The organism is Seonamhaeicola sp. S2-3 (assembly GCF_001971785.1).
Taxonomy (GTDB): Bacteria; Bacteroidota; Bacteroidia; order Flavobacteriales; family Flavobacteriaceae; genus Seonamhaeicola.
In genome coordinates this window covers 3,652,963-3,710,633 of the sequence record NZ_CP019389.1, presented here as the reverse complement: position 1 = coordinate 3,710,633, position 57,671 = coordinate 3,652,963, and the positions used below count along the sequence as shown (strand labels likewise).

Here is a 57,671-nt window from a genome sequence, read left to right as displayed (position 1 = left end):
ACCGTTGAAAAACAAGGCGATGACATTCATATACCAGCGCATACCAATGGCTATGAAATACAAAGTTTTATAGATGGATCTATTTTAACTGTTTCTGATGCACCGTGGCCTGGGTTTACACCAGATTTATTAAGTATAATTTTGGTAGTAGCAACCCAAGCAAGAGGTAGCGTTTTAATCCATCAAAAAATGTTTGAAAGCCGCTTATTCTTTGTAGATAAACTAATAGATATGGGGGCTAAAATTATTTTGTGCGATCCGCATAGAGCTACTGTAATAGGGCATGATTTTAAATCTACTTTGAAAGCAACTACTATGACCTCGCCTGATATTCGTGCTGGTGTATCCTTACTTATTGCAGCCTTATCTGCTAAAGGAACATCAACTATAATGAATATAGAACAAATAGATAGAGGTTACGAAAATATAGATGAACGTTTACGTGCTATTGGTGCTAAAATTGAACGTTTAGAATAACTATTCTTAAAGTACTTAAAAACAAAACGCCTCAATTTTATTGAGGCGTTTTGTTTTGGTTAAAGTGTATATTGATTTATACATTTCTACCTTTTAAACGCTTTTCAATTTTTTGTTTTATTACTGTTAAACGTTTCATTAAGTCCATAAGTTCAGGATCTTTATTTTCTTTATAAACATTGTTTATTTCTAAAATAAGAGCCTTTACTTCACGAGACGATTCAATACGCTCGCTAGTAGTTTTAAAAGTGTGTTTGCGTTGCTCAAACTCCAAAGCTTTATCTATCAATTCCATAATCATTTTCAATTATTAATACTAATTACAATAAATTTTATTGTATTTTCACAATATAACAAAATTTCCCAAACTTATGTTTTTTTATAGTATTTATTGTACGAAATTAAATATTTAACCTTTTTTTATAATTATTCACTTAAATAGATTACTTAATTATGTTGTAGCAGATTTTTAGTTTTGGTATTCTCCAAACAATGCTATTAATTTTTTCTGGCGATAATTAAAGATTTCTTCTAATTTAGGTTTTACTAAAATAGGGTGGAACAGTTGGCCAATAAATCCTAAAGGCAGTTTATAATCAATGATATCTTCCATTTCAACACCGCCATCAATAGGTTTTAAAAAGTGCTTATGATGCCACAGGGCATAAGGGCCAAAACGTTGTTCATCAACAAAATAAACCTGGTCTTTACAATGAGTAATTTCTGTAATCCATTTGGTTTTAATTCCTAATACAGGTGTTACTATATATTGAATTATTTGACCAGCATACATGGTTTTATCTGCTCCAGATAGAATGTGAAACCCCATGTAATTGGGTGTTATTGTTTTTAAGTTTTTTGGATTACTTAGAAAATCCCAAGCTTCAGTAACTGAAATTGGGAACTTTTGAGTTTTATGTAGGGTGTAAATTTTCATGTTAATTTTTAAAGAAAATATAGCCATTAAGAGATGAAGCTATTAATAGCCAAATAAAATAAGGTATAATGAGTAGGGTGGTGGTGCCTAAAGTTTTCTGGTATAATACCATAAATATACTTACAACAGCGGTAAGCATGAGGATTACAATAAATCCAATCCCTATTAAATGCCTATTAAAAAACACGTAATTCCAACTTACATTTAATAAAAACTGAACAATAAACAGTATAATAACTTCGGGTTTGGGGTGTAACTTGTATAGATAGGCCATGAAAATTGAAAAGCACACCATAATAGTAAACCAAGCAGCTCCAAATACCCACCCAGGTGGCGTCCACGGTGCTTTGTTTAATGATAAATACCAGTCTTTTTGAGGGCCACCTGCCATGAGCCAATTACCTAAGGCAAGGGCTAAAAAATTTATAATTAAAAAAACAATGATGTATTTAGTCAAGTTGTTCATGTTTAAGAGATTTTATTTGAGCTGCAACTAATTGGGCTTTTGCATACGTTTCATCACTAGCAGCTCTATTAACAGATGATAGTTGATGCCATTCTTGCATAAGCTTTTTGAATTTAATTTCTAATTTTTCTTTTTTAGATTTTCTTTTAAAAAATGAGAACATATCAATATATTTTTTGGTTTTTATAAATGTTTAATAATGTTTTTACTTAATGGTTTGGTATAAGGCAAATAGAAATCAATTAAGTTACCATTTGGGTCTACTAAGTATTTTTGAAAGTTCCACTTAACGCTAGAGTTTGTTTTACCGTTGTTAATTTTTTGGGTTAACCAAGTGTATAAAGCGTGTTGTTTTTTTCCTTTAACATCTATTTTTTCAGTAATTAGAAAACTAACACCATAATTAATTTCGCAAAACGATTTTATTTCTTCTGTATTACCAGGTTCTTGTCCTCCAAATTGATTACAAGGCACACCAATAACTTGTAAATTATCGCTGTAAGTTTCATGTAGTTTTTGCAAATCTTGGTATTGTGGTGTAAAACCGCATTTAGAGGCAACATTAACAAACAGTATATACTTTCCTTTAAATTTAGATAAATTTATAGGGCTACCATTAAGAGCATTGATGCTAATATCATAAATAGAATTAACAGGTAGTTTATGAGGCTTTTTTTTGTTGCCAAGGGTGGCTATAAAAGTTTTGAGTACATCCATTATATTTAAATTTTAAAACTTACTATACCACAATCCATTTCAAATATTTGCCCAGAAATAGATGTATTTTTATCAGATATTAAAAATAGCGCCATATCAGCTACTTCAGTAGGGGATAAGAATTTTTTAAGAGGGTGCCGTTTCTTAATATTTTCAATCATCTTGTCATTCCTAAGTAGTTTTGATGCCAATTGTGTATTGGTAATTGTTGGGGCTATGGCATTAATTTGAAATTTGGGAGCTAATTCTGCACCTAAAGATTTCACTAAACCTTCTACAGCAGATTTTGCCACAGCTATACTGGCATGAAAAGGCATGCCTAGTTTAGTTGCAACAGTACTAAACATGAGAATTGAGGGAGCATAGGCGTTTTTAAGAATGGGTAAGTATTTTTGAATGGCTTTAACAGCACCAAGGACGTTTATTTCAAAATCATTTTTAAAATCATCAATAGATAACCTAGAAATAGGTTTTAAGTTTATACTTCCGGGACAATAAATTAATGTATCTGCATTCTTAATATTAGGGAGTTCATCCTGAGTAACATCGCAGCTAAAATGAGTTAAATTTTTATGTGCTAGTTCAGGAGATGTTCTACTTATGTTTATCACTTTGCAGAAAGTAAGAAGTTTGGTAATTATAGCGTTACCTATGCCTTTGCTTCCGCCAATTACAATAATTGTTCTCATTGTATCCCGGTCTTTTAATTTGTTGACTTAAATAGATATATGACCTTTTAATCGTTTTTCTACCTTTCTTTTAATAGTGGTTAAGCGCTTCATGATATCCATAATTTTCTCATCTTTTTTTTCTTTATATATTTGATTTAAACCTAAAATGAGCGCTTTGGCTTCTCTTGAAATTTTAACACGATCACTTGTTGAAAGCGATCTTAATTTTCTTTGTTCAAATTCTAAAGCTTTGTTTATTATATCCATGTGTTTAATTATTTTTTAATTTAGTTATAATATTATTAATTGGTAATAAATTAACTGTATGCAAAAGAGGTGGCTCTACTTTAATTTTCTACGTATGCCAGTTTATTAATCATACCAGAGAAAATTAAGCCATGAAATGGCCATACAGAGTACCAATACAACCTGCCCCAAAGTCCGCGCGGTCTAAAGGTTGCTGTTTGTTTAAGTTTATTTTCTTCTATTTTAAATTCTAACCAAGCTTCTCCGGGTAAACGCATTTCGGCATATAGCAACAGCTTTTGTTGCTTTTTATTAGCAAAAATAACACGCCAAAAGTCTAAAGCATCTCCAGCGTCTAGTTGGTTGGGGTTAGTACGTCCGCGCCTTAAGCCTATACCACCAAAAAGTTTGTCAATATAGCCTCTAGTACGCCATAAAAAATTACCGTAGTACCAGCCGTTTTTTCCACCAATGCTCCAAATTTTATTAATGGTTTTTTCTGCATTCATGATGGGGCGCTCTTTATAATCTGTAAAGCATCCAAATTTGGGAACATTCACGTATTGGTGTAAACGGTTTCTTAATTTGCCACTACTAACCATAGAATCTTTCCAACTAGACACAATACTATTTTGCTCAATTTTTTCAAAAGCTAGTTTTACGGCCGCTTTGTATGTAATTGGATTAACATCTAAAATGGTATTAATGTTGCTTGGTTTACCTATAATTTGTACGCCCATACTAGCTACCAAAGTAGTGGCTAGCTTGTAAGACGTTGAGGTTACAAAATAAAGCCAGTAAGAAGATAATTTAGGCGTCATTACTGGTACGGTTAAAATATATCGTTTTAAACCTCGTACTTCGGCAAATTGCAGTAACATTTCTTTATATGTAATTATTTCTGGGCCAACAACATCATACGTTTGGTTAAATACGTTTTCATTTCCTGCGGCTCTAAATAAAAAGGTTAAAACATCTCTAACAGCTAAGGGCTGTGTTTTGGTATCTAACCATTTTGGAGCTACCATAATGGGGAGTTTTTCAACTAAATCCCTAATAATTTCAAAAGAAGAACTCCCTGAACCCACTATGATGCCTGCTTTAAAAATGGTTAAAGCATAGTTTTTAGATTTTAATATATCTTCTACATTTTTTCTAGATTGTAAATGCTTAGAAAGATAATCTTCATTGGTTATACCACTTAGGTATATAACTTGTTTTGTTTGTGTGGTTTCTATGTAATTTTTAAAGTTAACAGCACATTGTGCTTCTAAAGCCCCAAAATCTTTGGAAGAGTTTGACATAGAATGAATTAAATAATAAGCAACATCTATATTCTGGGGAATGTTTTTTAGTGTTTTAAGGTTTAAAAAATCAGCTTCAATAACTAAAACATTTTGGTCTTCTATGTAACTTTTATCGGCACGTAATTTATCGCGAACCACACAAACCACCTTATGCCCTTGGTTTAATAACAAAGGTATTAAGCGTTTGCCTATGTAGCCGGTAGCTCCTGTTACTAGAATAGTCATTTATTTTGTATTAATGCCTTGGGGTTTTTGCATCCGTAGCGTTATTTTTAATTTTTGTTAAGTATTATAATTTTAAGTAGTTGTTTATTTTGATGTTTTGCGCTTTTAAATCGAACATTAAATTATACAAACCAAAAAATGTTCTATTTATATAAATGAAATGTTTAGAACCACGGTTACCATTCATCTTTTTTAAATCGGTATTTTTAGAATAGCGTTCTCCTAATTGTGCGATTTTCCCAAAGAAATCTGCATTAGAAAAGTCGAAATTTTCTTGATGAAAAGGTTGGGTAAACAAACTTAGCATCTCGTGAAACATATTAGTAAAAAATTCTTTTTCTTCTTTAGAATCACTAGCTTTTAAAATTTCTAGCTCATGAAGTTTAGCTATAAAAAAATCGGGATTAGCAATGTTTTTTTGTTTTGCTAATTCAAAATAAGGGATGTAAAATTCAACCGGAATAGATTTCATGCACCCAAAATCTAAAGCTATTAATTCACCTTTTTTAGAAATTAGAAAATTCCCAGGATGTGGATCTGCATGTACCTTTTTTAAATTATGAATTTGGTACATGTAAAAATCCCAAAGGGCTTGTCCTAATTTATTTGCAGTATCTTGATTGGTATTGTGCAATGTAAATTCTGAAAGGTGTTCGCCATCCATATAATCCATGGTAATAATACGTTCAGAAGATAATGCTTGGTAATATTCAGGAAATCTTAAATTGTTAATGTGGGTACAAGCGGAGGCAATTTCTTTGCTTTGTTGCAGCTCTAAAATATAGTTGGTTTCCTCAATAAGTTTATGCTCTACTTCTTTGAAGTATTTATCAGAATCTTTTCCTTTAATATTAAACATACTCATGGCAACAGGTTTAACCATGGCTAAATCTGATGCAATACTTTTTGCAACTCCTGGATATTGGATTTTCACAGCAAGTTTTTTCCCATTCTTAGTTGCTATGTGCACCTGACCGATGCTTGCAGCATTCACAGAAGTTGCATTGAAAGTATCAAATAATTCATTGGGGTGTTTACCAAAATATTTTTTAAATGTTTTTATAACTAGAGGAGGCGATAAGGGTGGTACAGAAAACTGGGCTAGAGAGAATTTCTCAACATAAGCCTGAGGTAAAATACTTTTTTCCATGCTAAGCATTTGAGCCACTTTAAGAGCACTGCCTTTTAATTGTTTTAACCCGTTGTAAATGTCTGACGCATTTTTTTTATTTAAACGCTTTTTTGCTTCTTCTTCGGTATTTACAATTTTATCGCCATAATATTTTAAATAGTTTACACCAACTTTTGCACCGGTAGAAACCAATTTGGTTGCTCGTTGAATTTTAGATGTGGGTATATTATCAATGGTTTTCATAGTAGTTTAATTCATTTGAAATTGCTCCTTAAAAAGAAATTTACCCAAGTCTATAACACTTTTTAATGGAGCTACATCTAAAACATCAAATGTGGTGTTTACAGATTTCTCTATAAATACATCGGTTTTTTCAAATGAAACAGAAGTATCTTCTAACCAAAATTTTATGGTTATTAAAAGTTGTATCCACGCCGATTCTTTTAAGGCGCTATCTTGGAGTTTTTCTAACTGTTCTTGTTTAACATCTAGTGTTTGTATGTCTAATTCACCCACATAGTTTGTGTAATGTTGTTTTAGACCACTTAGTGTTTTTAAGCCCTTAAAAGAGTTTTTATGTTTATTTAAAATAAGTTTAATATAACTTCTGTTAGCGGTTAGATTTTCAAAAAAAGTGTAATAAAAGCTTAATAGTTTGTTTCTTGCATCAAAAGCATTATAATCTTCACTACTATTTAAAACCTTAATTGTATTTGTAGAGAACGTTTCAAAAATATCTTTCTCAATGGCTTCAAAAGAAGCAAAATACTTGTAGAATTCGGCTTCATTAAAGCCATTTAGTTTAGCAAAAGTATACACAGAATTAGGATTAGCATTATGCTCTAGAACATAGTTCATAAACTGCTTAATAATATCTTGCTTTGAAATTCTTTTTTTATCAGACATGAAAAAATATTTACTCAAATATACTGTTTGTTTAATTAATAACCAAAAAAGTTAAACAAAATAATTTATATGACTATAAGTAAATTCTATCATAAATGGTCTTAAAAGGCACTTAAATACTATCAATACTGTATTGTTTGAATTTAAGCTAGTTAAGGATGTATCAATTATAAAGCGTTTTAAAACAACTACTTTTAAGCTTTTATTAACATTAACCAATGCTATAATCCTTAATTTTAGACAAGCAAAACCTAATTATTAAAAAACTAAAACAATGAAAAAATTACTATTACTTTTAATCACATGTGTTACCGTGTATTCGGTTCAGGCTCAAGTAAAAGCACCACAACCTAGTCCTACGGCTAAATTAGAGCAAAAGGTAGGTTTAACAGATATTACTATTGAATATTCTAGACCAGGAGTAAAAGGAAGAAAAGTATTTGGCGGTTTAGTACCTTACGGAGAACTGTGGCGTACAGGTGCAAATAAAAATACAATAATTACCTTTAGTACTAATGCTACCATAGATGGGCAAACATTAAAAGCGGGTAGTTACGCTATATTTACCAAACCAGGAGAAGAGTCTTGGGAGGTTTATTTTTATAAAGACACCAACAACTGGGGGGTACCAAAAGAATGGGATGAAACTAAAGTAGCCTTAAAAACCACTGCAAAATCGTATCCAGTTCCTTTTAATGTAGAAACCTTTGCTATGGATATTAATAATATTACCAATAACGGCGGGCACCTTGAATTCATTTGGGAAAAAACCTATGTAGCAGTACCATTTACCGTTCCTACAGATGAGGGCGTTTTGGCAAGTATAAATGAGGTAATGGGCGGACCAAGTGTTAACGATTATTATGCAGCAGCAACTTATTATCTAGAATCTAACAAAAACATTGAAAAAGCAATGGAATGGATTGATAAAGCTGTAGAAATGACTAAAGACCAACCTCGTTTTTGGATTTTAAGAAAACAAGCCTTAATTCATGCCAAGGCAGGAGATAAAAAAGGAGCCATTGCCGCAGCAAAAGCATCTTTAAAGTTAGCAGAAAAAGAAGGTAATAAAGGTTATATAAAAATGAATCAAGACTCTCTAAAAGAATGGGGAGCGCTGTAGTTTTTGTAGCTTTAAAATAAACATAGCGCAACTTTTAACGTTGCGCTTTTTTTTGTAATAATTTGGGCGTTACCCTATCGGGTCGGGCTTTACGTTACAAGTCCTCGTTCGTACCTCACTGTGGGCTTTTCACTGCAATCCCTAACGCGGGCATGTTTGCTAACGGTATTTTAAAATATTAGTAAGTATCATCTAAAAAGAAAATCTCTTCAACAGACTTTCTAAAAAAGCTTCGCTATTTTTAATAATACTACCGTAGATGGTACATATTTATTCTTTTCCATGGCGTTTTATGTTTAATCAACACACCAAAGAATTTAAAATTACTTAAGTAAATTAATAGTTAATAATGAAGATTAATAATGTTTCTAACATCATCAAGTAGTTTAATAAGGTTTCTGCTAAAATCAAATGTCATCACATCACTTTCGGTCTTTCCTTGCCTTAGTAACTCATTAAAATGAATAGTTTCGTAGTTATAGCCAATGGTATTATAACCAAAGTCTTTAGTAACATCTTTTCCATTTAAAGTTATAGTTACAGTAGAAGGCGCATGAAACATAGAATTAATTTTAATAGTTCCTTTTTCGCAATAAAATGTAGCTTCGGTTGGGGTATCTTCAACTAAGGTACTTTTTAGCAATGCAGTGGCACCATTTTCGTAATTAAAAGTCATACGGCATGACGAGTCGGCACCATTTTCAAAATAAGTAGCATCAGCTTTAATATTTTTAGGCATACCTAAAGTTGATAATGCTGAAAAAATAGGGTAAATACCAATATCTAATAAACTACCGCCGCCAAGGTTTTTATTAAAAAGGCGCGCATTGTTATTAAATGCTCTGTAGAAACCAAAATCGGCTTTAAGTTTTAAAATTTCACCGTAAGTTTTATTGTTTAATAAATCTAAAACATATTGGTAATGCGGTAAAAAATAGGTCCAAAGCGCTTCCATTAAAAGCACGTTCTTTTCTTTAGCCTTAGCTATCATTTCATTCACTTCATTGCTATTCATAGCAAAGGGTTTTTCGCATAAAACTGCTATACCATGTTCTAAACAAAGTAAAGTGTTTTCTTTATGAAGTGCGTGTGGAGTAGCTATATAAACAGCATCTATATTATTATCTTTCACCAATGCTTCATAGCTAGCATAGGCTTTTTTAGCATTATATTCATATGCAAAAGCATCTGCTTTTTCTTGTGTTCTAGAAGCAACTGCGTATAACGTTGCATCTTCTATAGTAAGTAAATCTTTGGCAAATTTATTGGCAATATTTCCGCAGCCAATAATGCCCCAGTTAATAACCTTATTTTTCAATTTCTTTGTTGTTTAAGTTAAACGATTGAAGTAAACAAGCTATGGCAATTACAATAATACAACCCACAAAATTGAGCCATAAAAAAGGCAAATTTATTATTTCATATTCATTTAAAAAATAAAGCGCAATGATAATTACTTGTGTAATTAAGGCACTTATAAATACAGCATTGCCTTTTACAAATTTAAAAAAGAATGCTAATAAAAATATACCCAAAACATTACCGTAAAATATAGAGCCAATAATGTTTACAAGCTGAATTAAATTTTCGGCAAGATTAGCAACACAAGCAACCCCAATGGCTAAAATACCCCAGATAAATGTAAACCAACGCGATGCTTTAACCTTTTCTTTTTCTGTTTTTTCACCACTATTTCTAATGTATAAATCTATGGTTGTGGTAGAGCCTAATGCATTTAATTCACTGGCAGTACTAGACATGGCTGCACTTAAAATAACCGCTAATAATAACCCTATTAGTCCGCGAGGAAGGTTATTTAAAATAAAATGAATAAACACATAATCTTTATCGTTGCTTTCAACTTTTATATTGTTTTCTTTAGCAACTTTATCAATAAGTAATTTAGCTTCGTTTCTAATATCATCATTAGCCTCATTAGCAAATGCTATATATTGAGCTGCTTTATCATGAGTATTGTTAATGAAAGAATGTATAATTTTCTGTTTATCATTAAAAATACTTTTTTGTTCTTCTTGGAGAGCTTTAAAATCGTCTGCATAATCAGAATTTAAAATCATTTCAGTAGCAGTGGGATTAAAATTAACAGGAGCTTCATTAAACTGGTAAAACACAAATACCATAACACCCACCAACAGAATAAAGAATTGCATGGGCACTTTTAATAAACCATTAAAAATGAGACCTAACTGCATTTCTTTTACAGATTTACCAGATAGGTAGCGTTGCACTTGACTTTGGTCGGTTCCAAAATAAGAAAGCATTAAAAATGTACCGCCAATAATACCGCTCCAAAAGGTGTATCTGTTATTTAAACTGAAAGAGAAATCTAAGATTTCCATTTTACCGCTAGCTCCAGCAATGCTTAATGCTTTTGTGAAGGTAATATCTTCTGGAAGTTTACTAAAAATAATGAAAAAGGCGGTTAGCATACCAAAAAAGATAACTACCATTTGATGTTTTTGAGTAACGTTTACGGCTCGGGTTCCGCCAGAAACCGTGTAGATTATTACTAAACACCCAATAACAATATTTAGAGTTAATAAATCCCATCCTAATACAACCGATAGAATTATAGCAGGAGCAAAAATGGTGATGCCCGCAGCTAACCCACGTTGAATTAAAAATAAAATAGCTGTGAGGGCTCTGGTTTTTAAATCGAATCTTCTTTCTAAAAACTCGTAGGCTGTATATACTTTAAGTCTGTGGTATAAGGGGATAAATACCATACAAATTACTACCATAGCTATAGGCAACCCAAAGTAGAATTGTACAAAACCCATACCATCATTAAAAGCTTGTCCTGGTGTTGAAAGAAAGGTAATAGCACTAGCTTGTGTTGCCATAACCGATAAACCAATAGTCCACCATTTTGATTTATTGCCGCCTCTTAAATAATCTTTTACATTTTTACTACCTCTTGTTTGCCATGTTCCATAGGATACAATAGCTAATAGTGTGATGCCTAAAACAATCCAATCTATCCAATTTAGTTGCATATTAAAAGGCTTTCATGACTAGGTAAAACAAAATGAAATAAAAGGCATTAGCTATTAAAACAATAGAGTAGAGTTTAAGCCAAGGTTGTTTTGGTTGGTTTTCTTTTGCCATAATTAATCGTTTAATTTAGCTTCAAGTTTAAGGTCTTTTTTTCCTAAAGAAAGCATGTTAGCAAAGAGGCGGTAAGCCCCCGATACACCCGCGGGAAACTCTCTAAAAAAGCTTAAACCGGTATAAATATAATACCCTTTTCCATGTTTAGCTACTAATAAACTTCCGTTTTTTGGGCTTTCATTTTTATCATGCATAGACAGGATAGGTGTGAATTCTTTTCCCCATGCATTAGGGAAATATAAACCGCGTTCTTGGGTCCAACCATCAAAATCTTGTTGTGTTATTTTATTGGGGAAGTTAAGCACCTCATGTTTTGGGTTTAAAAAGGTAACGTTGGCGTTTTCATCGGTTACTCTATCTCGTGATAACATTAAATGATATGGCGCTAATTGTTTTGTTTTTAACCTGTGCGATGTATTGTATTGCACAATCATATTACCGCCTTTAGCAACAAAATCAAATAGCGTTTGCTGTTTAAAATCTAACGCATCTAAAGTATTGTAGGCTCTAATACCAACAACTACGGCATCAAAATTACTTAATAATTCGGCTGTTATTTCTTCGGTTTTAATAATGCGTACATTATAACCAATTTGCTCTAAACTTTCAGGAACTACATCGCCTGCACCATGTATATAAGCAATATTTTTACCTCGTTTTTTAATATCTAAGCGTACTACTTTGCTTTCACTTGGCAGTAAAACAGTTTGATGAGGAATATGCTCATAACTTATATCTATCAATTCTTTAGTGTAACTTTTATCTCCAACATGAACTATGGGGCTAATAAAACCTTCGCTTTCATTTTTAGGAGGAATTACGGTAAACACCAAGGTTTGCTCTTCGCCTTTATGTTTTATAGAAACTTTTTGGTTTTTAGGGTAAACGCTCCAACCATCAGGATGACAAATTTCTACATAGCCTTCTAAATTATTGCTTCCTGATTTTACAATTACTGAAACATCTTGTTGTTTGTCATTGTTGAAAATGATAACTTTTTCTGAAATTTTAACTGATGCTTCGGGGATAATTTCAAACGGACGATACAATTCGCCTTTGTCTGGTTTTGAATAACGGTAAATAACGTCTTTTTCAAAATTAATAGTGTATCCATCAAAATCTAACACAAAATTAGCTTGAAGCGCTCTTTTGGTTTCAGGGTTTCCAATAAGGGTTTTATCATCAACTTTATACATACCCAAAGTACCTTTTTCATTTAACCAATACGGATTGGTAGTTGCGGTATTTTTAGGGATAATACTATTAAAAGTATATGTGAATTTTTTATTGTTTTGAAGTGAAACATCAGTATTTTCTTGTTGGTTTAAAGGCGCAATTTTGATACTTTTTAGTGTAATATTGGCGGTGCTTCTATTTAAGGCTTCAATGTTTATTTTAACGTTGTTATTAGCAGCAATTGCAGGTGTTGATGCAGATGCTTCTAGATACAAACCAGCACACATTTCAATAATATGTTTCAGTTCTTTGGTTTTTATTGTTTTCCAATGCTGGTCATCAATGTTTTGAAGTAATTTATATGCCTTTATTAACTGTGGTAAATGAGTAGAAGGGTTTGTGAAATTAAAGTTGTTTTCAACTTCGTATAGTATATTTCCAATAGCTTTACCGCCTTTTATACGATTCCAAGAAGTGTCAATGCCCGAAAAAATATCATCTCCTTCGGGAGCTTCACCTTTTATAAACTCGATATATTCTTTTTGAGACCCTCTTTGTGATAATTTACCAAAACCTTGACATAGGTGTTGGCTTCTGGCAATATCAGCAATTTCATTATTTGACAAACCTTTAAGCGGATAATACACCCCAATATCAAAACTTATCATATTGCTTTTGTCTAATTTATCAAAGTTTTCTTGACTGCCATAGCGCCACCAACTCGTGTTGTAAAATAAACGTTTTGGCTGCCAGGTACTGGCATAATTTAACATGTTTGGATATGCGTTTTTATCGCCTGCAAGATCAAAAGCTTCAATACTCAATAATGCTGAAGCAGTATGATGCCCGTGAGTTTTACCTGCTCTTTTATGGTCAAACCGGTTTATAATTACATCTGGTTTAAACTTTCTTATGGCTAAAACCACATCGCTTAACACTTGTTCTTTATCCCAAATAGAGAGTGTTTCTTCGGGGTGTTTAGAATAACCAAAATCATTGGCTCTAGAGAAAATTTGTTCGCCGCCATCAACGCGTCTTGCTGCTAAAAGTTCTTGCGTTCTTATAACGCCTAAAAGTTCTCTAATTTCAGGGCCAATAAGGTTTTGCCCACCATCACCTCTTGTGAGTGATAAATAAGCAGTTCTTGCTTTTATGTGGTTAGACATGTAGGCAATTAAACGTGTATTTTCATCATCTGGGTGTGCTGCAACATATAATACAGAACCCAAAAAATTTAATTTTTGAATAGATTCGTAAATTTTTGATGATGATGGTGTTACGGGTTTTTGGGCTAACACGTTAATTTGAGAAATTATAACAAAGCCTAAAAGGAGCAAATATTTTCGCATAGTTTTTATTTAGCTAAGTCTCAAATATAAACAAAGAAACCAGCCATAAGACTGGTTTTAATCTTTATTTAACAGTATTTAACAATAGGGTGTATTAGTTAAACTTTATTTAAAGTTTTCTCTTTTTTTGATGTTTTGGGTATAAGGGTTTTTGGTTCATCGTAAAAAAATAGTTGTTGTATTGAATCCATGCGTTTCATCATGTTTTCAATGTGTTTATTATGGTTTTTAAATCCGTTATAGAAAAAGTTTTCTGGATAAAAACCACCTGTAATTGAGTCTTTTCCAAAAAAATCATCAAAAAAAGAGTCATCAAAAAAAGAATGATTGTTAAAATGTTTTTGAAATTTTAGTTTGAGGCTATCGCTTAATTTTCCATTTGAAGAATAGCTGTAAGAGTAAATAGAATCATAACGTATTAAGTTGCCAAATTCATCATATTCTTTATTTACGGTAATGTTTTCATCTGGCTTAATTTTAGTGTCTTCTGCCTGTTTTTGTTTGTTTTGTCCTGAACAATTAAAAAATAAAAGACAAAACAATGGTATAAGCTGCAATGTTTTCATCTTGTTTTATTTTTAAATTATACATGCTTTAACAAGGGCGTAAACTCAAAAAATATACCAAATAAAACCCTAGTATTTATTGCATTTTTTTAAGTGCCAAAGTGACATAGATAAAAGAATAGTAAAGTAGGTTGTTGTAACTAAACTAAAGCCATTTTTTTCTTTTGAAATAGAATAATAGCACTAAAAAAACAATAACCATTAAGCCCCAAATAGCAAAGTAACCGTATTTAAATTCTAACTCTGGCATGTATTTAAAATTCATTCCGTAAACGCCAGCAATAAAGGTGAGTGGTATAAAAATAGAAGCCATTATGGTAAGTACTTTCATAACTTCGTTCATTTTATTGCTAATACTTGTTAAGTACATACTCATTAACCCACCAATAATTTCTCTATGAAGCTCAATGTTTTCTGTAATTTGGGTTAGGTGGTCATAAATATCTTTAAAATAGGTTGAGGTTTGATTTTGAATTAAATTGGTTTCGTTTTTTACAATTTTAGAAATAACTTCGCGAAGCGGAAAAACGGCACGCCTAACTCTTAAAATTTCTCTTTTTAAATCTTGAATGCGAATACTTAAATTATCACTTGATTTGTTGGTGAAAACATCGGTTTCTAGGTCTTCTATTTTATCACCTAAAACTTCTATAACGTTAAAATAGTGATCTACAATAGCATCAATTAGGGTGTAAAGTAGATAATCTGAAGCCATACTTCTTATTCTGCCTTTTGCATTTTTTATGCGGTCTCTTATGGGGTTAAATACATCACCTTCAGCTTCTTGAAATGAGAATACATAGTTTTTTCCTAGGATGAAACTTACTTGTTCTGAAACTAAATTATGAGAATTATTGTAATAAAGCATTTTTAAAACTAGAAATAGATAGGAATCATGATCATCTAACTTTGGTCGATGAGAAATGTTTACAATATCTTCTAGTGCTAAGTGGTGTATATCAAAGTGTTTCCCTAAAGTTTCAATAGCATTAACGTGGTTTAATCCGTTTAGATTAATCCATGTAACGGTTTCTGTATGTTTATATTCAAAACAATCTTCAATGTTTGTTAGTTGTTTTTCAGTATAGGTGTCTTTGGTAAAATCAAACGCTTCTAAAAATAATTTTTCTTTAGGTCGTTCACCTGTGTAAACTACACTACCAGGAGCTTGACCTAACTTTTTTTTAGAGCGGTATAATTTTTTTCTTACCATTTAGTTAAAATACATAAATATTTAATTTTTATTATACTGAATCTGATCCGTCATCAGAAGAAATATCATCAATGGCATCTTTTTGAATTAGGGTAACTGCTTTTTGAAGCATTAAGTTATTTGGATAAGTAACCAAGTCTCCATTTTCTAATTTTAAATGTAGTTGGAAGGCTCTAATATCTTCAATAATAGCTTTAATAGGGAAATCTTTATCGTGTATTTCAATCTTATCTCCAACTTTGTATGGAAAATTAAAAAACATAATAATGCCCGATGTTACGTTGCTTAAAATGGACCAAATAGCAAATAAAGCAATACCTAAAATGGCAAAAACCGAAGAAAAAATAACCGCTAAATCTTTAAATTCTGCTCCAAAAACAAAGGCTTCTATAAGAACCGCAAGTAAGAGTAGTGATACTGTAACATATCTTTTCATTAACCTAACTCTGGCAATATTAATATTGTTTTTTTTAGCTACTTTAGTTATTGTAAAATAAGAAATTAGCCTTATAATAAATAGTGAAGCAAGTATGATTCCAGAAATAATGAGCTCATTTTTATAAGTTTCAAAAAACATATTTGTTGTTTTTAAAAGTATGTAACAAATATACAATGATGATAATTATAATTTTTAATTTAGTTGAAGAGTATCCCTAAGATTTTCGTGAACTTTCATTTTTTTATTCCAATAGTCTGACTTTATAGTTTTTAATAAGGTTGCTTTGGTGGTTAAATTATTAGCTTTAGCCCCAAAACCACTTTTAAAGGTTTCTTCCCAGCCTAAAATTTTATGAGGAAAATCTGGAGTAAAATAAATGACTAAAGTTCTGTTTAAATTTGGGTATTGAATGGTATAAGTATTATTGGTTAATTTGGCATTGGCTTTATATGCTTTAATATCAATGTGTTTAAGTCTGAAATATTCAAATGAAGGAATTATTTCCAGTACACCGGTTGGTAAAGATTTTGGGTTTAAGCGCAATTGCGTCCATAGTTCATTTTCTAAAATGGATTTCTTTACCGATATATTTTGGTCTTCTTCTCCTTCAAAATAAGAGTGTAAGGTGATATCAAAATCATTTCTGTTATTAAGTTGCATATAACTGTGGCTACACCATTCTTGCATAGATACAGAAACCTTTAAGGCATGTTGGTTATTTAAAACAGGATAAAAGGTACTTTGCATGATTGAATAGGGGTAAATACCTGTATTAAAAGATTTAGTAGTGTTTAATTTTAAAATAGAAATATTGTTTGGGTTTTGAGAATCTGCCTTTACTTGTGCTTTAGGTAAAAAATCTTCGGTAACATAAATAAGTACAGCATTACCTTGCCTGATTTCACCATACCTAGCTTGTTCTAATTTGTAGGATGAAATTTCAGCCTCACCTGCATACCAGTAATCTTTAAATGCTTTTGAAAGCGATTGTTGTGCCGTATTGTTTTTAGGTTTTACAGGGCTTTCAACTATCTCTTTTTTTGGGGTGGTGTGCTTGCAAGAGTTAACAGCAACTGTAAAACCTAATATAATGATAAGAGCGTAGTGGTTTAAAACCTTTTTCATGTTAAAAAATTTAATTATAAATTTACGAACTTATAAGGCGTCTACAATATCATTTAACGTTTTGTAAACAAGATGCACGGGTAATCCCATTACATTAAAATAAGAGCCCTCAATTTTTGTAACACCAATTTCACCAATCCACTCTTGAATACCATAAGCTCCTGCTTTATCAAAAGGTTTATAGGTGTTTATGTAATACCATATTTCATCATCGGTTAGTGCTTTAAAAGTTACTTTTGTAATGTTGTGTAATGTTTTGTTGTAGTTTTTATTGGTGAAACAAACCGATGTAATGACTTCGTGGGTATTGTTGCTTAATGACTTTAAAATTGAAAAAGCTTCGTCTTTGCTTCGTGGTTTTCCTAAAGCGTCATTATTATGCCAAACAATGGTATCACTGGTTATTAAAATATCATTGTCTTTTAAATCATCTTTAAAAGGAAGTGCTTTAAGTTGCGCTAGGTAATCGCTTATTTCAAAATGGGTTAATCTATTTGGGTGTTCTTCTTTAACAGGTTTTAATCTAACTTCAAAATCTAATCCTAAACCTTTAAAAAATGCTTGCCTTCTGGGGAACCCGAAGCTAAAATTATGTTGTAATTTTTTAGTTTTTCTTTAAGCATACATGTATAAAAGTAGCGAAAGTATTCCTAATAACATCACAAATTTAAGCATGTTACTTATATGATGAAACTGCTTTTTAGTTTTTGCATTAAATGTTTTAATTGAAATATAAATAAGAGGTGCTATAACAGCTATTAAAAAATATATTACAGCTATTTGATTCTGGTAAATTTTATAAACCACATAATATATCACTGCAATAACTGCCATTAATGATAATGCAAATAAGATATTAGAGGCACGTTCTCTACCAATGGCTATAGGTAGTGTGTTCATACCCGCTTTATAGTCGCCATCAATGTCTTCAATATCTTTAGCTATTTCTCTTATTAAATTTATAATGAATGCAAAAAATGCGTAGTTTAAAATAACTTTAAAGTACACCAATTGCAATTGCTGATTTTGTGGCGTTATATTGGGCAGCAATTCAAAAATACCAACAATTAAAATACTTAAGCCAACTAAAATAGAGATAACTATATTGCCAATTAGAGGTGTTTGTTTTAAATAACTAGCATATGTATAAAGTAAAACCGATATGATTATAAATATTGAAAAGAAAGCACTTTTGCCAACTAAATAAGATAAATAATACCCTAAACCAACCCCAATGATGTTTAAAGCAATAAATAGATTAAATGCATTTTTTTCTGAAATAGATTTACCTACAATTACTTTATTGGGTTTGTTTACTAAATCGGTTTCAACATCATAAATATCATTAATAATATTGCCAGCAGCAGCAATGCAAACAGTGGCTAGAATTAAAATAACTATACCTAATTCATTTAAAGCAGTGTTAATACCAAACGATGCTAAAAAGGCATATTTTATTAGTAATTGCGTAAATGCAATTATAAGTAAGTTTTTCCATCTAATTAGGTTTAGAAAGTTCAATGTTTAAGATTTAAATACATAAATTCATAAAACTTTTTTTGATAAAAATACTCTAGTAAAACTAATCATATTTAGCATTAAAATTTCCATTCCATTTATCATGTACTTTTAGCACTTGTTCAATAACATCGCGTACAGCACCTTTACCGCCGTTTTTATGAGAAATATATTTTGAGATATTTTTTATTTCTTGTACGGCATCTTGTGGGCAACACGGTAAACCAACAAGTTTCATAACAGGATAATCTGGTATATCATCGCCCATGTACAATACATTTTCTAATTGAATAGCTTTGTTGTTTAAGTATTCATTTAGTTGGTCTATTTTATTGTGTGCGCCTAGAAAAATGTCTTTAATTCCTAATCCAGATAACCGTTTTCTAACCCCTTCATTAGAACCACCTGATATGATGCACACATTAAAGCCAGCATCTACAGCTGTTTTTAAGGCATAACCATCTTTAATGTTCATGGTTCTAAGCATCTCTCCGTTGGTCATAATGGTAACGTTTCCGTCGGTTAAAACGCCATCTACATCAAAAATAAAGGTGTTAATTTCTTTAAGGTATTTTTTGTAGCTTTTATCTTCCATGTGTTTTTTGTATCGATTCGGTTAACAAGTTATATATTAGCTTGTGTTGTTCGTTTTTTAAAAGTTTTATGTGTTTATTAATAGTTTTTTTGTCATTGCGTTTAGCAGGGCCTGTTTGTGCCATATACGGCGATAAATCTTGAACTTTTTTAGCAGTTTCTAAAATTAAAGGCTTTAATAAGTCAAATTCTGCACCTTCACTTTCTGTAATTTCATGTCCAATACGATATAATTGATTGGTAAAGTTATTTACAAAAACTGCAGCTAAATGCAACACTTTTCGTTGGTCGCTATTTACTTTTTTAACAGTGTTACTAATGGTAAGCGCTAGTGCTTTTAAAACATGGTAGTCTGCCTTATCAATAGTTTCAATACAAATAGGAATGTTGCTGAAATCTAAATTTGCATTTTTACTAAACGTTTGCAGCGGATAAAATACACCCCGTTTATTTTTTTTGTCTAAATCATGAATGTTTACACTACCAGAGGTGTGCACAACTAGTTTGTTTTCAAACGGAAGTAATTTAGAAAGATTAGCAATAGCATCATCACTTACAGCAATAATATAAATATTGGCATCTTTAAGTTGGTTTAAATCATCGGTAATTTCAACCGCTTCTTTAAAACTTTTTAAAGCTTTAATGTTTCTGTTATACCATTGATTTACAACAATGTTATTAGCGTTTTTAAAGGCTTTATATAAATGGGTTGCCACATTACCGGCACCAAGAATAGTTACTGAAATCATATTGCTAAAATAAGTAAGTATTATGGTAAATAAAAGTGTATTAATGTATCTTTGTATCTATGCAAAAATCAGATATTAAAACAAGAGAAGATGTGTTTTTATTAGTATCATCATTCTATAAAAAAGTTAGAAAAGATACTGTTTTAGGTCCATTTTTTAATGATGCAATTAAAGATTGGGATGCGCACCTTGAAAACCTAACAGATTTTTGGCAATCTAGTTTATTTTTAAAAACCAGATACTACGGAAACCCATTAGAAACTCATGTTAAAGTTGATAAAGCCAATAATAATGCCATAACAGAAAAACACTTTGGTATTTGGTTAAACTTATGGTTTCAAACCATAGAAGAATTATTTGAAGGCGATTATGCCGAAAATGCGAAACGACGCGCCAGAAAAATGGGTACGTTTCTTTATTTAAAAATATTTGAGGCTAGACAAAGTCAGTAAGCTGTAATTAGCGGCGGTTTCTATTTTTTTTGTTTTACATTCTCAACCTTACGCTTCAAGCTTTATATAAACTTTAACACTTTAAAATAAACTTAAATACGTAAATTTGCCCGACCTTAAAAAAGGCTCTATTATGCAAAAAAAACTCGCCAACATTCTTTTTTCAACGCGTCTTACCGGTATTTTATTTATTGTTTTTGCAGCTGCAATGATTACAGGAACATTTTTAGATGCAGGACAAGATACATCACCAACACCATATACCAGAAATTTAATTTACAATGCTTGGTGGTTTGAAGCTATTATGGGGCTGTTTGTTGTAAATTTTGCAGGTAATATATTTAGGTATAGATTATATAAGAAAGAAAAATGGGCTACTTTAATTTTACACATAGCCTTCATTTTTATTTTTGTAGGTGCTTTTATAACAAGATATGTGAGCTTTGAAGGCATGATGTCTATTGCTGAAGGTGCTACAGAGAACGTGTTTCTGTCACAAAAAACTTACGTAACAGCTTACATTGATGGAGACTATGAAATTAATGGTGTGCAACAGCGTTTACCTTTAGAATATGAGGTAGATTTTTCAAAACGATTAGACAACCATTTCAAAGTAGAAACCAATTATAATAAACAACCTGTAACCATAGAGTTAGAAAAGTTTATTGTTGGAGCAGAAGAAGATATTATACCAGACGAAAACGGTGAAGAATATTTAAAAATTGTAGAGTCTGGAGGCGGTGGTCCTCATAATCATTTTTTAAAAGTTGGAGAACAAGCTAGCATACACAATGTAATATTCACTTTAAACAATCCTGCTAAAGGTGCTGTAAACATTCATTATCAAGGAGATTCGCTATCTATAGATTCGCCTTTTGATGGTACTTATATGGTTATGGCCTCTCAAGAACAAGGAACGTTGGTTAAAGATAGTATTCAACCTTTAAGGTTGCGTTCGCTTTATAGAATTGGTAATATGCAAATGGTGTTTCCAAAGCCAGTTGTAAAAGGTGTTTTTGATATTGTTCAAAAATCTCAAGTACTAAAAAATGATGAAGATGGCGTGGTATTTAAAGTTACCACAAATGGCGAAACTAAACGTGTTGGTGTACTTGGTGGCAAAGGTATGAACAGACCTTTTAAACAGGTTTCTGTTGGCGGATTAGATTTTGCGTTTCAGTATGGTGCTAAAGTTTTAGAGTTGCCTTTTAGTATAAAATTAAATGATTTTGTTGCCGAAAAATTTCCAGGTTCTGACATTAATTCGGCTTACTCCAGTCAAGTTACGGTAATTGATGATGAAGAGGGGAGTTTTGATTATAAAATTTATATGAATAATATCCTAAATCATCGTGGATATCGCTTTTTTCAATCTAGCTTTTTCCCAGATGAGAGTGGTACTATTTTATCAGTAAATCATGATTATTGGGGTACTTTAATCACTTACATAGGATATTTTATGTTGTACTTTGGTTTATTGGCTATTTTATTTTTAAAAGGAACAAGATTTTCAGATTTAAGAAACCAGTTAAATAAGGTAAAAGAAAAGAAATCAAAATTAATTACAGTACTCTTTTTAAGTATTGGATTAACAGGGTTTTCTCAGCAACATTCAGAAAACGACGGACATAATCATTCTAATCAGGCAGTAACGCAGTTTAAGCCAACTAAGGCGCAAATAGATTCTATTCTTGCGGCCAATATTACCCCTAAAGAGCATGCCGAAAAATTTGCTCATTTAGTAATTCAAGATTTAGATGGAAGAATGAAGCCTGTAAGCACTTACGCTTCAGAAATGCTACGTAAATTGAGTAAGCACGATACTTATGAAGATTTTGATGCACATCAAGTTTTCTTATCAATGCAAGAAAGTCCAAGACTTTGGTATAATGTTCCTGTAATTTATTTAGCTAAGAGAAAAGCAGATACCATTAGGCATATTATAGGAACCAATGTTGATGATGAGTACGTAACTTTAGCCGATTTCTTTTCAGAAAGAGGTACTTATAAACTCCAACCGTATTTAGATGATGCCTTTAGTACCACACAACCTAACGGATATCAAAAAGAAATACAAGAAGCGCATAAGCGTGTAAACTTATTATATAATACTATAGAAGGCGCTTCTTTAAAACTATTCCCTATACCAGATGATGCTAATAATACTTGGGTATCGTCTTACGATTATAAATTCGGGCAATATAAAATTAAAGATTCCCTTTACGGAAACTTTATAAAAAATGGCGTTCAAGCTTATTTATTTACGCTTAATAATGCTAAAAAAACAGGTGATTTTACTGAAGCCGAAAAACTTCTAGAAGCCTTTAAAAAAACACAGCATAAGTATGGCGGTGAAGTGATGTTGAGTGATGGTAAAATTCATACGGAAGTATTATACAACAAGTTTGATATTTTTAGATCGCTATTTAGCTGGTATATGTACGCTAGTAGTGTCATGTTTATTCTGCTAATAATACAGATTTTTAGAAATAAAAATAAAACAATAGATATTTTAGTTTCAGTTTTAAAATGGATTATTGTAGCCTTATTTTTAATGCATTTAGCAGGGTTAATTGCACGTTGGTATGTGTCTGGTCATGCTCCTTGGAGTGATGCCTATGAATCTATGATTTATGTGGCTTGGGCAACCATGTTGTTTGGTTTAATTTTTGGTAGAAAGAGTGATTTAACTTTGGCATCTACAGCTTTTGTAACGTCTATGCTATTAATGGTAGCTCATTTTCAATGGATGGATCCTTCTATAGGAAACCTACAACCTGTTTTAAATAGTTATTGGCTTATGATACATGTAGCAGTAATTGTTGCTAGTTACGGTCCGTTTACCTTAGGAATGGTTTTAGGAATTGTATCATTGCTTTTAATGGCGGTTACCACTAAAAAGAACAAAACTAAAATGGATTTAAACATAAAAGAACTTACCATTATTAATGAAATGTCTTTAACCGTTGGTTTAGTAATGTTAACCATAGGTAACTTTTTAGGAGGCATGTGGGCTAATGAAAGTTGGGGGCGTTATTGGGGGTGGGATCCTAAAGAAACATGGGCACTAATAAGTATCATGATTTATGCCTTTGTAATTCATATGCGTTTAATACCAGGACTTCGCGGACGTTGGTTTTTTAACCTTTGCTCGGTAATAGCCATTTCATTTATAATCTTCACCTATTTTGGAGTTAATTTTTATTTAGCAGGGTTGCATTCTTATCAGTCTGGGCAACAATTAGATAGCTTAAAAAGTATTACTGTAGCAGTTGGTTTTGTAGCTATTTTAGGTTTCTTTAGTTATAAAGGGTTTGTTAAGTATTATAAAAAGTAAATATTTTTTAACTTTTAACACTAAATTATAAATTTATAAAGAAAATTCATATGTTTAAAATAAGGTTTTATACCTTTGTAAAACATATTATTTGTAATTAAATAAGAAAAGATTGTTTTCCCTAACTATTCTTTTTTGCTAAAAATTGTTAATACTTTAAATATTAGCAATACTAAAGAATCCAACAACATTCTGTTTTAAGTTACGGTTTATTTATTTTTTTGTCATTTTTTGTGACTTAAGAAAAAAGTGTGTGTCTTAACGTATAACAACAACATAGCTAAAAGCTAAATTTGGAAACCCTAAAAAACATTAATAAACAATCTGATGAAGATTTGGTAAAGGCCATAGTGAAAACTAATGACACTATGCTCTTTGAGATACTTTATGATAGGTACTCAATGCTAGTTTATAATAAATGTTTAGGGTTTGCAAAAGATGAAGATGAAGCTAAAGATTTAGCGCAAGATGTTTTTTTAAAACTGTTTGTTAAATTAGCAAGTTTTAAAGGGAAATCTAAATTTTCAACATGGTTGTATGCATTTACATATAATCATTGTGTAAATTATGTAACAAGAAACACTGCTAAAAAGTTTGAAAAAAAAGCAGTAGACTATAAAGATATTGAAAACCTTTCGGAAGATGATGATAATGACAATAGCTTCCTTAGTATGAAGGTTGATAAATTAAAAGTAGCATTAGAAAAAATTTCACCAGATGAAAAAATGATTCTTTTGTTAAAATATCAAGACTTACTATCTATAAAAGATATAGTTGATGTTTTAGATATTGGAGAAAGTGCGGTAAAAATGAGAATTAAGCGCGCAAAAGATAAATTAATAATAGTATATAATAACCTATAACAATGGATAATCCATTTGAGTACGTAAATAAGCCGCTTAAAGAGGTTCCTCAGGAACTCAAGGCTAAGGTTATGAATGATATTGCCATGGCAAAATTGCTCATGGAGTTAGCTGCTTTATTTTCGTACAATATAGGGGATATTATAGAGTCCGTTATTAGCCGAAGAGAAAATAAACCAAATAATAAAAAGTAATCCCTAACTAATATAATAACAAATGGACAGAGTTTCAGAATACAAAAATATAGCTATGGAGTCTCTACGCGCTATGTGGCTAGAAATAACTAAAATATTTCCTAGTATAATAGGAGCTTTAATAGTTTTAATAATAGGCTGGTTAATTACTAAACTTATAGTGAAACTAATTAAAAAAGCATTAAAATTAGCAAAGGCAGATAAGCTAGATGATAAATTAAATGAAATTGAAATAGTAGAAGGAAAAAAACTAAACTTCGATACTGTTAAAATTATATCTGGTTTTGTTAAATGGGTGATGTATATCATGCTCATCATCATGGTTTCAGATATTTTAAGTCTTACCATGATATCACAACAAATTAGTAATTTGCTAGGGTACTTACCACAGTTATTTTCGGCCTTAGTAATTTTTACTATTGGTTTGTTTTTGGCCAATATTATTAAAAAAGGGCTGCGATCATTTTTTGAGTCTATGGATTTATCTGGTGCTAAAATAATAAGCCAGATAGTGTTTTTTATTATTTTAATTTTTACATCAATTACCGCCTTAAATCAAGCAGGAGTTGATACAGCAATAATTACTAGTAATATAACATTAATATTAGGTGCCTTTTTATTAGCGTTTGCTTTGGCTTTTGGTCTTGGAGCACAAAAAGTGGTAGGAGAATTGTTAAAAACTTTTTATGCCAGAAAAACCTATGAAATTGGGCAGGTTATAGAATTTAACAATATAAAAGGAGAAGTAGAGGCAATTGATAATATGTGTATTACGTTAAAAACAGAAAAAGGAAAATTAATTATACCAATAAAGGATGTTGTTGAGAGTCAAGTAAAAATACAGGATTAACTTTAAGTTAGGGTTAAAATTTGGTTGGTTACGTTCTGTAATTTGAAAGACTCATATGTTCCCTTTCCATTAATTTGGAAGGGGATTTTTTTTATTATAACTTCGATTAAAATTTATAAGTGTTATGAGAGCACCATTCCTTTTTTTTGTAGTTTTTATTTTTAGTATAAAATTATTGGCACAAGCAACTATACCAAATAATTATAAATTGATATACGCGCAAGATTTTGAGTTGCCACAGGCTCTAAACGATTTTGAAATGACTGATGCTTTGGTTTGGAAAATTACAAAAGAAAACAACGGACATGTTTTAGAGCTTACAAGTCAAAGTAAATATGAACCCCTTGTACGATCTCCATTTAATATTGCTATGATTAAAAATGTTATTGTTGGTGATTTTATTTTAGAGGTTAAATTAAACCAAAACGGACGTGAATATAACCATAGAGATTTATGTTTAATGTTCGGCATTAACAATGCTACTAACTTTTATTATACTCATATTGCTACAAAACCAGATGACCACGCTCACAGCATATTTATTGTAAATGATGAACCCAGAATAAGTATAGCTTCTAAAAGAACCAATGGTGTTAATTGGGGTGAAGCAGATTCTTGGCATACCGCAAGAGTAGTACGTAAAGTTAAAGAGGGTATTATTGAAATTTATTTTGATGATATGACGCAACCTATTATACAAGCCAAAGACACCCGCTTTGTGTCTGGTAAAATAGGAGTGGGCTCTTTTGATGATACTGGAAAATTTGATGATATTAAAATTTGGGCACCACAAGTTTTAAAAGAAAAAAACGGGGTTTTTAATTAAACATTTAAAGATCTTACCCCTTAAATAATTTACTATTTGGAGAAGTTTTCTAGCTAACTTAAAATTTAAGTTATAGATTAGATTTGTTTTTTAATTGCTTTACACTGCTTTTGTTTAGTAATAATAAAGGTAAGGATACACCAATGGTTATAGCAATAAGTATGTAAATCATGTTAAATCCATTTGTAAAAATAGCGTCTAATAATTCCAATCTTTTAGTTTTATCTACTTCTAAAAAAATAAACTTCATAATTGATAGTACAGTTTCGTAGGCAAAATATCCAGGAATCATAGGAATGACCGTTGGTATAGAAAATACAACTGGTGGATGATGTATTTTGTGAGCTATTGGATAACTTATTAGACCTACAAAAAAAGCAGCAATTAAAGTGGCTAAAACTATATGAAAGTTAAAACTCAATAGCATAAATTTTATGAAACCAACCGAAAACCCAAGAATAAATACTGTTAAAATTATTCTTTTAGGAATATTAAATAAAATTCCAAAACCCACAGCCGCTATTCCAGACCAAAATGATACTTCTAGAAAATGTAATAATAATTCTATCATATAAGTTTTATTGAAAATATATACATAGCTAAAAAAAGACCTGTGGCAATTGCCAATACAATCATAGCACCAACTGCAAACCGTACAACCCCATTTAAAATGTTGTTATCCATTACATCGGTAAACGAGTTAATTAAGGGGACTCCAGGAACAAGGAAAAGTATTGATGTGGCTAGAGCTGTATGCGGATACGCACCAATATTTAAAATAACTCCTAAGCAAGCCACTATAGAGGCAGCAAATGCTGCTAAAAATGTTCTAACATACATGTTGTAATTTAACCTGTGTGCTTGTTGAGATACAAACAGTCCTAAAAAAGCACTAACAAATGCAACTAACATGTTTAAATAATCTCCATTAAATATATTGCAAAACCCTGCAACAGCAAGACTTACAGCAAATAGTACAGTGGTTTTTGAGTACTTTTTTAATCCTTTTATACGTTTAATTTCAGAAGCAATTTGCTCAAAGGACCAGTTTTCTTGTTTGGCGTTCCAACTGGCTTTACTTATTTCAGAAATAATCTTGAAATTTAAACTGTGTGGAGGTAGGTTATAAACTTTTGTTTCGCTCTGTTTTGTTTCTTTATCAGTTAGGGTCATAATGATGGTTTTTTGGTTAATCCAAGTATGTACATCAAAATTTAATACAGAAGCGAATCTGTCAATACTTAAATTTATTCTCCTAGTGTTGGCACCTGAAATCATTAAAAGAGCAGAAATTTCCAGTAATAAATCAGAAACTTGCTCAAATTCTTTTGAGTTAGGCATTATGTGTAAGTTTAATAAGGATACAAATTTAGGTATCTAAATACATTTGCAAACTGACAACAGTCATATTTTCTTATTAAAAAAATCTGCTATTTTCGTTTCCTTCTTCTATTAGCATTCTTGTCACCCTTAGTTTTAGGTTTTTTGTATTTTTTTACAATTTCCCTACGGTATTTTCCTCCTAAATTTTCTTTTTTGTTTTTGTCTTTCTTCTCATGGAAAGCGGGTCCGGGAGCATCTTCATCACGTTGTTTGGTAGGGTTGTTACGTTCTCTAATTTGCGGACGTTCTTCTTCAATCAATTCTGTAGAAATTTCAACCATATTGGGCAATTCTAATACCAGAATTTGCATGTCCATTAGGGCTTCAATCTCTTTTATAGCTTCTTGTTCTTTTTCGGTTGAAAATACCAAAGCTTCTCCCTGGCGTTCTGCACGACCTGTTCTACCAATACGGTGCATATAATTTTCAGGATATTCTGGCGTATCAAAATTTATTACATGAGATACATTGTCAATATCCAATCCTCGTGCCATCACATCGGTGGCAATTAAAATTCTATGTTTTCCTTTGCTAAAGGCTTCAATACTTCGTAGGCGGTAGTTTTGTGTTTTGTTAGAGTGAATAACGCAAACTTCGCCTCTAAAAAGTGTATCTAATGCATCAAATAACCTGTCGGCCATTCGTTTGTAAGCTACAAAAATTAAAACTTTATTGAAGGTTTCAGTATCATGCAATAAATATTCTAACAAATTTACTTTTGTGTAAAAATTAGGAACGTTGTATCTGTTTTGAGATATGTTTTCTAAGGGTGTTCCTGAAACAGCAACCGATACCCGAATGGGGTTTCTGAAAAAATCATTAATTAATAGATCAACATCTTGGGTCATGGTTGCAGAAAACATGATGTTTTGCCTGCGTTCTGGTAGCAAATCGAAAATGTTGATAAGTTGATAACGAAACCCTAAATCTAGCATAACATCTACTTCATCAATCACTAATTTTTGAATAGATTTAAGTTGTAACACGCGGCTTAATGCCAAATCATAAAGTCTACCAGGAGTTGCTACTAATATATCTAAACCTTCGGCTATTGCTTGCTTTTGGGTATTAATGTTAGTGCCACCATAAACTCCTAAAACTCTATTGTTGATGTATTTAGAGAGTTTTTCAATTTCTTGAACTACCTGCACAACCAATTCTCTAGTAGGGACTAGAACTAAAACTCTAGGGTTTCTTGTCTAGAATACTTTAAGTCTCTTAATATAGGCAGCATGTAGGCAAAGGTTTTACCTGTTCCTGTTTGGGCTATACCAACAACATCTCTACCTGATGCCACAACATTAAAAGCTTGCTCTTGAATAGGGGTAGGCGTTGTAAATCCTAAATCATTTAAGGCATTGTATAGCGGTGTGTTTAAATTTAAATCTTGAAAGCTCACGTAGTTTTATTTAGTCAGCAAAGTTACGCTTATTATTTTAGAGCAAATGGGTGTTGTTTATTTCAATAAAGTAACTAGCATGAAACGTTTTATTGGCCTCTAGTTTTATAATGCCGTCTTTTGTTTTTATATTTTGATTGGTGTTTTCATAATCTGCTATACCTAACCAAGGCTCTATGCAAACATAATCGCCATTAGGTTTTGCCCAAATACCTAAGTAATTAAAATTGGGATAACTTACGGTTAAAATATCACCGTTTAAATCACTTTTTAAGGTTACTTTTCTAGATTTTAAATCTTTAAAAACTAGAGCATCTTCATTAAATAAGCTATGTTTTAAGGGTAATGAAGAAGTATTGTTAAAAACAGGTTTGGTTTTACAAGAAATAAGTCCGTTTTGCATGTTAATAAGGTGGGTGTTAGAGTTTTCAATATGCTCAAACTCTAGGGTGTAATCTTCATATATTTCGTTTTCAAATACAGGACATTTAAATGCGGGGTGCCCACCAATAGAAAAATACAGCGCCTTATTATCTATGTTTTTCACTGTATGTAACACTTCAAGAGTGTTGTTGGTAAGTTTAAATGTAATATAAAACTCAAATTTAAAGGGGTATATTTTTAATAAATCGTCATTATAACTTAGCTTAAAAGTTAAGCTGTTTTTTGTTTCTTCAAACAACTCAATATCTTCACTATGTCTTACAAAACCATGTTTGGGTAGGGTGTAAATTTTGTTTTCATACGTGTAGCTGTTTTCTTTTAAGGCTCCTATTATTGGAAATAAATTAGGGGCAGTACCATTCCAAATATCGGGGTTTCCATCCCACATAAATTCAGTGTTATTTTTTACCGAAGTTATTTTACATAGTTCTGCGCCTGTTTTTTTTATGGCTACTTTTAGTTTGTTATTTTCTATTGAATACATACTTTATTATGGTATTTAAACTTACTTACAAAAATCTTAATTTTTTAAGTATTCTAACTAACTTTGCTGCCTAATCTTAATTTTTTGAGAGCAAAGAGTAATTATAAGCCAAAAAATACAGAAGTATTTAAAAACCAACTACTGCATTGGGCGCAACAATTCGATGATGTTGTTTGGTTAGATTCTAACGAGTATAACCAAGAGTATTCTAATTATGAAGCTATTTTAGCAGTAGATGCTTTTACCTGTATTAAAACCGATTATCACAATGCTTTTGATGATTTAAAAGAATATCAAACCATAACAAAAGATTGGATTTTTGGTTATTTAACTTACGATTTAAAGAATGATGTTGAAGATTTAAACTCTAATAATTTTGATGGATTAGAATTTTCAGACCTCTATTTTTTTCAACCAAAAAAACTGTTTTTATTTAAGGGAAACGCTGTTGAAATGCAATATTTGGGAGCTGTTGATGACGAAATTGAAACAGATTTAGATGAAATTATAAGCCAAAAAGTAAATTATTTTAATAACAATGATTTTAATGAAGATGCTATAAAAATTAAGCTTAGAATTCATAAAGATGCTTATTTTGAAAAGGTGGAAACTATGCTAAATCACATCCACCGAGGCGATATTTATGAAGCCAATTTTTGTCAGGAATTTTACGCAGAAGATACACAAATAAACCCTTTAGAAACGTATTATAAACTCAATAAAATTTCAAAACCACCTTTTGCATCTTTTTTAAAAATTCATGATAAATATGTTTTAAGCGCTTCGCCAGAGCGTTATTTAAAAAAGGAAGGTAATATTGTTGTTTCTCAGCCAATTAAAGGTACCGCAAAACGATCTGATAGCGAAAAAGAAGATAAACAGCTTATTTCTAATTTATTACAAGATGAAAAAGAGCGTAGTGAGAACATTATGATTGTAGATTTGGTTAGAAATGATTTATCAAAAACAGCTATAAAAGGTAGCGTTAATGTGGAAGAACTTTGTAAGGTTTATACTTTTGAGCAAGTACACCAAATGATATCAACTGTTACATCAAAAGTTACAGCAACTACCCATCCTGTTGATGTTATAAAGAGCACATTTCCTATGGGAAGCATGACAGGGGCTCCTAAAATTTCATCAATGAAAATCATTGAAAAATTAGAAGAAACTAAACGCGGTGTGTATTCTGGGGCAATTGGCTATTTTACCCCAAATAATGATTTCGATTTTAACGTAGTCATCCGCAGTATTTTATACAATGCTTCAAAAAAATACGTATCCTATTCTGTTGGTAGTGCCATTACATCAAAAAGTAACCCGTTAAATGAATACGAGGAATGTTTGGTAAAAGCAAAAGCTATGCGCGAGGTTTTAGAAAATTAATTAAGATGATCTTTAAATTCTTCAATGGCTAATTCTAAAATGCGTTCTACACGTTTATCCTCTATGTTTTTAACTTTTGCAATTTCTTCAAACGATAATTTTCCAAACACAAATAAATCAACAATACCAGATACTCTAAGCGGTAACCATGTATAAAATTTACCTAATAAATGTTTGTTTCGGTTGGTTGAAATATCAGAAATTTCAAAAGCATTTTGAATGGAGGCATTTTTATCATCATAAACAAAAACTTGTTTGTTTTCATGGTCTTGGTGATAAGAAATATCGCTTAATTCTTCGTTCATAATAAAATCAAAACCTTCATCGGCAGTAAATTTTTCTTCAAGACTGTCTAACTCATCTTCCAAAATGGTATGTGTACTCATGGTTTTTTGATGAAAAGCTTCCTTTTTAAATAAATCGTTTAATTCACTATCCACTATTTTAAACAAAGCAATTTTAATTGAGGCTGCATCTGCATCAATATTGTAGCCTTGTTCATAAAATTTGGCAATGCCTTCATCTATAATATCATGAGATTTATACATGTTTTTAGGAATAATTTTAGTGGATTCTGCAATGTATAAACGGTGTTTTACATAGGCTTGTAAATGTTGTGTTGCAGAAACTACTTTTTTATGAAATTTATTTAATGTTTTTTTATCTGATAATTTATCTACGGTGCACATAACTCAAACTTTTTTAGATTACTTCTTTAAATTTACGAAATTCACAAAAAAAATACATGATTTTTATCATATGAATATTTATTAAAGATATTTTATAAACTCGGCAATGTTGTATCTTTGAGTTATGATTGAACTTTTTAAAAAGCACATTAATTCAAAATTAAGTTTCTTAAAAGATGCCAGACTTTTAATTGCTATTTCAGGGGGAGTAGATAGTGTGGTTTTGGTGCATTTATGTCATCAACTTAATTTAAATATATCATTAGCACACTGTAATTTTAATTTGAGAGGGAAAGAAAGCGATGAAGATGAAAATTTTGTAATAGAATTTGCCAATAGTTTAGATATTGAAGCCTTTACCGAAAGTTTTAATACAGAAGCATATGCTGCTAGAAATAAAGTATCTATTCAAATGGCTGCAAGGGAAATGCGTTACTTTTGGTTTGATGAATTAGCACAACAGTTGCAGTTTGATTACATTCTTACAGCACATCATGCCGATGATAATTTAGAAACTTTTTTAATTAATTTTTCAAGAGGTACAGGGTTAGATGGTTTAACGGGAATTCCAAAAATTAACAACAAATTTGTGCGCCCGTTATTGCCATTTTCAAGAGAAAATGTAATTGATTATGCTAAGGCTAACAATTTAAACTGGCGGGTAGATAGTAGTAACGCATCAACAAAATACCTTAGAAATAAATTACGCCACGAGGTAATACCTATTTTAAAAGAAATTAACCCAAGTTTGCTTCAAAGTTATCAGGGTACCATTAACAATTTAAGTGATACTGCTGATATTGTTGAAGATTGCATGGAAGCATTTTTAGAAAAAGCTATTGTAAGTATTGAAGACAATAAAATTGTTCTAAGCGTTTCAGAATTTAAAAAGAAAAATAACCCCAAAGCTTATTTGTTTGAAACGCTTAAAGATTATGGATTTACAGAGTGGAATGACGTTCAAAATTTACTAGATGCTCAGTCTGGAAAATACGTAGTTTCAAATACCCATAGGTTAATTAAGCATGGAGATACTTTGTTATTAAGCGAATTGATAACAGAAGCATACGAAGATTTACTCATTTCAGATATTAATGAAGAAATAGAAACACCTTTTGGCGTTTTAACATTTTCTGAAGTAGATAAAGTGTCTACCAATGATACTACAGCTATTTTTGTTGATAAAAATCGCTTAAAATTTCCTTTAAAAATAAGAAATTGGCAAATGGGCGATGTATTTTTCCCTTTCGGGATGGTTGGAAAAAAAAGAGTAAGTAAGTATTTTAAAGACGAAAAATTGTCGTTATTAGATAAAGAAAGTTCGTTATTATTGTGCTCTGAAAATGAAATAGTTTGGATTTTAAATAGAAGAGCCGATGATAGATTTAAGGTAACCGAAAATACAACAGACATATTAAAAATTGAATTAAAATAGAGGTGTTATTCTGTAATTGTTGCAGAACTTCCATTAGGCAGAACTTATTATATGAAACTACAAGGTAACATAGTTGATGTTTTAAATAAACGCATTTTTAAAGGCGAAATAACTGTTGAAAATGAGCGTATAATTTCAATTGAAGCAAAAAATCATGATGAAGAACATTTTATTCTTCCAGGTTTTATAGATGCTCACATCCATATTGAAAGCTCCATGTTAGTACCCAGTGAATTTGCAAAAATAGCAGTAAAACACGGTACGGTTGCCACTGTATCAGATCCTCATGAAATTGCTAATGTTTGCGGATTAGAGGGGGTTGAATTTATGATTGAAAACGGGAAACAAGTACCGCTAAAATTTAATTTTGGAGCCCCATCTTGTGTGCCGGCTACCACTTTTGAGTCTGCCGGGGCAACAATAGATGCAAACGATATAAAAGTGCTTTTGCAAAACCCTAACATAAAATACCTTACTGAAATGATGAATTACCCAGGTGTAATTTTTGATGATGAAGAGGTTTTAAAAAAATTGGATTGGGCAAAGCATTATAATAAACCCATTGATGGACATGCGCCAGGGCTTGTAGGAGAAGATTTAACAAAATACATTGCCGCAGGTATTTCAACAGATCACGAATGCTTTACCTATAATGAGGCTTTAGAGAAACTTCAAAAAGGGATGAAAGTGCTTATTAGAGAAGGTAGTGCTGCAAAAAACTTTGAAGCCTTAATTGATTTGCTACCAGAGCATTTTGAAAATATTATGTTTTGTAGCGATGATAAACACCCAGACGATTTAATGCTTGGTCACATCAATCAACTTTGCGCTAGAGCAATTGCTAAAGAAATAGATGTTTTTAAAATACTTCTGGCAGCTTGTGTAAACCCTGTAAAACACTATAATTTAGATGTGGGTTTATTGCAGGTTGGTGATTTAGCCGATTTTATTGTGGTTGAAGATTTAGTGAGTTTTAAAACGCTACAAACTTATATTAATGGTGCTTTGGTGTATAATAATGGAGAGTCGTTAATAGAATCGGTGGCTTTTAAAAATATAAATAATTTTACTTGTAAACCTAAACAAGTATCAGATTTTAAAGTAGAAACTTCTAAAGAAAAAATGCGTGTTATTGAAGCTTTAGAAGGACAATTAGTAACTAATGAGTTGGTTGAAAGTGCTAAAATAGTGAATGGTAATGTAGTATCTGATGTAGAAAATGATATACTAAAAATGACTGTGGTTAATAGGTATCAAAACCAACATCCAGTACTAGCATTTATAAAGAATTTTGGACTCAAAGAAGGTGCCATTGCTTCATCTGTTGGACATGATTCTCATAATATTATTGCTGTGGGAACTTCAGATGAAACCCTTTGTAAAGCCGTTAATTTAATTATTGAAAACAAAGGTGGTATTTGTGCCGTTTCTAGAACACAAGAAAAGGTGCTTCCGCTACCAATTGCTGGTATCATTAGCGATGAACACGCCGAAGTTGTTGCAAAAAAATATCAAGAAATAGACGCCATGGCAAAACATTTAGGTTCTAATTTAAATGCACCTTATATGACCTTGTCTTTCATGGCTTTATTGGTGATACCTTCATTAAAATTAAGTGATAAAGGATTGTTTGACGGAACCAATTTTAAGTTCACATCTTTAGAAGTTAATTAAGAATGCCTGTATTAAATTCAGCTTATAAAGCTCCTTATTTTTTCAGGAATGGGTTTGTGTCAACCGTCTATTCAGGGTTAATAAGGCGCGTAAATGGAGTGGTTCAAAAACGAGAACGTATAACGTTGTCTGATGGCGATTTTTTAGATTTAGATTGGAGTTTTTCCGAAACAAAATCAAATAAACTTATAATTCTTTTGCATGGTTTAGAAGGTGATGCTAAAAGACCCTACATGTTAGGACCTGCTAAACTTTTCAATAATAATGGTTTTGATGCGGTTTGCGTAAATTTTAGAGGTTGCAGTGGAGAAGACAACTTAAAGTTTAGAAGTTATCATTCTGGCGCAACCGAAGATTTACATGATATCATTCAATTTATATTAAGCACCAAAAATTATTCAAATATTTATTTTCACGGTATTAGTTTAGGTGCAAATTTAATTTTGAAATATTTAGGGGAAAGAGATGCTGTTCCTCATGAAATAAAAGCATCTATTGCAGTTTCGGCACCTTGTTATTTGTATGGTTCTTGTATAGAACTTCATAAGTTAAAAAATAAACTTTATGCTATTAGGTTTTTAAATCATTTAAAAGACAGATTAAAATTTAAGTTAGAAAAATTCCCTGATGCTATTTCTATTGAGGAATTTCAGAATATAAAAACCCTAAAAGATTTTGATGATGTTTATACATCTAGAGCACATGGTTTTAAAGATGCTTTAGATTATTACAAAAAGTGCAGCAGCTTACAGTTTATCCCCAATATTAAAGTACCAACGCTTATTATAAATGCTTTAAATGATTCTTTTCTTTCTCCAGAATGTTATCCTGTTAAAGAGGCTAAAGCAAATGTTAATGTGTTTTTAGAAATGCCAAATCACGGTGGTCACGTTGCTTTTATTGATAAACGGAATGTGTATTACAATGAAAAAAGAGCTTTAGAGTTTATAAAATCTATCTAAGTGTTACTTTTTGAGTAAACATTGTTATCAAATTATTTGTTATACACAATTCAGTTATCTAAATTTTAATGTTTAATTAATTATTATACGCTCAATTTGAGAAATTCATAATAATACAGCTATCTACGTAAAAATAAACTTTAAAATAAGTTTAAATAAGTATAAATACTTAGTTTTGTGTTTAAAATACGTAGATATGAAAAAAATCATTGTAGTTGGTAACGGTATGGTTGGTTACAAGTTTTGTGAAAAATTTGTAGCACAAGACACATCTAAAGATTTTGAAATCACGGTTTTTGGCGAAGAACCAAGACCAGCATATGATAGAGTTCATTTAAGCGAATATTTTGAAAATCAAAATGCAGAAGCTCTAGAAATGGCTCCAAGAAGTTGGTACAAAGCTAATGGAATAGAGTTAATTACTAGCGAGCGTGTTTCAGATATTAATAGAGCATCAAAAACTATTAAAACGGCTAAAGACCGTGAGTTTTCTTATGATTATTTAATCATGGCTACGGGTTCATCTCCTTTTGTACCACCAATAAAAGGTGTTGAAAAAGAAGGTGTTTTTGTATATAGAACTATTGAAGATTTAGAAGGTATGCTTGCTTATGCAGCTAAACTAAATAAAGAAAAACCCAATGCTAGAGCCGCAGTTCTTGGTGGCGGATTGTTAGGCTTAGAGGCAGGAAAAGCTGTTTTAGATATGGGTTTAGAACCACATATTGTAGAGTTTGCGCCTAAATTAATGCCAAGGCAATTAGACTCTAGAAGCTCACAAGTTTTAAAATTAAAGTTAGAATCTATTGGGTTAAATATTCATTTAAGTAAAGCAACCAACCAAATTCTAGGTGATGGTAAAATTACAGGAATGGAGTTTGGTGAAGATGATAGATTAGATGTAGATATGCTAATAGTATCTGCGGGAATTAGACCAAGAGATGAGTTGGCAAAGGCATGTGGTTTAGAAGTAGGTGTTAGAGGCGGAATTGTTGTAGATAATACCATGAAAACATCAGATAAAAATATTTATGCTATAGGAGAAATTGCATTATACAATCACATGATATATGGTTTGGTGGCTCCAGGTTATGATATGGCCGAAGTTGCCGTAAAACAAATTTTAGGTGAAACCAATGTAGTAATGCCTGCAGATATTGATATGTCTACAAAATTAAAACTAATTGGTGTAGATGTGGCTAGTTTTGGAGAGCCGTTTATGCCAGCAGATAAAGGACACTCCATCATTTTTGAAAACAAAACACAATATTTATATAAAAGAATAAACGTAAGTCATGATGGTAAAAAGTTGCTAGGAGGTATTTTAGTTGGTGATGCTTCAGATTATAGTATGCTTCATCAAATTTACCTTAACGGAATGAAAATACCAGAAGATCCTGCACAATTAATACTACCTGCGGCAGATGGAAATGCTGCTTTTGGTGATGTAATGGATTTACCAGATGAAGCACAAGTATGTTCTTGTGAAAGTGTTACTAAAGGACAAATTTGTGAGGCTATTGAAAGTGGTGAAGCTAATGATTTAGCCAGTGTTGTTTCTTGCACTAAAGCAGGAACAGGCTGTGGTGGTTGTAAACCAATGGTTAAAGATCTTACAGATGCTACTTTAAAATCTTTAGGTATTGAAGTTAAAGATTCAATTTGTGAACATTTCGATTTAAACAGACAAGAATTATATGATATCATTCAAGTTAAAGGATACAGAACTTTTAATGAAGTAATAGATAATCACGGAAAAGGTTGTGGATGCGAGCTCTGTAAACCATTAATAGCTTCATTAATGGCTACAATTCATGCAGATACTGCAAATAAAGAATATGCTATTCAAGATTCAAATGATAGGTTTTTAGCCAACATTCAGCGTAATGGTACTTATTCTGTTGTACCACGTGTACCTGGAGGAGAAATTACACCAGACAAACTAATAGCCTTGGGGGAAATTGCTAAAAAATATGATTTATATACCAAAATTACTGGTGGGGTTCGTGTAGATTTATTCGGAGCAACTTTAAATCAGCTTCCATTAATATGGAAAGATTTAATATCACACGGTTTTGAAAGTGGTCATGCCTACGGTAAATCGTTAAGAACGGTTAAAACTTGCGTTGGTTCCACATGGTGCCGATACGGAATGGATGAAAGTGTAAGTTTTGGTATTGAATTAGAAAACCGTTATCGTGGTATTCGTGCGCCACATAAAATTAAAGGCGGTGTTTCAGGATGTATTCGTGAGTGCGCTGAAGCACGCGGTAAAGATTTTGGCTTAATTGCTGTGGAAGGCGGATGGAATCTTTACGTTGGCGGAAACGGTGGGGCAACACCTCGTCACGCAGAATTATTAGCAGAACAAATAGATAATGAAACAGTTATTAAATACTTAGACAGATACTTAATGTTCTACATGCGTACAGCAAAACCATTACAGCGTACTGCTGCATGGCAAGAACGGTTAGAAGGCGGAATGGAGTATTTAAAAGAAGTTATTATTGATGATAAATTAGGTATTGCTACAGATTTAGAAAAAGAAATGCAAACCTTAGTAAACAGGTTTGAATGCGAATGGACACAAGCTATTAATAATCCAGAAATGATGAAACGTTTCAGTCATTTTGTTAATAGCAAAGAAGAAGATGATAACTTAGTTTTTGTTCCTATAAGAGAGCAAAAAATGCCAGAACCTTGGAATTAATAGCACTAAAATTTAAATAACATGGAAGAAGTTTTAGAAAAATATAATGCAACCAAAATAGAAGACGTAAAAGTTTGGTTTAAAGCAGCATCAGTAAATGATTTTCCAGTAGATGGCGGTGCATGTGTGAAATATAAAGACAAGCAAATTGCAGTTTTTAATTTTGCTAGAATAGGTAAGTGGTATGCTTGTCAAAATGTTTGTCCGCATAAAATGGAAATGGTTTTGTCTAGAGGAATGATTGGTGATGATAAAGGAGTTCCTAAAGTGGCTTGTCCGTTGCACAAAAAAACATTTTCATTAGAAAATGGTGAAAATTTAAATGGCGATATGGATGCTATTGCTACGTATCCTGTAAAAATTGAAGAAGAAAATGTGTATATTGGCTTTTCAGATTAAATTATGAAAAGTAATGAAGCCAACACGATTTGAAACAGCCATAGCTTTAATAGATAAAAAAAACGCTCAAGATGTTAATACATACCAAGTTGCAGGTATAGATTATCCTAAAGAGTTACTGTATTCACAGCGAATGACACGCAAATTACTACAGTTTGAACCCAACGCATCTAAGGCATTACAAATTGCAGCTAGGGCACAACATGTTTGTAGATGGCAAATTCCTAGAGATGATTATCCTATGGATCGTGTGGGATATTTAGAGTGGCGAGAAACACTTAAAAAAATGCATGCTGAAATAACTGCAGATATTTTAAAGCAGGTGGGGTATGATGACCAATATATTGAAAGAATAACACAACTCATTACTAAAAAATTAATTAAGAAAAACGAAGAATCTCAAATTCTAGAAGATACAGTTTGTCTAGTTTTTCTAGATTACTATTTTGAAGAATTTGCGGCTAAACACGAAGATGAAAAGGTTATAGATATTCTTCAAAAAACTTGGAAAAAAATGTCTGATAAAGGACATAAGGCGGCCTTACAATTAAGTTTTTCAGATAAAAATCTTTCTTTAATAAAGCAGGCTATACAGGGGTAATAAATAATAAAAATGACAAGCAATCGTAATTCATTAGACCAAAGTACTTTTGAACGATTACGTCGTTTATATATTATCGCGCTTAGTACCATTGCACTTTCGGTTATTGTTAGTCAAATTCTTATTAGAAAACATTTAAAAGATCAAGAAAGTGATTCTAGAATAATTAACGTTGCTGGTAGGCAACGTATGCTTAGTCAAAAACTTACCAAAGAAATTTTATCACTTTCAACCAATGAAAATAGCCTAGAAAAAATTGCAATAAAAGACAATTTAAAACAAACCTTAGCACTTTGGGTGTTGTCTCATAATGCACTTCAAAATGGAAATGATAGTTTGGGGTTACCAGGTAATAACAGTAAGGTGGTTTCAGCTATGTTTAACAATATTAACCCTGCGTTTAATGCAATTAAAAATGCTTCAGAAACCATTATAAATCAAATAGAAAACACACCTAACATAGCTACTGAAAGTTTCAAGTCTCAAATAGAACAAGTAAAATTAAACGAAGGTGATTTTCTAAACAAAATGGATGGTATTGTAAATCAATACGATTTAGAGGCCGAAGAAAAAATAGCGTGGTTGCGTAAATTAGAAATGTTTTTAATGGTATTCACCTTACTACTTTTATTAGCAGAGTTTCTATTTATTTTTTTGCCTACAGCAAAAACGGTTAAGAAAACCTTATCAGATTTAATACTTGCCGAAAAAAAGGCCAAAGAAATGGCTTATAATGCCGATGTTTTAAGTGAAGCTAAAGAAAAATCTATTAAAGAATTAAGAGCTTTAAGTCATGCTATGGATGAAACTTTGCTTTTTGCCAGAATAAAACCAGACGGTAGGGTTGTGCATATGGGGAAAAAGTTTTCAAAGCTTTTTAGTTTAAGTAAGTTTAATGCGTCTGTAAACTTTGCGCAGGTACTTTCGGTTAATGAAAATGAACAAGAAATTATTGAAAATTTAATTTCTAAAAATAAAAAAACAGGGTGGCAAGGAGAGGTTAAGGCTTTAACCAAAAACAATAAAAATGTATGGCTTGAAATGGCTATAATTCCTTTTAACCCAGTAAATGATAAATCTGAATTGTTAATAATTGCCTCAGATATTACCACAAGAAAAGAAGGGCAATTAGAAATTGAAAGGTTAACCAAAAAAAGTTTTGAGGAGAAGATGAATCAGCAAAAAATCATCTCCAGTAAAATTATTGAAAATCAAGAAAATGAACAAAATCGTATAGCTAAGGATGTTCATGATGGTATTGGGCAAATGCTTACAGGTTTAAAGTATAATTTAGAAAGTATTGACGTTTCAGACATAAAAAAAACAACATCTAAAATAGAGCATTTAAAAGAACTTACATCAAATATTATTAAAGGAGTTAGAACTGCTACTTTTAATTTAACACCACCAGAATTGTCAGATCATGGTATTGTTCCTGCGCTAACAAAACTAACTCAAGAATTAGCAAAACTTACTGGTAAAGAAATTATTGTTTATAACAAAACAGACTTTAGTGGTAGATTAGATTCTCTTACAGAAATCAATATTTACAGAATTACACAAGAAGCTATTAATAATGCCATTAAATACGCAGACTCTTCGCATATTTTAGTGTCCTTATCAAGCAGCAAAAATATATTGAGTATTGTGATTGATGATAACGGAAAAGGATTTAATCCAGATAAAGTTGAAAAAGTAAAAAAAGGAGATGGCGGTATGGGGATGACGTTTATGAAAGAACGTATTAAATATATTAATGGGCGTTTGTTTTTACATTCAGAACCAGGAAAGGGTACGCGCGTAACACTTAACATACCGTTGAATGAAGCATGATTTTATCATTCCAGAAGCACCTGAATATCACATTAAAACCATTAGTGTATAATGACAAAAAAACTAATAAACTCCGGTTCTGTATTTGAAGAACAAATAGGGTATTCAAGAGCAGTAGTGCAAGATAATTGGGTTTTTGTATCAGGAACCACAGGCTATAACTATGAAACAATGACTATTAGTGAAGATATTATAGAACAAACAGAACAATGTTTTATTAATATTAAGAATACACTAGAAAAGGCAGGTGCTAGTTTGTCAGATATAGTTAGAGTTACTTATATATTATCAAAAGCAAGTAATTTTGAGTGTTGTTGGCCTGTACTAAAAAAATATTTAGGCAGTGTAAAACCCGCTGCTACAATGCTATCTGCTGGTTTGGCTAATAAAAAAATGAAGATAGAAATAGAGGTTACTGCACTTAAAAATAGATGATTACGTAATAATACTTAAAATTGTTATTTTTGTATTAGGAAACTAAGATTATGGATGTGATTAAAGTTGTATTAGCAGATGATCATGCTTTGGTAAGAGATGGTATCAAAGCACTTTTAGAAGACCAAAAAGGCATTGAAGTGATTGATGAGGCTTCAGACGGTAAAGAGGCTTTAGAAGTAATAACCAAAAACAAACCAGATGTACTCATTGTTGATATTAGAATGCCAGAAATGAATGGTATTGAAGTGGTTAAAGAAATGACAGCAAAACATAAAGATGTTAAAACTTTAGTGCTATCTATGCATGATTCTGAAGAATATGTGGTGCAATCCATTCAAGCAGGAGCCGATGGTTACTTATTAAAAGGAGCTAGTAAAGATGAATTTTTAAAAGCCTTAAATAATGTGGCTTCTGGAGGTAAGTATTTTACAGGAGATGTTTCCGAAATTATAATGAACAATTTTGTAAATGGAACACCAGTAGTTTCGTCAGCAAAAAAACAAGAATCAAAAAACTTACCATTTAAACTTACTAAAAGGGAAAAACAAATACTTAGTTTGGTTTTAGAGTTAAAAAATAATAAAGATATAGCCGAAGAACTACAAATTAGTAAACGTACCGCTGAGGTACATCGCTTTAACTTAATGAAGAAGTTAGAAGTTTCTAATTTAAAAGAACTTACAGATAAAGCTAAGCAATATCAATTGGCTTAAAAAACATGATTTCATTAGTCTTTTTTGTAAAATTAATGATGTATTATTTAGCATTTTAGGCTAAAACTAATTTGTTTGTGCTTATTTACTCAGTAGGTTAATACTTAAGTTTTATTAAACCACTAATACTTATCTTATTTTTCTAGTTCATTTTATAAAATCCTTAAAAACAGGTTTTATAAATTAGTAATCTCATATTTATTCTTAATTACGTAATTTTTATACGTATTTTTACGTAAAAATACTTAGTTTTGTTTTGTAAAAATACGTAGTTATGATAAATATTCAAGCACAAAAAGCAACAAAACTATCACTTTTTAACCTAAAAAACGTTTCAATACGTACATTCTGGATAACAGCTATATCATTCTTTATGTGTTTCTTTGCATGGTTTGGTATTGTACCATTTATGCCAGATGTGGTTAAAGATTTAGGGTTAACACCAGATCAAAAATGGAACTCCATTATTCTTGCAGTAACAGGTACTGTTTTTGCACGTTTGCTCATTGGTAAATTATGCGATAAGTACGGACCACGAATTTGTTATACTTATTTGTTAATGTTAGGAGCAATTCCAGTTGTTCTTTGCGGATTGGTTCAAACACCAACTCAATTTTTAATTTGCCGATTATTTATTGGATTCATTGGGGCTTCTTTTGTAATTACTCAAGTCCATACTTCTTTAATGTTTTCATCTAATATAGTAGGTACCGCAAATGCAACATCTGCAGGTTGGGGCAACCTTGGTGGTGGTGCTAATAGATTAGGAATGCCATTAATTGCCGCTGCGGTAGTAAGTTTTGGGGTGGCTGAAGCCGAAGCGTGGCGATATGCTATGGTAATTGCTGGTGTTGTTTGTTTTCTAATGGGTATCGTTTATTATTTCTTTACACAAGATACTCCAAAAGGAAACTTTAAAGCATTAAGAGCACAAGGTGTTGCAATTGAAAAAAAGAAAGATGAAGTTGGTTTTTTAGCAGTACTTAAAGATTATAGAATTTGGATTTTATTTATTGTTTATGCAGCAAGTTTTGGTATTGAATTAACTGTTTATGGAACTATGGATGACTATCTTCAAAATACCTTTCAGTTAGAGCGATTAACAGCTGGTAACATTGTATTATCTTTTGCTTTAATGAATATTTTTGCTAGAACTTTAGGTGGTTTCTTTGGAGACCGCTTTGGTAAACTAAAAGGCTTAAGAGGACGTGTTTTATTCTTGTCGTTTATTTTGTGTATTCAAGGAATTATGTTAGTTACTTTTTCTACAACAACAAGTATTGTGGTAGGTTTTATATTCTTAATATTATTTAGTTTAAGTGTTCAAATGGCAGAAGGAGCAACATTTTCTGTGGTACCTTTTATTAACAAAAAAGCAATTGGTTCTATATCAGGAATTGTAGGAGCAGGAGGTAATGTAGGGGCTTTTTTAGCTGCGTTATTTTTAAAATCAAAATCTGCATTAGCCGAAAAAATAGCTATTACAGCCAATGAAGGATTAGGAGAAGAAGCTGTAAAATTAGCACAATCGGAAGCATCGGCGGCAGCAGTATCGCAAGGGTATTTTGTTATTGGTTTTATAGTTGTACTAACGGGTATTGTGGCATTAACAATTAAGTTTTCTACGGCCGATGAAAAAGAACATGCGCCACAATTAATTACCAATGAAAATTTAGGAGAACTTCAACCTGCAGAAGTAAAAATTTAAAATAAATTATTCTCTGAGTTTTACTCAGAATTTTCTTTGAGAGTATGCTATTCCCGAAATTTTTTTTCCAACTAAATATTAAATCGGGAATAGCATTAAAGAACTTCTTTTAAATGGAATTCTTTATTAATAAACTCAAATTTTATGAATTTGGTTAATAATAAAATCTTTCTTAAAAGGATTGCTAATAATATAAAGTAAGTCTTGTTTGATATTAAAATATTGGTTTAATTAGTACAAAAGCCCTTGTGTAAATGGTTCAAAATGAAGTAAAAACAACATGCTCTTATTGCGGAGTTGGATGTGGAATTATCGTTAAAAAAGATAATAACAACAAAGTTATTGTTGAAGGCGATAAAGAGCATCCTGTAAACAAGGGAATGCTATGCTCTAAAGGAAGAAACTTGCATTATGTTGTAAATGATACTTCAGATAGAATTTTATATCCTGAAATGCGTTGGAGTCGTTCTCATCCTAGAGAGCGTGTTAGTTGGAATGATGCCTTAGATAGAGCAGCAAGCGTTTTTAAATCAATTATAAAAAAACACGGGCCTGATAGTGTTGGCTTTTATGTTTCAGGACAAAGTTTAACTGAAGAATATTATATAGCAAATAAGCTTACTAAAGGATTTTTAGGAACCAATAATATTGATACTAATTCAAGACTTTGTATGAGTTCTGCGGTAGTAGGTTATAAAAAGGCCTTTGGAGAAGATAGTGTGCCCATTTCTTATGCAGATATAGAATTAGCAGATACTTTTTTAATTACAGGAGCAAACCCTGCATGGTGTCATCCCATTTTATTCCGAAGATTAGAAAAACATAAAGAAGAGAACCCCGATATAAAAATTATAGTAGTAGACCCTCGTAAAACAGATACCGCGCGTTTTGCAGATTTACATTTACAAATTCTTCCAGGAACAGATATTATACTTTATAATGCCATAGGAAGGCGTTTGTATGAACAAGGGCTTATAGACGAAAATTTTATAAATAACCACACAGAAGGTTTTAGAGCATATAAAGAGCAAATATTTAAAACAAAGCTAAGTGTTGCCTCAAAATTATGTGGTATAGACCAAAAAGATATAAAGAAAGCAGCCGATATTATTGGGCTTTCTAAAGGGTTTATTAGTATGTGGGCTATGGGACTTAATCAAAGTGTGGTTGGTGTAAATAAGAACATAGCCCTTTTAAACCTTTCTTTAATTACAGGACAGGTAGGAAAACCTGGTTCAGGACCATTTTCGCTTACAGGACAACCAAATGCTATGGGTGGACGTGAAGTTGGTGGAATGGCAAACCTTTTAGCGGTTCATAAAGATTTAATGAATGAAGAACATAGAAGAGAAGTAGCGCAATTTTGGGGAGTTGAAAAAATAAATCCTAAACCCGGATTAACCGCAACCGAAATGTTTGATGCTTTAGAATCTGGAAAACTAAAAGCAGTTTGGATAGCTTGTACCAATCCATTAGTGAGTTTACCAAACACTCACAAGATTGAAAAAGCCATGAAAAATGCCAAATTTGTTGTAGTTCAGGATATTTCTCATAGAGCAGATACGGTTGCTTATGCAGATTTAGTATTGCCTGCTGCGGGTTGGTTAGAAAAGGAAGGTACTATGACAAATTCTGAACGTAGAATTTCATATCTGCCTAAAGAAATTAATCCACCAGGTGAAGCAAGACCAGATGTTGAAATTTTCTGTGACTTTGCGCAACGTATGGGTTTTAGAGGTTTCAATTATAGCTCAACAGAAGAAATATATGACGAGTATTGTGCCATGACTAAGGGTACCAATATTGATGTATCATATTTAAATTACGATCGATTAAAAAACGAAGGTACTTTTCAATGGCCTGTTAATCAATACAGGCATGAAGGAACACCGCGTTTGTTTCAAGATAAAGTGTTTTATACACCTTCAAAAAAAGCTGTTTTTAATGTTGCTACAACTATAGAAAATACTTCTGCACTTCCAAATGCTGATTATCCTCTTATTTTAACTACCGGACGTGTTAGAGATCAATGGCATACCATGACAAAAACCGGAAAGGTATCAAGATTAAAAACACATTACCCAAAACCTGTTTTAGAAATTAATCCTGTTGATGCCTTTTTAAATAAAATTAAAAATGGAGATATTACCGAAATAAAAGGTGAAAATGGTAAAGTAAGAGTACGTGCAAAAGTTACTGAAGATATTAAAAAAGGAGTTGTGTTTTTACCCATGCACTGGGGAAAACAATTACAAAATGATTTAAACAGAGCTAACAATTTAACCAATACACATGTAGATCCCCTTTCAAAAGAACCCGATTTTAAGTTTACAAGAGTAGCAGTTTCTAAATATGAAAAACAAAAAGATAAAATACTAATTGCAGGAGCAGGAGCTGCGGCGTTTAGATTTATTCAAGATTATAGGGAATACAATCAAAAAGATGAAATTCATGTGTTCTCTAAAGAACCTAACTTATTTTATAACAGAGTGTTGTTGCCAGAGTATGTGACAGAAGAATTAACATGGGAACAATTGCTTAAAATTAAAAAATTAGAGCTGGATAAATTAAATGTTCATTTACATCCAGAAACCTTAATTACTAAAGTTAATTCAGAAGAAAAATTAGTAACAGATAGTAATAACGAAACACATTCTTATGATAAATTAATATTGGCAACGGGTAGTAGAGCGTTTATACCAAGAGATGTTCAAATAGATTTACCAGGTAGATTTACTATGCGTAACAAAAGTGATGCCGATGAATTTAAATTGTATTTAGAAGCCACCGGATTACCACCAGAAGAACAGCATGTGGCTATTGTTGGTGGCGGACTTTTAGGATTAGAATTAGCGGCTGCTTTAAAGCATAAAAATGTAAAAGTAACTATCGTGCAACGCGGTTCTCGATTAATGGAGCGCCAATTAGATAAAGTGTCAAGTAAATTATTAGCACTAGATGTTCAAGAACGCGGTATTCAAGTTTATTTTGATAATGAAGTAAGTACTGTTTTTGATGACGAAGAAACAGGTGAACTTAATATTAGTTTAAAGAGTGGAAAGCTTTTTACAGCCAATGCCATTGTATATGCTATAGGAACCATTCCTAACATAGAAATTGCTAAAGAAAATGGTATTAAATGTGGTAGAGGTATTATTGTAAATCAACATTTACAATCTTCAAACCCAGATATTTTTGCCATTGGAGAAATAGCAGAATTTAAAAATAAACTCTTCGGAATTACATCAGCGGCAGAAGAACAAGCTAATGTATTGGCTAATTTTATAGCGGGAGATATTAGTAGTTTTTATAATGGTTCGGTTTTAATGAATATTTTAAAATTCAACGATTTAAATCTATGCAGTATAGGTGAAATTGATGTGCCAGAAAATGACCCCAGCTATGAAGAAGTTATTTTTACAGACATTTCTAAACGGTATTACAAAAAGTGTATTGTAAAAGACGATTTACTGGTTGGAGCTGTGTTAATGGGAGATAAAAATGAATTTGCCGAATTTAAAACCCTTATAGAAAGTAAAATTGAAATGTCTGAAAAGCGTGATACTTTGTTAAGAGGTGCTTCAAATGATAAACCCGTTATTGGTAAATTAATTTGTTCTTGTAGTCAAGTAGGAGCGGGTAATATAGAAGAAGCTATTGCAGGCGGGTGTACAGATTTTACAGAATTATGTAAACAAACGGGTGCAGGATTAGGTTGTGGAAGTTGTAAAACCGAAGTTAGAGAAATACTTCACAAAGCAAAAACATTAGCATAATGGACGAAAGATATAGGTTAATGATAAACGGAGGAGTTTTATCTCCTGCAGAATTAAAATACATTTGTGAAGCTGCAGAAGCGTTAGGGTTAAATGCCATATCTTTTGGGTCGCGTCAAGACATTATTTTCCCAGAAAAAATTAATGAAACTAAATTTACCCAGTTTAATAAAATTAAGTTTGTAAAGCCCAAAAGAGATAAAGTAGAAAATATAGCCTCGTCTTATGTTTCTGCTGAGATTTTAGCTAGTACCTCATGGCTTACAAGTGATAAGTACTTGTATGTTTTAGAACAGTTTAAATATACTCCAAAGCTGCGTATAAATGTCACAGACCCCAAACAGAGATTAGTGCCATTATTTACAGGAAATGTAAATTTTATAGCCTCAGAGCATGAAGACTATTGGTATTTGTATGTAAGACTTCCAAATTGGAAGAAAACCGTTATGTATCCAGCTCTTATTTATAGTTGGGATATGGACAAAATTGAAAAAGCTATAGAAAACATTCTAATAGAAGAACCAGAAACTATAGAAACTGTTTTTGAATTGGTTAGTGATGCTGTTGATACCAATAATAGAACCGTTGATAAACCTCTAAATATTCCTTTTTATCCTTTTCCTTACTACGAAGGAATGAACCGTATTGGAACAGACCGCTATTGGCTTGGGTTGTATTGGAGAAATAACCGGTATGATGTATCTTTTCTAAAAGCCATGTGTGATTTGTGTTCTGAAAATAAGATTGGGAAAATATCCATTACACCATGGAAATCTTTTATAGTTAAGGGTATTCCAGAGAAATCAAAGTTACAATGGGAGAAACTTTTAGGTAAATTTGGTATTAATGTAAGGCACTCTATGTTAGAAATGAATTGGCATGTTCCTGTAAATAACAAAGAAGCCTTAAATTTAAAAAAATACCTAGTTACTAACTTTGACCAAAATGATATTAGTACCTATGGTTTAACCTTTGGAATCACTAAATATAACAGTGATACTTATAACTTCACATCTATAGTTATTGAAAAAAATAGACCACCAGAAAATATAGGAAATTTCAAAATAAGAGATACATATAATTTACTATACGCTAAAAACTTCGACCCCAATACCAGAGAATACATTATGCATGTTCAAGATGTTGATAAAGTAGAACTTCCGGGGCTATTAATGGAGTTAAGCAAACTGTATTTTGAGCAATTAGGCAATGAAAGAGATAATAAAGAAACACAAGAAACAAAAAAAGAAGTTATTGAAGAACATGTTTATCAATGTACTGATTGTTTAACGGTTTATAGTGAAACGTATGGTGATATTAGTCAAAATATACCACCAAACACTCCGTTTGAAACATTACCCGAAACCTACAAATGCTCACTTTGTGAAGCACCTAAAACTAGCTTAAAAAAGAAGGTTTTGGTAAAACAAGTGTGAATTGTTTAGTCCCATCGGTTAAACTTCTTTTGTTAATTAATTTATAATAGTTTAGTTTTTATTGCATAACTCCTAATTTTGTAGTAAATTTAATTGATTTTCTGCTAGATAGGATATTTAAACAATTTAACATTGTGTGTTTTTAAAACACGTATTCTACTCTATTTCTTTATTGTTTTTTAGTTATAACTATTTAAATTTCTTTCCAATTATCATGTTACAGATTGATAAAAAAGTTATCCAATCAATAAGTTTTTCCTATAGGTATGCTAATAGGAAACAACCAGATTTAAGAACCTCTGAAACAGACACAACTTTTCATTATGAATTAAAAATACCAGGTTATGTTAAAGAAGATTTTGTTTTTTATATAGCTGGTAGTAATCTAGTTATTACAACAGATAAAAGTAAAATTAATAAGGAAAATGAAATTGAAGAAAGAAAGCATAATTATTGTTATCCTTCGGCATATTTTAAAATGAAAATTTCTTTGCCAAATGATATTGTTAGAGACAGAATATCGGTAAATTACGTTAACGAAGTTTTAAGTTTTGATTTATTTAAGAAATGAATAATAAAATAAGTTTAACCTCCTATAGTTATCATACTACGGTTTTTACTATGGAGGTGCGGTTTTTGCAATTTGTTTAATGTATCCATCCCTCCACGTACTTTTAATTTTGCAAAAACCGCTTTTTTTATAACTTGTTCAATAGGTTTCCCTCCTCTTAAAGTGGTTAACAAATCTGATTCTGTAGAAGAAAACAAACAGTTTTTTAGTTGCCCATTGGCAGTTAAACGTAATCTGTTGCACGAATCGCAAAACGGATTGGTTACTGAACTTATAATGGCAAAACTTCCTTTGTAATCTTTAATTTTATAGTTTTTTGATGTGTCGTTGGGAGCGTCTTGTAGCTTGATAACATTATTTTCAAGAAAAGAGTCATTCACATATTTCATAATGTCTGCATACGATACCATTTTACTCATGTCCCATTTATTACCATCAAAAGGCATGAATTCTATAAACCGTACAGAAATAGGTAAGTCTTTAGTGAAATTTATGAAATTAATGATTTCATCGTCATTAAATCCTTTCATTAAAACTGCATTTAATTTAACATGAAAGCCTTTTTTAATTAAAAGTAAAATGTTGTTGTATACTTTATCAAATTGATTTCTTCGGGTGATGTGTGTGAACTTATCTCTATTGAGTGAATCTAAACTTACATTTATATTTTTAACATCATTGGTTTTTAAAACATCAATAAATCTGTCAATAATCACAGCGTTTGATGTTATGGATAACTCCACAGGTAACAACGCCAATTTTTCTAAGATTACAGAGAAATCTTTCCTAACTAAAGGTTCGCCACCAGTTAATCTTATTTTAGTTACACCATGTTTTACAAAGATTTTAGCTATATCAAAAACTTCTTCGTAAGTCATTAAATGGCTTTTTGGTGATAGCGGAATACCCGCTTCTGGCATGCAATAGGTACACCTTAAATTACATCTTTCAGTAAGTGAAATACGCAAATAAGTATGATTTCTACCATGAGAATCTTGTAATATTTTTGTTTCGTTATTCATTTAAATATTTTGATTATTCACCATTCACTATTCACTATTCACTACTAATCATGTCTAGCACCTTTTAATATTCTAAAACTGTGTAATACAGCAGGAAAAATAGCATCCATAGATTCTTTTGCACCGTTTGTAGACCCTGGTAACGCTAAAATTAACGTGTTTTTAATAGTTCCAGCAATACTTCTAGATAGCATAGAATATGGAGTTCGTTCTTGTCCGTAGCTTCTAATAGCTTCTTCAATACCAGGAATTCTTCTATCAAGCAATGGTAGTAGGGCTTCAGGAGTAACATCTCTACCTGAAAGTCCGGTGCCTCCAGTGTAAATCACCATATCGATACCTTGTTCCTGATAAGTTTTTGCTTTTTTCTGAATACTATCTTTTTCATCGGGAATGATAACATATTCAGATATACTAATGTCACAAGATTTTAGTTTTTCAATAATAGCTTTACCAGCTTTATCTTCTTTATGACCAGCCGAAATAGTGTCGCTACACACTACAACAGCAGCGGTTAAGTGGCTTCTAAACTTATCTTTAAAATCGGATTTTCCACCTTTCTTTTTCAAAAGTTTTATTGTATGAATTTCAATGCCTTTATCAATGGGTTTTAGCATATCGTACATGTTTAATGCCACTACACTTGCTCCGTGCATTGCTTCAACTTCAACACCCGTTTTGTAAATGGTTTTTACAGTGAAAAACACCGTGATTTCTAATCCGTTAATTTCATAGTCAACCCCTGTAAACTCAATAGGAAGTGGATGGCAATCTGGTAAAATATCTGGGGTGCGTTTTACACCTAATAAACCTGCCGCTTTACTCATAGCAAAAACGTTGCCTTTGGGTACGGTATCATTCTTAATAGCTTCAATGGTTTCGGGTTTACTTACCGAAACAACGGCTTGGGCGGTGGCGGTTCTAAGTGTGGTGTTTTTGTGTGTTATATCTACCATTTTAGATTTATTATTTAAAATTGATTATTACCTACTAGCTGTTTTTCTGGAAGCCATAAAGATTGCTGTTAACTCTTGAGATTCTTTAAGTAAATAATTTATTTTGTCTTCATGAATTAATTTTTCATCTAAAGCAAATTCAAGCCAAAAATTAGATTCATCTACTTCTTCAATAACTATACTAATTTTAGCAATAAAACTAGGTTTAGATTGTGCAATGCAAGTGGCTCTATAATTTGCAGCTACAGAGGTTGAACATCTAATAAGTTGCCCTTTGATATGATTTGCGAGGTAGTTATTTGGTAACAGTTGTGTTATTTTTATACAATTGTGAGCAAATAATTTAGTGCGTTTTTTTAATGCATCCTTCATAATAATCAATATTAATTAGTCAATAATCAATTATTTACTTTCCACTGGTGAGTGTTATCTTCAAAAATTTCTTTTCCAAAAACAGGCACATCGGCCTTAATGGCTTCAACAATAAATTCCAGAGCTTCAAAAACTACTTTTCGTCTTGGTGATGATACAAAAACAAACAAGCATATTTCTCCTACTTTAACCGTGCCTAAACTGTGGTAAATATGCATGCAGGTTAAATTAAATTTTTCAAAAGCGGCTTCTCTAATCTCATGAAATTTTTGGTTTGCCATGTCTTCGTAAGCAGTATATTCTATGGCAGAGACTGTTTTTCCATCTACCTTGTCTGCTCTAACTTGTCCTAAGAAAATATTATGGGCTCCAATACTTGTTTTTGTTTGGTGTTTATAGATAGAATTACCTATAAACTCTGAAGAAATGGGACCTGCTTTAAAAACGTTTTTTATTTTTTTATTTGGCATTTGTTTGCTCTTTAAGTTGATTTTTTAAATAATTTTTAATGTCTAACGCCCCTTCTACAAGGCTGTAACAGTTTGTAATATTTTGGGATTTTAGGTATTCTACAGCTTTCTTGCTTCGTATTCCAGACTGACAAAAAAGGTACTTAGTTTTGTTGTTTTGAAAATAGTTTAAGTTGAATTGCAAAGTGCTTAAAGGCATGTTTTTGATGTTTAAACCTTCAATTTTTGGTTGCTCATCAGGTTCTCTAACATCTATAATTTGAATGTTTTTTTTGTTGATGATTTCTCTTATTGAAGTTTCAATATTAGAATTACAATCAATTTTTAAGGTTCTGTTTTTGAAGTTTGATGCTGATTCTAAAATTTCATTTATAAGCTTTTTATTTTTATTGATTTTTAAAGTTGAAATTTGATTTGAAAGCGAATGATAACACAGTAATTTACCTGATAAAACTTCACCTATACCTAGAATAATTTTAATAACTTCGTTGGCTTGCATAGAACCAATAATTCCTGGTAAAACTCCTAAAACCCCAATTTCTGAGCAGTTAGGAATAGTATCTTTTTTGGGTCGAGTAGGGAATAAGCATCTATAAGATGGTCCGTTATTATAATTAAAAACCGATACTTGCCCTTCAAACTTGTAAATGGCACCAAAAACAAGTGGTTTATTGGTGATGATACAAGCATCGTTTACTAAATAACGCGTTTCAAAATTATCAGAACCGTCAACAATAATATCGTATAAATTAAATAACTCCAGTGCATTTTTATAGTTAAGAGTTTCTGGGTATGCCGTGATTTTTATCTCATCATTTAAATTTTCTAATTGGTGTTTTGCAGCTAGAGCTTTGTTTTTGCCTAGTGAAGATTTACCAAATAAGACTTGACGTTGCAGGTTTGATATTTCAACCACATCAAAATCAATAATACCCAATTTTCCAATTCCAGCCGCTGTTAAGTACTGTAAAATAGGGCAACCCAAACCTCCAGCACCAATAACTAAAACTTTAGCTTTATTCAGTTTTTCTTGTCCTTTTGGACCAATTTCAGATAAAATAATATGTCGGTTATATCTATTCATAATGTAATTTATCCGCCAGCAAAAGGAGGAAGTAATGCTAATTCAGCTCCAGTTAATTTGGTTTCTAAGGCTACTAATTCATGGTTTTGAGCTATTTGAAAGTCTTTGTTTTTTAATTGATTATATTTTTTGTTTAGCGTATTTAAAACATCTGAAACTTGAGTTCCCGAAACTTCTAAAGTTTCCTCATTTTTGTTGGTTACTTCAACTATTTGTCCAAAATATTTAACTGTTATGAGCATTTTCAATAGTTTTTAATTCGTTTGGAGTATTAATGTTTACGGTACTTTTATGCTCCTTAGTGCCTAAGACAACGTTTTTTGTTTTCAACGATTTTAATACAATTCTTAGACGTCTTTCATTGTTTAACAAAGCATGTTTAAAAGTGGGGGCTGTAGATTTTTTATAAAGCGCAATTAAAGGCATACTTTTACCTTCACTTTCAATTTGAACGACTTCAGAAGTAGTATCAACAGCATCAATCAACCGTTTTAAAACATCTGTTTTTATTAATGGAATATCACAACTTAACACTAAATTGAACTTGGTTTTAGAGGCTTTTAAACCAGAGTAAATTCCTGCTACCGGACCAGAATTTTTTATAAGATCATCAACACGTGTAAAGCCAAAAATATCATAATTAGCATCATCAGAAATGATTAGTATGTTAGCAACCAAAGGCTTTAGTGCTTCAATGCTATACTCAATAAAACGCTTGTCTTTTAGCTTTAAAAAGCCTTTGTCGGTTCCCATCCTAGAACTTTTGCCGCCTGCTAAAATAATACCTGTTATGTGGTTTTTTATCATGTTATGTAAAAAATAGTTTAGCACATGCTATTATCAATACAAATGCTAAAATGTATCGTAAATTCATATTGTTTATTTTTTTGCTACCGTAGTAGCCTCCTAAAATGCCACCAATTAAAGCAATGGCTACAAGAAAAAATGATTCTTTTTCTAAAGTGATATCACTTGTTAGTTGACCAATTAGTCCTGCAGCAGAATTCACCCAAATAAATAAAGCTGAAACTGCAGCAGCTTCTTTCATGTTGCCCCAATGTAGTAGTAAAATCACCGGACTTAAAATAATGCCTCCGCCAATACCAATTAAGCCAGAAAAGAATCCGATAATGCCACCAACTAAAAGTCCTTGCCAAAGTTTTATTTTTATAGTAGAACTATTCTCTTTTCCAAAAACATTCAACATTTTAAGTATGGCAAAAACTAATAAAACAGCAAGAATTTTTTTATATAATGAAGCGTCTATCTCTATAGAACCTCCTAGAAAAGCTAATGGTATGGAGGCAATTGCAAATGATAAAAAAAGTTTTTTATTAAAATAACCTGCTTTGTAATAGTAATAAAAGGCAATGCCAGCTACGAATAAATTTAATAATAGGGCAGTGGGTTTCATGGTTTCTGGTGCAAATGAAAACAAGGCCATTAAAGCCAAATAACCGCTAGCACCACCATGACCTACACTAGCGTATAAAAATGATACTATAGGTAGTAATAGTAAAAAGATATATATGTTTTCTAATTGTAGCATGTTGTAGTTATAAGTGTCTTAAGTGCAGAAAAGAAGAAGATAGTTTGAGTATTGATATCCCAAATTGTCTGGTTCTTAACTCTAGTTTTTTGTAAATTCTTTGTTATCCATAATTCAACAATATTGTACTTATAATAGTTTAATTTTTTCAACTTGTTGATCTAAAAACTCCCAACAACTTTTATTAATGTCATCAAAAGCATTAATTAAAGATTTGCCGTAAGGAGTAAGTTCAGCGCCACCTCCGCCTTTACCGCCAATACTATTTATAGTAACCGGTTTTTTTGCCGATTTGTTTACAGAATCTAACAGTCTCCATGCTTTTTTATAGGATATATTAAGCGATTTTGCGGCTTTTGATAATGAGCCAGTTGTTTCAATGGCCTTTAAAAGTTGTACTCTACCTTGCCCTAAAAGCACATTGTTGTTATTTTCAATCCAAATTCTGCTTTTTATTTTATAACTCATAAATATTTAATTTAAAAAGGAAGTAAAATGGTTTCCACCGTATCATTTATACTAATTTCAGAAACTTCAGCAGGCACAAAAACCAAAGCGTTTGAAATGGCGAAAGTTTGTAACATAGAGGAATTCTGACCCTCTAAAATTTCAACTTCACCTTCAGTATAAATAGCTTTAAGAAACTGCGGACGGTCGCCACGTTTTATAAAATTAGATTTTGAAGTTGCTTGTATTCTTGGTAATTCTAATTTGGCTCTACCCATCATTTTTTGAAGCGCCACATACACGTAAATATAAAAACACGTTAGTGCTGCAGCAGGATTTCCTGGTAATGCAAAAATAGAAGTCTGGTTTTTTTTCCCGAAGAAAAGCGGTTTTCCAGGTTTTTGCTTTACTTTATAAAATACTTCTTTAACTTTAAGTTTGTTTAAAGCTTTTCCAACAAAATCATAATTGCCCACAGAAATACCGCCTGTTATAATCACTACATCATTTTTAGTGATAGCCGATTGTAATAAATTAACGGTTTTTCCATAATTGTCTTCAACTTTATAAAAAGAAACATCATAATATTTCAGGCTATACAGAGCACTTAATAACATTTTAGAATTACTTTCGTAAATCTCACCATGTTTTAATTCTTGTCCAGGTTCAATAAGTTCGTTACCTGTTGTAACAATGGCTAGAGTGGGTTTTCTGTAAACTGAAACCTTTGTAATTCCTAATGAAGTAAGATAGCCTATTGCCGCAGGATTAAGTTTAGTACCTTTTTGTAAGGCAGTTTCACCAATTTTAACTTGTTCTCCAAGCGGACGAATATTTTGCCCCTCTTTAATGTGTTGTGTTATTATAATTGAGTTGCTCTTTAAGGTAATTTTTTCTTGCATAATTACAGCGCTTGCTGTGTTAGGAACAGCAGCACCTGTAAAAATTCTAACCGCTTCACCAGGTTTTAAAATAGGTTGGTGGGCGTCACCCGCTTTTACTTCTCCTATTAAATTGTATGTTAAATTTTTGTGTGGGTTTAAAGCATAACCATCCATGGCTGATTGTCTAAAAGGAGGCATGTTTACAGGAGAAATAATATCTTTTGAAAGTATATAGCCGTTTGCTTTTTCAACCAAT

General features: G+C 31.6%; 56 protein-coding genes and 2 pseudogenes (2 of these 58 only partly in view). 22 read left to right on the top strand and 36 right to left on the bottom strand.

Going from position 1 to position 57,671, the window contains the following annotated elements:
- Positions 1-477, top strand: partial view of a UDP-N-acetylglucosamine 1-carboxyvinyltransferase gene (murA, locus tag BWZ22_RS16235; protein ID WP_076702083.1) — the end only. The gene continues 834 nt to the left of window position 1, outside the view; only the last 477 of its 1,311 coding nucleotides appear in the window; its start codon lies beyond the left edge, outside the window; its stop codon occupies positions 475-477.
- 76 nt (positions 478-553) lie between these two features.
- Here murA and BWZ22_RS16230 read toward each other — a convergent pair whose 3' ends face one another.
- The 10 genes from BWZ22_RS16230 to BWZ22_RS16185 all read right to left on the bottom strand — a co-directional run bounded on the left by BWZ22_RS16230 (position 554) and on the right by BWZ22_RS16185 (position 7,084).
- On the bottom strand, positions 554-772 hold the full coding sequence (locus tag BWZ22_RS16230) for a hypothetical protein (RefSeq protein WP_076702080.1): 219 nt from the start codon (positions 770-772) through the stop codon (positions 554-556).
- A gap of 174 nt (positions 773-946) precedes the next feature.
- On the bottom strand, positions 947-1,414 hold the full coding sequence (locus tag BWZ22_RS16225) for an SRPBCC family protein (RefSeq protein WP_076702597.1): 468 nt from the start codon (positions 1,412-1,414) through the stop codon (positions 947-949).
- Position 1,415: 1 nt separating this feature from the next.
- A complete protein-coding gene (locus BWZ22_RS16220) occupies positions 1,416-1,880 on the bottom strand; it encodes a TspO/MBR family protein (RefSeq protein ID WP_076702077.1) in 465 nt (154 codons plus the stop codon).
- Positions 1,864-2,043 carry a Lacal_2735 family protein gene (locus tag BWZ22_RS16215; RefSeq protein ID WP_076702075.1) on the bottom strand — a complete coding sequence of 60 codons (180 nt, stop codon included), beginning with the start codon at positions 2,041-2,043 and terminating at the stop codon, positions 1,864-1,866. The genes BWZ22_RS16220 and BWZ22_RS16215 overlap by 17 nt, the downstream gene beginning before the upstream one ends.
- 20 nt (positions 2,044-2,063) lie before the next feature.
- Positions 2,064-2,597, bottom strand: a complete 534-nt coding sequence (locus BWZ22_RS16210) for a glutathione peroxidase (protein WP_076702073.1) — start codon at positions 2,595-2,597, stop codon at positions 2,064-2,066.
- A 5-nt stretch (positions 2,598-2,602) separates the two neighbouring features.
- Complete coding sequence (locus BWZ22_RS16205; protein ID WP_076702071.1) at positions 2,603-3,286, bottom strand: SDR family NAD(P)-dependent oxidoreductase; 684 nt, start codon at positions 3,284-3,286, stop codon at positions 2,603-2,605.
- A gap of 27 nt (positions 3,287-3,313) precedes the next feature.
- Complete coding sequence (locus BWZ22_RS16200) at positions 3,314-3,535, bottom strand: hypothetical protein (protein WP_076702068.1); 222 nt, start codon at positions 3,533-3,535, stop codon at positions 3,314-3,316.
- A gap of 80 nt (positions 3,536-3,615) precedes the next feature.
- Entirely contained in the window at positions 3,616-5,046 is a 1,431-nt protein-coding gene (locus BWZ22_RS16195) for an SDR family oxidoreductase (protein WP_076702067.1), read from the bottom strand.
- 64 nt (positions 5,047-5,110) lie between these two features.
- Entirely contained in the window at positions 5,111-6,421 is a 1,311-nt protein-coding gene (locus tag BWZ22_RS16190) for an AarF/ABC1/UbiB kinase family protein (RefSeq protein ID WP_076702064.1), read from the bottom strand.
- A 6-nt stretch (positions 6,422-6,427) separates the two neighbouring features.
- Entirely contained in the window at positions 6,428-7,084 is a 657-nt protein-coding gene (locus BWZ22_RS16185; protein ID WP_076702062.1) for a TetR/AcrR family transcriptional regulator, read from the bottom strand.
- A gap of 274 nt (positions 7,085-7,358) precedes the next feature.
- Here BWZ22_RS16185 and BWZ22_RS16180 point away from each other — a divergent pair, with 274 nt between their 5' ends.
- Positions 7,359-8,207 (top strand): DUF2911 domain-containing protein, encoded by an 849-nt coding sequence (locus BWZ22_RS16180; RefSeq protein WP_076702059.1) that lies wholly within the window; start codon positions 7,359-7,361, stop codon positions 8,205-8,207.
- 343 nt (positions 8,208-8,550) lie between these two features.
- Here the strand turns inward: BWZ22_RS16180 and BWZ22_RS16175 are convergent, their stop codons facing one another.
- The 11 genes and pseudogenes from BWZ22_RS16175 to BWZ22_RS16125 form a co-directional block, all read right to left on the bottom strand.
- Entirely contained in the window at positions 8,551-9,525 is a 975-nt protein-coding gene (locus BWZ22_RS16175; protein ID WP_076702057.1) for a Gfo/Idh/MocA family protein, read from the bottom strand.
- Positions 9,515-11,224 (bottom strand): sodium:solute symporter, encoded by a 1,710-nt coding sequence (locus tag BWZ22_RS16170; RefSeq protein ID WP_076702054.1) that lies wholly within the window; start codon positions 11,222-11,224, stop codon positions 9,515-9,517. Before BWZ22_RS16170 ends, BWZ22_RS16175 begins: the two co-directional genes overlap by 11 nt.
- A gap of 114 nt (positions 11,225-11,338) precedes the next feature.
- On the bottom strand, positions 11,339-13,864 hold the full coding sequence (locus BWZ22_RS16165; RefSeq protein WP_076702051.1) for a PIG-L family deacetylase: 2,526 nt from the start codon (positions 13,862-13,864) through the stop codon (positions 11,339-11,341).
- 98 nt (positions 13,865-13,962) lie between these two features.
- Positions 13,963-14,430, bottom strand: a complete 468-nt coding sequence (locus BWZ22_RS16160) for a hypothetical protein (RefSeq protein ID WP_076702049.1) — start codon at positions 14,428-14,430, stop codon at positions 13,963-13,965.
- Positions 14,431-14,575: 145 nt separating this feature from the next.
- Positions 14,576-15,643, bottom strand: a complete 1,068-nt coding sequence (corA, locus tag BWZ22_RS16155; protein ID WP_076702046.1) for a magnesium/cobalt transporter CorA — start codon at positions 15,641-15,643, stop codon at positions 14,576-14,578.
- A gap of 31 nt (positions 15,644-15,674) precedes the next feature.
- Positions 15,675-16,220 (bottom strand): mechanosensitive ion channel domain-containing protein, encoded by a 546-nt coding sequence (locus BWZ22_RS16150; protein ID WP_076702043.1) that lies wholly within the window; start codon positions 16,218-16,220, stop codon positions 15,675-15,677.
- A gap of 54 nt (positions 16,221-16,274) precedes the next feature.
- Positions 16,275-17,207 carry a septum formation inhibitor Maf gene (locus tag BWZ22_RS16145; RefSeq protein ID WP_076702041.1) on the bottom strand — a complete coding sequence of 311 codons (933 nt, stop codon included), beginning with the start codon at positions 17,205-17,207 and terminating at the stop codon, positions 16,275-16,277.
- 30 nt (positions 17,208-17,237) lie between these two features.
- Positions 17,238-17,830 (bottom strand): annotated as a pseudogene (locus BWZ22_RS16140) (Maf-like protein).
- On the bottom strand, positions 17,823-18,728 hold the full coding sequence (locus tag BWZ22_RS16135) for a geranylgeranylglycerol-phosphate geranylgeranyltransferase (protein WP_076702038.1): 906 nt from the start codon (positions 18,726-18,728) through the stop codon (positions 17,823-17,825). Before BWZ22_RS16135 ends, BWZ22_RS16140 begins: the two are co-directional and overlap by 8 nt.
- Positions 18,729-18,789: 61 nt before the next feature.
- Entirely contained in the window at positions 18,790-19,320 is a 531-nt protein-coding gene (locus tag BWZ22_RS16130; RefSeq protein ID WP_076702035.1) for an HAD family hydrolase, read from the bottom strand.
- Positions 19,310-20,068: a Rossmann-like and DUF2520 domain-containing protein gene (locus tag BWZ22_RS16125; RefSeq protein ID WP_076702033.1), complete on the bottom strand. Its 759-nt coding sequence runs from the start codon at positions 20,066-20,068 to the stop codon at positions 19,310-19,312. Before BWZ22_RS16125 ends, BWZ22_RS16130 begins: the two co-directional genes overlap by 11 nt.
- Positions 20,069-20,127: 59 nt before the next feature.
- Between BWZ22_RS16125 and BWZ22_RS16120 the strand changes: the two genes are divergently transcribed.
- The 6 genes from BWZ22_RS16120 (at position 20,128) to BWZ22_RS16095 (ending at position 26,590) form a co-directional block, all read left to right on the top strand.
- Positions 20,128-20,520: a group III truncated hemoglobin gene (locus tag BWZ22_RS16120; protein WP_076702030.1), complete on the top strand. Its 393-nt coding sequence runs from the start codon at positions 20,128-20,130 to the stop codon at positions 20,518-20,520.
- A 133-nt stretch (positions 20,521-20,653) separates the two neighbouring features.
- Positions 20,654-23,857: a cytochrome c biogenesis protein gene (gene ccsA, locus BWZ22_RS16115; RefSeq protein ID WP_076702027.1), complete on the top strand. Its 3,204-nt coding sequence runs from the start codon at positions 20,654-20,656 to the stop codon at positions 23,855-23,857.
- 293 nt (positions 23,858-24,150) lie between these two features.
- Positions 24,151-24,720 (top strand): RNA polymerase sigma factor, encoded by a 570-nt coding sequence (locus BWZ22_RS16110; protein WP_076702025.1) that lies wholly within the window; start codon positions 24,151-24,153, stop codon positions 24,718-24,720.
- A 2-nt stretch (positions 24,721-24,722) separates the two neighbouring features.
- Positions 24,723-24,914, top strand: a complete 192-nt coding sequence (locus BWZ22_RS16105) for a hypothetical protein (RefSeq protein WP_076702022.1) — start codon at positions 24,723-24,725, stop codon at positions 24,912-24,914.
- Positions 24,915-24,936: 22 nt separating this feature from the next.
- A complete protein-coding gene (locus BWZ22_RS16100) occupies positions 24,937-25,764 on the top strand; it encodes a mechanosensitive ion channel domain-containing protein (RefSeq protein WP_076702019.1) in 828 nt (275 codons plus the stop codon).
- A 124-nt stretch (positions 25,765-25,888) separates the two neighbouring features.
- Positions 25,889-26,590 carry a hypothetical protein gene (locus BWZ22_RS16095; protein WP_076702017.1) on the top strand — a complete coding sequence of 234 codons (702 nt, stop codon included), beginning with the start codon at positions 25,889-25,891 and terminating at the stop codon, positions 26,588-26,590.
- Between the two features lie 70 nt (positions 26,591-26,660).
- Here the strand turns inward: BWZ22_RS16095 and BWZ22_RS16090 are convergent, their stop codons facing one another.
- From BWZ22_RS16090 to BWZ22_RS16075, 4 genes and pseudogenes are all read right to left on the bottom strand, one after another.
- Entirely contained in the window at positions 26,661-27,161 is a 501-nt protein-coding gene (locus tag BWZ22_RS16090; protein ID WP_083692409.1) for a threonine/serine exporter family protein, read from the bottom strand.
- Positions 27,158-27,931 (bottom strand): threonine/serine exporter ThrE family protein, encoded by a 774-nt coding sequence (locus BWZ22_RS16085; RefSeq protein ID WP_076702013.1) that lies wholly within the window; start codon positions 27,929-27,931, stop codon positions 27,158-27,160. Before BWZ22_RS16085 ends, BWZ22_RS16090 begins: the two co-directional genes overlap by 4 nt.
- 89 nt (positions 27,932-28,020) lie before the next feature.
- Positions 28,021-29,372: pseudogene (locus BWZ22_RS16080) on the bottom strand (DEAD/DEAH box helicase).
- A gap of 37 nt (positions 29,373-29,409) precedes the next feature.
- Positions 29,410-30,300 (bottom strand): aldose 1-epimerase family protein, encoded by an 891-nt coding sequence (locus BWZ22_RS16075; protein WP_076702010.1) that lies wholly within the window; start codon positions 30,298-30,300, stop codon positions 29,410-29,412.
- 84 nt (positions 30,301-30,384) lie between these two features.
- Between BWZ22_RS16075 and BWZ22_RS16070 the strand changes: the two genes are divergently transcribed.
- Positions 30,385-31,686, top strand: a complete 1,302-nt coding sequence (locus BWZ22_RS16070; protein WP_076702007.1) for an anthranilate synthase component I family protein — start codon at positions 30,385-30,387, stop codon at positions 31,684-31,686.
- On the opposite strand, the gene BWZ22_RS16065 is transcribed toward BWZ22_RS16070, so the two are convergent.
- Complete coding sequence (locus BWZ22_RS16065; RefSeq protein WP_076702004.1) at positions 31,683-32,375, bottom strand: hypothetical protein; 693 nt, start codon at positions 32,373-32,375, stop codon at positions 31,683-31,685. The two genes, BWZ22_RS16070 and BWZ22_RS16065, sit on opposite strands and share 4 nt — an antisense overlap.
- Before the next feature lie 124 nt (positions 32,376-32,499).
- On the opposite strand from BWZ22_RS16065, the gene tilS reads away from it, so the two are divergent.
- The 13 genes from tilS (at position 32,500) to BWZ22_RS16000 (ending at position 50,631) form a co-directional block, all read left to right on the top strand.
- The gene (gene tilS / locus BWZ22_RS16060; RefSeq protein WP_076702002.1) at positions 32,500-33,810 is read left to right on the top strand and encodes a tRNA lysidine(34) synthetase TilS; all 1,311 of its coding nucleotides are present in this window, start codon (positions 32,500-32,502) and stop codon (positions 33,808-33,810) included.
- Positions 33,811-33,861: 51 nt separating this feature from the next.
- Positions 33,862-35,484, top strand: coding sequence for an adenine deaminase (ade, locus tag BWZ22_RS16055; RefSeq protein WP_076701999.1), 1,623 nt, complete (start codon positions 33,862-33,864; stop codon positions 35,482-35,484).
- 2 nt (positions 35,485-35,486) lie between these two features.
- On the top strand, positions 35,487-36,446 hold the full coding sequence (locus BWZ22_RS16050) for a YheT family hydrolase (RefSeq protein ID WP_076701996.1): 960 nt from the start codon (positions 35,487-35,489) through the stop codon (positions 36,444-36,446).
- A 196-nt stretch (positions 36,447-36,642) separates the two neighbouring features.
- Positions 36,643-39,156, top strand: a complete 2,514-nt coding sequence (gene nirB / locus BWZ22_RS16045) for a nitrite reductase large subunit NirB (protein ID WP_076701994.1) — start codon at positions 36,643-36,645, stop codon at positions 39,154-39,156.
- Positions 39,157-39,177: 21 nt separating this feature from the next.
- A complete protein-coding gene (gene nirD, locus BWZ22_RS16040; protein ID WP_076701992.1) occupies positions 39,178-39,555 on the top strand; it encodes a nitrite reductase small subunit NirD in 378 nt (125 codons plus the stop codon).
- 13 nt (positions 39,556-39,568) lie between these two features.
- Entirely contained in the window at positions 39,569-40,156 is a 588-nt protein-coding gene (locus BWZ22_RS16035; RefSeq protein WP_076701990.1) for a DUF4202 domain-containing protein, read from the top strand.
- Between the two features lie 12 nt (positions 40,157-40,168).
- Positions 40,169-41,989 carry an ATP-binding protein gene (locus BWZ22_RS16030; protein ID WP_076701987.1) on the top strand — a complete coding sequence of 607 codons (1,821 nt, stop codon included), beginning with the start codon at positions 40,169-40,171 and terminating at the stop codon, positions 41,987-41,989.
- 51 nt (positions 41,990-42,040) lie between these two features.
- Positions 42,041-42,424 carry a RidA family protein gene (locus tag BWZ22_RS16025; RefSeq protein ID WP_076701985.1) on the top strand — a complete coding sequence of 128 codons (384 nt, stop codon included), beginning with the start codon at positions 42,041-42,043 and terminating at the stop codon, positions 42,422-42,424.
- Positions 42,425-42,474: 50 nt separating this feature from the next.
- On the top strand, positions 42,475-43,140 hold the full coding sequence (locus BWZ22_RS16020) for a response regulator transcription factor (RefSeq protein ID WP_198027632.1): 666 nt from the start codon (positions 42,475-42,477) through the stop codon (positions 43,138-43,140).
- Between the two features lie 274 nt (positions 43,141-43,414).
- Entirely contained in the window at positions 43,415-44,848 is a 1,434-nt protein-coding gene (locus tag BWZ22_RS16015) for an MFS transporter (protein WP_076701980.1), read from the top strand.
- 254 nt (positions 44,849-45,102) lie between these two features.
- Positions 45,103-48,624: a nitrate reductase gene (locus tag BWZ22_RS16010; RefSeq protein WP_076701977.1), complete on the top strand. Its 3,522-nt coding sequence runs from the start codon at positions 45,103-45,105 to the stop codon at positions 48,622-48,624.
- A complete protein-coding gene (locus BWZ22_RS16005) occupies positions 48,624-50,060 on the top strand; it encodes a rubredoxin domain-containing protein (protein WP_076701974.1) in 1,437 nt (478 codons plus the stop codon). The genes BWZ22_RS16010 and BWZ22_RS16005 overlap by 1 nt, the downstream gene beginning before the upstream one ends.
- A gap of 214 nt (positions 50,061-50,274) precedes the next feature.
- A complete protein-coding gene (locus tag BWZ22_RS16000) occupies positions 50,275-50,631 on the top strand; it encodes an Hsp20/alpha crystallin family protein (RefSeq protein WP_076701970.1) in 357 nt (118 codons plus the stop codon).
- A gap of 14 nt (positions 50,632-50,645) precedes the next feature.
- Here the strand turns inward: BWZ22_RS16000 and moaA are convergent, their stop codons facing one another.
- The 10 genes from moaA to glp all read right to left on the bottom strand — a co-directional run.
- Positions 50,646-51,653, bottom strand: coding sequence for a GTP 3',8-cyclase MoaA (gene moaA, locus BWZ22_RS15995; RefSeq protein WP_076701968.1), 1,008 nt, complete (start codon positions 51,651-51,653; stop codon positions 50,646-50,648).
- A 44-nt stretch (positions 51,654-51,697) separates the two neighbouring features.
- Entirely contained in the window at positions 51,698-52,609 is a 912-nt protein-coding gene (moaCB, locus tag BWZ22_RS15990; RefSeq protein ID WP_076701965.1) for a bifunctional molybdenum cofactor biosynthesis protein MoaC/MoaB, read from the bottom strand.
- A gap of 27 nt (positions 52,610-52,636) precedes the next feature.
- Positions 52,637-52,981, bottom strand: a complete 345-nt coding sequence (locus tag BWZ22_RS15985; protein WP_076701961.1) for a four helix bundle protein — start codon at positions 52,979-52,981, stop codon at positions 52,637-52,639.
- Positions 52,982-53,007: 26 nt separating this feature from the next.
- Positions 53,008-53,451, bottom strand: coding sequence for a molybdenum cofactor biosynthesis protein MoaE (locus tag BWZ22_RS15980; RefSeq protein WP_198027631.1), 444 nt, complete (start codon positions 53,449-53,451; stop codon positions 53,008-53,010).
- On the bottom strand, positions 53,441-54,535 hold the full coding sequence (moeB, locus tag BWZ22_RS15975; RefSeq protein WP_076701959.1) for a HesA/MoeB/ThiF family protein: 1,095 nt from the start codon (positions 54,533-54,535) through the stop codon (positions 53,441-53,443). Before moeB ends, BWZ22_RS15980 begins: the two co-directional genes overlap by 11 nt.
- An 8-nt stretch (positions 54,536-54,543) precedes the next feature.
- The gene (locus BWZ22_RS15970) at positions 54,544-54,777 is read right to left on the bottom strand and encodes a MoaD/ThiS family protein (RefSeq protein ID WP_076701956.1); all 234 of its coding nucleotides are present in this window, start codon (positions 54,775-54,777) and stop codon (positions 54,544-54,546) included.
- Positions 54,761-55,342 carry a molybdenum cofactor guanylyltransferase gene (locus BWZ22_RS15965; protein ID WP_076701954.1) on the bottom strand — a complete coding sequence of 194 codons (582 nt, stop codon included), beginning with the start codon at positions 55,340-55,342 and terminating at the stop codon, positions 54,761-54,763. The genes BWZ22_RS15970 and BWZ22_RS15965 overlap by 17 nt, the downstream gene beginning before the upstream one ends.
- A 1-nt stretch (position 55,343) precedes the next feature.
- A complete protein-coding gene (locus BWZ22_RS15960) occupies positions 55,344-56,084 on the bottom strand; it encodes a sulfite exporter TauE/SafE family protein (RefSeq protein WP_076701951.1) in 741 nt (246 codons plus the stop codon).
- Positions 56,085-56,213: 129 nt separating this feature from the next.
- Positions 56,214-56,552, bottom strand: a complete 339-nt coding sequence (locus BWZ22_RS15955) for a winged helix-turn-helix domain-containing protein (RefSeq protein ID WP_076701948.1) — start codon at positions 56,550-56,552, stop codon at positions 56,214-56,216.
- Between the two features lie 11 nt (positions 56,553-56,563).
- A protein-coding gene (glp, locus tag BWZ22_RS15950; RefSeq protein WP_076701946.1) for a gephyrin-like molybdotransferase Glp crosses the window boundary here: on the bottom strand, positions 56,564-57,671 show its 3' portion. It continues 71 nt past the right edge of the window; the window shows 1,108 of its 1,179 coding nt (coding positions 72-1,179); its start codon lies beyond the right edge, outside the window; it ends in the stop codon at positions 56,564-56,566.

Bases quoted from the DNA above. Each gene is read 5' to 3' on its own strand.
- BWZ22_RS16010 (WP_076701977.1), top strand. From the start codon at position 45,103: ATGGTTCAAAATGAAGTAAAAACAACATGCTCTTATTGCGGAGTTGGA.
- BWZ22_RS15960 (WP_076701951.1), bottom strand. From the start codon at position 56,084: ATGCTACAATTAGAAAACATATATATCTTTTTACTATTACTACCTATA.
- BWZ22_RS16005 (WP_076701974.1), top strand. From the start codon at position 48,624: ATGGACGAAAGATATAGGTTAATGATAAACGGAGGAGTTTTATCTCCT.
- BWZ22_RS16180 (WP_076702059.1), top strand. From the start codon at position 7,359: ATGAAAAAATTACTATTACTTTTAATCACATGTGTTACCGTGTATTCG.
- BWZ22_RS16100 (WP_076702019.1), top strand. From the start codon at position 24,937: ATGGACAGAGTTTCAGAATACAAAAATATAGCTATGGAGTCTCTACGC.
- BWZ22_RS16190 (WP_076702064.1), bottom strand. From the start codon at position 6,421: ATGAAAACCATTGATAATATACCCACATCTAAAATTCAACGAGCAACC.
- BWZ22_RS16020 (WP_198027632.1), top strand. From the start codon at position 42,475: ATGGATGTGATTAAAGTTGTATTAGCAGATGATCATGCTTTGGTAAGA.
- nirD (WP_076701992.1), top strand. From the start codon at position 39,178: ATGGAAGAAGTTTTAGAAAAATATAATGCAACCAAAATAGAAGACGTA.
- corA (WP_076702046.1), bottom strand. From the start codon at position 15,643: ATGGTAAGAAAAAAATTATACCGCTCTAAAAAAAAGTTAGGTCAAGCT.
- ade (WP_076701999.1), top strand. From the start codon at position 33,862: ATGAAACTACAAGGTAACATAGTTGATGTTTTAAATAAACGCATTTTT.
- BWZ22_RS16215 (WP_076702075.1), bottom strand. From the start codon at position 2,043: ATGTTCTCATTTTTTAAAAGAAAATCTAAAAAAGAAAAATTAGAAATT.
- BWZ22_RS16025 (WP_076701985.1), top strand. From the start codon at position 42,041: ATGACAAAAAAACTAATAAACTCCGGTTCTGTATTTGAAGAACAAATA.
- BWZ22_RS16200 (WP_076702068.1), bottom strand. From the start codon at position 3,535: ATGGATATAATAAACAAAGCTTTAGAATTTGAACAAAGAAAATTAAGA.
- ccsA (WP_076702027.1), top strand. From the start codon at position 20,654: ATGCAAAAAAAACTCGCCAACATTCTTTTTTCAACGCGTCTTACCGGT.
- BWZ22_RS16000 (WP_076701970.1), top strand. From the start codon at position 50,275: ATGTTACAGATTGATAAAAAAGTTATCCAATCAATAAGTTTTTCCTAT.
- BWZ22_RS16210 (WP_076702073.1), bottom strand. From the start codon at position 2,597: ATGGATGTACTCAAAACTTTTATAGCCACCCTTGGCAACAAAAAAAAG.
- BWZ22_RS16170 (WP_076702054.1), bottom strand. From the start codon at position 11,224: ATGCAACTAAATTGGATAGATTGGATTGTTTTAGGCATCACACTATTA.
- moaA (WP_076701968.1), bottom strand. From the start codon at position 51,653: ATGAATAACGAAACAAAAATATTACAAGATTCTCATGGTAGAAATCAT.
- BWZ22_RS16015 (WP_076701980.1), top strand. From the start codon at position 43,415: ATGATAAATATTCAAGCACAAAAAGCAACAAAACTATCACTTTTTAAC.
- BWZ22_RS16130 (WP_076702035.1), bottom strand. From the start codon at position 19,320: ATGGAAGATAAAAGCTACAAAAAATACCTTAAAGAAATTAACACCTTT.
- BWZ22_RS15970 (WP_076701956.1), bottom strand. From the start codon at position 54,777: ATGCTCATAACAGTTAAATATTTTGGACAAATAGTTGAAGTAACCAAC.
- BWZ22_RS16065 (WP_076702004.1), bottom strand. From the start codon at position 32,375: ATGTGCACCGTAGATAAATTATCAGATAAAAAAACATTAAATAAATTT.
- BWZ22_RS15965 (WP_076701954.1), bottom strand. From the start codon at position 55,342: ATGATAAAAAACCACATAACAGGTATTATTTTAGCAGGCGGCAAAAGT.
- BWZ22_RS16230 (WP_076702080.1), bottom strand. From the start codon at position 772: ATGGAATTGATAGATAAAGCTTTGGAGTTTGAGCAACGCAAACACACT.
- nirB (WP_076701994.1), top strand. From the start codon at position 36,643: ATGAAAAAAATCATTGTAGTTGGTAACGGTATGGTTGGTTACAAGTTT.
- BWZ22_RS16095 (WP_076702017.1), top strand. From the start codon at position 25,889: ATGAGAGCACCATTCCTTTTTTTTGTAGTTTTTATTTTTAGTATAAAA.
- BWZ22_RS16165 (WP_076702051.1), bottom strand. From the start codon at position 13,864: ATGCGAAAATATTTGCTCCTTTTAGGCTTTGTTATAATTTCTCAAATT.
- BWZ22_RS16120 (WP_076702030.1), top strand. From the start codon at position 20,128: ATGCAAAAATCAGATATTAAAACAAGAGAAGATGTGTTTTTATTAGTA.
- moaCB (WP_076701965.1), bottom strand. From the start codon at position 52,609: ATGGTAGATATAACACACAAAAACACCACACTTAGAACCGCCACCGCC.
- BWZ22_RS16105 (WP_076702022.1), top strand. From the start codon at position 24,723: ATGGATAATCCATTTGAGTACGTAAATAAGCCGCTTAAAGAGGTTCCT.
- BWZ22_RS16195 (WP_076702067.1), bottom strand. From the start codon at position 5,046: ATGACTATTCTAGTAACAGGAGCTACCGGCTACATAGGCAAACGCTTA.
- BWZ22_RS16225 (WP_076702597.1), bottom strand. From the start codon at position 1,414: ATGAAAATTTACACCCTACATAAAACTCAAAAGTTCCCAATTTCAGTT.
- BWZ22_RS16145 (WP_076702041.1), bottom strand. From the start codon at position 17,207: ATGAAAAAGGTTTTAAACCACTACGCTCTTATCATTATATTAGGTTTT.
- BWZ22_RS15955 (WP_076701948.1), bottom strand. From the start codon at position 56,552: ATGAGTTATAAAATAAAAAGCAGAATTTGGATTGAAAATAACAACAAT.
- BWZ22_RS16125 (WP_076702033.1), bottom strand. From the start codon at position 20,068: ATGATTTCAGTAACTATTCTTGGTGCCGGTAATGTGGCAACCCATTTA.
- BWZ22_RS16090 (WP_083692409.1), bottom strand. From the start codon at position 27,161: ATGATAGAATTATTATTACATTTTCTAGAAGTATCATTTTGGTCTGGA.
- BWZ22_RS16150 (WP_076702043.1), bottom strand. From the start codon at position 16,220: ATGTTTTTTGAAACTTATAAAAATGAGCTCATTATTTCTGGAATCATA.
- BWZ22_RS15980 (WP_198027631.1), bottom strand. From the start codon at position 53,451: ATGCCAAATAAAAAAATAAAAAACGTTTTTAAAGCAGGTCCCATTTCT.
- BWZ22_RS16030 (WP_076701987.1), top strand. From the start codon at position 40,169: ATGACAAGCAATCGTAATTCATTAGACCAAAGTACTTTTGAACGATTA.
- BWZ22_RS16160 (WP_076702049.1), bottom strand. From the start codon at position 14,430: ATGAAAACATTGCAGCTTATACCATTGTTTTGTCTTTTATTTTTTAAT.
- BWZ22_RS16220 (WP_076702077.1), bottom strand. From the start codon at position 1,880: ATGAACAACTTGACTAAATACATCATTGTTTTTTTAATTATAAATTTT.
- BWZ22_RS16075 (WP_076702010.1), bottom strand. From the start codon at position 30,300: ATGTATTCAATAGAAAATAACAAACTAAAAGTAGCCATAAAAAAAACA.
- BWZ22_RS16085 (WP_076702013.1), bottom strand. From the start codon at position 27,931: ATGCCTAACTCAAAAGAATTTGAGCAAGTTTCTGATTTATTACTGGAA.
- BWZ22_RS16050 (WP_076701996.1), top strand. From the start codon at position 35,487: ATGCCTGTATTAAATTCAGCTTATAAAGCTCCTTATTTTTTCAGGAAT.
- moeB (WP_076701959.1), bottom strand. From the start codon at position 54,535: ATGAATAGATATAACCGACATATTATTTTATCTGAAATTGGTCCAAAA.
- BWZ22_RS16205 (WP_076702071.1), bottom strand. From the start codon at position 3,286: ATGAGAACAATTATTGTAATTGGCGGAAGCAAAGGCATAGGTAACGCT.
- tilS (WP_076702002.1), top strand. From the start codon at position 32,500: ATGATTGAACTTTTTAAAAAGCACATTAATTCAAAATTAAGTTTCTTA.
- BWZ22_RS15985 (WP_076701961.1), bottom strand. From the start codon at position 52,981: ATGAAGGATGCATTAAAAAAACGCACTAAATTATTTGCTCACAATTGT.
- BWZ22_RS16185 (WP_076702062.1), bottom strand. From the start codon at position 7,084: ATGTCTGATAAAAAAAGAATTTCAAAGCAAGATATTATTAAGCAGTTT.
- BWZ22_RS16035 (WP_076701990.1), top strand. From the start codon at position 39,569: ATGAAGCCAACACGATTTGAAACAGCCATAGCTTTAATAGATAAAAAA.